The organism is Exiguobacterium sp. s160, assembly GCF_018617575.1.
In the GTDB taxonomy this organism is placed as follows: domain Bacteria; phylum Bacillota; class Bacilli; order Exiguobacteriales; family Exiguobacteriaceae; genus Exiguobacterium; species Exiguobacterium aestuarii_A.
Genome location: NZ_JACSKK010000010.1, coordinates 1 through 53,508, shown reverse-complemented (window position 1 = coordinate 53,508; position 53,508 = coordinate 1). Strand labels below are relative to the sequence as shown.

68 protein-coding genes and 2 other annotated features are annotated in these 53,508 nt (G+C 47.4%); all 68 genes read right to left on the bottom strand.

Going from position 1 to position 53,508, the window contains the following annotated elements; translation table 11 throughout:
- Positions 1-375: 375 nt before the first annotated feature.
- A complete protein-coding gene (locus KNO86_RS13810; protein WP_214697135.1) occupies positions 376-1,020 on the bottom strand; it encodes a KinB-signaling pathway activation protein in 645 nt (214 codons plus the stop codon).
- Positions 1,021-1,031: 11 nt separating this feature from the next.
- Positions 1,032-2,063 (bottom strand): P-loop NTPase, encoded by a 1,032-nt coding sequence (locus KNO86_RS13805; protein WP_074032486.1) that lies wholly within the window; start codon positions 2,061-2,063, stop codon positions 1,032-1,034.
- A 134-nt stretch (positions 2,064-2,197) separates the two neighbouring features.
- The gene (rpsI, locus tag KNO86_RS13800; RefSeq protein ID WP_012727644.1) at positions 2,198-2,590 is read right to left on the bottom strand and encodes a 30S ribosomal protein S9; all 393 of its coding nucleotides are present in this window, start codon (positions 2,588-2,590) and stop codon (positions 2,198-2,200) included.
- Positions 2,591-2,615: 25 nt separating this feature from the next.
- On the bottom strand, positions 2,616-3,053 hold the full coding sequence (gene rplM, locus KNO86_RS13795) for a 50S ribosomal protein L13 (protein ID WP_026824852.1): 438 nt from the start codon (positions 3,051-3,053) through the stop codon (positions 2,616-2,618).
- 143 nt (positions 3,054-3,196) lie between these two features.
- Positions 3,197-3,937, bottom strand: coding sequence for a tRNA pseudouridine(38-40) synthase TruA (gene truA, locus KNO86_RS13790; RefSeq protein WP_214697133.1), 741 nt, complete (start codon positions 3,935-3,937; stop codon positions 3,197-3,199).
- The gene (locus tag KNO86_RS13785; RefSeq protein WP_074032475.1) at positions 3,934-4,725 is read right to left on the bottom strand and encodes an energy-coupling factor transporter transmembrane component T family protein; all 792 of its coding nucleotides are present in this window, start codon (positions 4,723-4,725) and stop codon (positions 3,934-3,936) included. Before KNO86_RS13785 ends, truA begins: the two co-directional genes overlap by 4 nt.
- Positions 4,722-5,600, bottom strand: coding sequence for an energy-coupling factor transporter ATPase (locus tag KNO86_RS13780; RefSeq protein WP_214697131.1), 879 nt, complete (start codon positions 5,598-5,600; stop codon positions 4,722-4,724). Before KNO86_RS13780 ends, KNO86_RS13785 begins: the two co-directional genes overlap by 4 nt.
- Positions 5,576-6,412, bottom strand: a complete 837-nt coding sequence (locus tag KNO86_RS13775) for an energy-coupling factor transporter ATPase (protein ID WP_074032463.1) — start codon at positions 6,410-6,412, stop codon at positions 5,576-5,578. The genes KNO86_RS13780 and KNO86_RS13775 overlap by 25 nt, the downstream gene beginning before the upstream one ends.
- Before the next feature lie 69 nt (positions 6,413-6,481).
- The gene (gene rplQ / locus KNO86_RS13770; RefSeq protein ID WP_012727650.1) at positions 6,482-6,835 is read right to left on the bottom strand and encodes a 50S ribosomal protein L17; all 354 of its coding nucleotides are present in this window, start codon (positions 6,833-6,835) and stop codon (positions 6,482-6,484) included.
- Between the two features lie 24 nt (positions 6,836-6,859).
- On the bottom strand, positions 6,860-7,804 hold the full coding sequence (locus KNO86_RS13765; protein WP_012727651.1) for a DNA-directed RNA polymerase subunit alpha: 945 nt from the start codon (positions 7,802-7,804) through the stop codon (positions 6,860-6,862).
- A 92-nt stretch (positions 7,805-7,896) separates the two neighbouring features.
- Entirely contained in the window at positions 7,897-8,292 is a 396-nt protein-coding gene (gene rpsK / locus KNO86_RS13760) for a 30S ribosomal protein S11 (protein WP_012727652.1), read from the bottom strand.
- A gap of 16 nt (positions 8,293-8,308) precedes the next feature.
- Entirely contained in the window at positions 8,309-8,674 is a 366-nt protein-coding gene (gene rpsM, locus KNO86_RS13755; protein ID WP_012727653.1) for a 30S ribosomal protein S13, read from the bottom strand.
- 19 nt (positions 8,675-8,693) lie between these two features.
- Positions 8,694-8,807 carry a 50S ribosomal protein L36 gene (gene rpmJ / locus KNO86_RS13750; RefSeq protein WP_003156543.1) on the bottom strand — a complete coding sequence of 38 codons (114 nt, stop codon included), beginning with the start codon at positions 8,805-8,807 and terminating at the stop codon, positions 8,694-8,696.
- A 30-nt stretch (positions 8,808-8,837) separates the two neighbouring features.
- Positions 8,838-9,056, bottom strand: a complete 219-nt coding sequence (gene infA / locus KNO86_RS13745; protein ID WP_021066622.1) for a translation initiation factor IF-1 — start codon at positions 9,054-9,056, stop codon at positions 8,838-8,840.
- Between the two features lie 105 nt (positions 9,057-9,161).
- Positions 9,162-9,920, bottom strand: a complete 759-nt coding sequence (map, locus tag KNO86_RS13740; RefSeq protein WP_074032461.1) for a type I methionyl aminopeptidase — start codon at positions 9,918-9,920, stop codon at positions 9,162-9,164.
- A complete protein-coding gene (locus KNO86_RS13735; protein WP_012727656.1) occupies positions 9,917-10,567 on the bottom strand; it encodes an adenylate kinase in 651 nt (216 codons plus the stop codon). Before KNO86_RS13735 ends, map begins: the two co-directional genes overlap by 4 nt.
- A gap of 79 nt (positions 10,568-10,646) precedes the next feature.
- The gene (gene secY / locus KNO86_RS13730) at positions 10,647-11,936 is read right to left on the bottom strand and encodes a preprotein translocase subunit SecY (RefSeq protein ID WP_214697130.1); all 1,290 of its coding nucleotides are present in this window, start codon (positions 11,934-11,936) and stop codon (positions 10,647-10,649) included.
- A complete protein-coding gene (gene rplO / locus KNO86_RS13725; protein ID WP_012727658.1) occupies positions 11,936-12,376 on the bottom strand; it encodes a 50S ribosomal protein L15 in 441 nt (146 codons plus the stop codon). The genes secY and rplO overlap by 1 nt, the downstream gene beginning before the upstream one ends.
- 31 nt (positions 12,377-12,407) lie before the next feature.
- A complete protein-coding gene (gene rpmD / locus KNO86_RS13720) occupies positions 12,408-12,593 on the bottom strand; it encodes a 50S ribosomal protein L30 (RefSeq protein ID WP_012727659.1) in 186 nt (61 codons plus the stop codon).
- 15 nt (positions 12,594-12,608) lie between these two features.
- Positions 12,609-13,109: a 30S ribosomal protein S5 gene (gene rpsE, locus KNO86_RS13715; protein ID WP_012727660.1), complete on the bottom strand. Its 501-nt coding sequence runs from the start codon at positions 13,107-13,109 to the stop codon at positions 12,609-12,611.
- A gap of 20 nt (positions 13,110-13,129) precedes the next feature.
- Complete coding sequence (gene rplR / locus KNO86_RS13710; protein ID WP_214697128.1) at positions 13,130-13,492, bottom strand: 50S ribosomal protein L18; 363 nt, start codon at positions 13,490-13,492, stop codon at positions 13,130-13,132.
- A 34-nt stretch (positions 13,493-13,526) separates the two neighbouring features.
- Positions 13,527-14,066: a 50S ribosomal protein L6 gene (gene rplF, locus KNO86_RS13705; RefSeq protein WP_012727662.1), complete on the bottom strand. Its 540-nt coding sequence runs from the start codon at positions 14,064-14,066 to the stop codon at positions 13,527-13,529.
- Between the two features lie 33 nt (positions 14,067-14,099).
- On the bottom strand, positions 14,100-14,498 hold the full coding sequence (gene rpsH / locus KNO86_RS13700; RefSeq protein ID WP_012727663.1) for a 30S ribosomal protein S8: 399 nt from the start codon (positions 14,496-14,498) through the stop codon (positions 14,100-14,102).
- A gap of 31 nt (positions 14,499-14,529) precedes the next feature.
- Positions 14,530-14,799: a 30S ribosomal protein S14 gene (gene rpsN, locus KNO86_RS13695; RefSeq protein WP_012727664.1), complete on the bottom strand. Its 270-nt coding sequence runs from the start codon at positions 14,797-14,799 to the stop codon at positions 14,530-14,532.
- Between the two features lie 20 nt (positions 14,800-14,819).
- A complete protein-coding gene (rplE, locus tag KNO86_RS13690) occupies positions 14,820-15,359 on the bottom strand; it encodes a 50S ribosomal protein L5 (RefSeq protein WP_012727665.1) in 540 nt (179 codons plus the stop codon).
- Positions 15,360-15,391: 32 nt separating this feature from the next.
- The gene (gene rplX, locus KNO86_RS13685; protein WP_074032448.1) at positions 15,392-15,700 is read right to left on the bottom strand and encodes a 50S ribosomal protein L24; all 309 of its coding nucleotides are present in this window, start codon (positions 15,698-15,700) and stop codon (positions 15,392-15,394) included.
- 36 nt (positions 15,701-15,736) lie between these two features.
- On the bottom strand, positions 15,737-16,105 hold the full coding sequence (rplN, locus tag KNO86_RS13680) for a 50S ribosomal protein L14 (protein ID WP_026824839.1): 369 nt from the start codon (positions 16,103-16,105) through the stop codon (positions 15,737-15,739).
- 44 nt (positions 16,106-16,149) lie between these two features.
- Entirely contained in the window at positions 16,150-16,410 is a 261-nt protein-coding gene (gene rpsQ, locus KNO86_RS13675) for a 30S ribosomal protein S17 (protein WP_012727668.1), read from the bottom strand.
- Between the two features lie 32 nt (positions 16,411-16,442).
- Positions 16,443-16,646 carry a 50S ribosomal protein L29 gene (gene rpmC / locus KNO86_RS13670; RefSeq protein ID WP_012727669.1) on the bottom strand — a complete coding sequence of 68 codons (204 nt, stop codon included), beginning with the start codon at positions 16,644-16,646 and terminating at the stop codon, positions 16,443-16,445.
- Positions 16,633-17,070, bottom strand: coding sequence for a 50S ribosomal protein L16 (gene rplP, locus KNO86_RS13665; protein ID WP_012727670.1), 438 nt, complete (start codon positions 17,068-17,070; stop codon positions 16,633-16,635). Before rplP ends, rpmC begins: the two co-directional genes overlap by 14 nt.
- Before the next feature lie 32 nt (positions 17,071-17,102).
- Complete coding sequence (gene rpsC, locus KNO86_RS13660) at positions 17,103-17,762, bottom strand: 30S ribosomal protein S3 (RefSeq protein ID WP_012727671.1); 660 nt, start codon at positions 17,760-17,762, stop codon at positions 17,103-17,105.
- A 13-nt stretch (positions 17,763-17,775) separates the two neighbouring features.
- Positions 17,776-18,108 (bottom strand): 50S ribosomal protein L22, encoded by a 333-nt coding sequence (gene rplV, locus KNO86_RS13655; RefSeq protein WP_012727672.1) that lies wholly within the window; start codon positions 18,106-18,108, stop codon positions 17,776-17,778.
- 20 nt (positions 18,109-18,128) lie between these two features.
- A complete protein-coding gene (gene rpsS / locus KNO86_RS13650) occupies positions 18,129-18,404 on the bottom strand; it encodes a 30S ribosomal protein S19 (RefSeq protein WP_012727673.1) in 276 nt (91 codons plus the stop codon).
- 66 nt (positions 18,405-18,470) lie between these two features.
- On the bottom strand, positions 18,471-19,301 hold the full coding sequence (rplB, locus tag KNO86_RS13645; RefSeq protein ID WP_012727674.1) for a 50S ribosomal protein L2: 831 nt from the start codon (positions 19,299-19,301) through the stop codon (positions 18,471-18,473).
- Positions 19,302-19,335: 34 nt separating this feature from the next.
- Entirely contained in the window at positions 19,336-19,617 is a 282-nt protein-coding gene (rplW, locus tag KNO86_RS13640) for a 50S ribosomal protein L23 (protein WP_026824834.1), read from the bottom strand.
- Positions 19,617-20,240, bottom strand: coding sequence for a 50S ribosomal protein L4 (rplD, locus tag KNO86_RS13635; protein ID WP_012727676.1), 624 nt, complete (start codon positions 20,238-20,240; stop codon positions 19,617-19,619). Before rplD ends, rplW begins: the two co-directional genes overlap by 1 nt.
- Before the next feature lie 28 nt (positions 20,241-20,268).
- Positions 20,269-20,895, bottom strand: coding sequence for a 50S ribosomal protein L3 (gene rplC / locus KNO86_RS13630; protein WP_074032441.1), 627 nt, complete (start codon positions 20,893-20,895; stop codon positions 20,269-20,271).
- A 62-nt stretch (positions 20,896-20,957) separates the two neighbouring features.
- Positions 20,958-21,266, bottom strand: a complete 309-nt coding sequence (gene rpsJ / locus KNO86_RS13625; protein ID WP_074032438.1) for a 30S ribosomal protein S10 — start codon at positions 21,264-21,266, stop codon at positions 20,958-20,960.
- 377 nt (positions 21,267-21,643) lie between these two features.
- Complete coding sequence (locus KNO86_RS13620; RefSeq protein WP_214697126.1) at positions 21,644-22,153, bottom strand: hypothetical protein; 510 nt, start codon at positions 22,151-22,153, stop codon at positions 21,644-21,646.
- 108 nt (positions 22,154-22,261) lie between these two features.
- Entirely contained in the window at positions 22,262-23,449 is a 1,188-nt protein-coding gene (tuf, locus tag KNO86_RS13615) for an elongation factor Tu (protein ID WP_214697124.1), read from the bottom strand.
- Positions 23,450-23,563: 114 nt separating this feature from the next.
- Positions 23,564-25,642 (bottom strand): elongation factor G, encoded by a 2,079-nt coding sequence (gene fusA / locus KNO86_RS13610; protein WP_214697122.1) that lies wholly within the window; start codon positions 25,640-25,642, stop codon positions 23,564-23,566.
- Positions 25,643-25,754: 112 nt separating this feature from the next.
- Positions 25,755-26,222 carry a 30S ribosomal protein S7 gene (gene rpsG / locus KNO86_RS13605; RefSeq protein WP_021066600.1) on the bottom strand — a complete coding sequence of 156 codons (468 nt, stop codon included), beginning with the start codon at positions 26,220-26,222 and terminating at the stop codon, positions 25,755-25,757.
- 48 nt (positions 26,223-26,270) lie between these two features.
- Complete coding sequence (gene rpsL, locus KNO86_RS13600; RefSeq protein WP_012727683.1) at positions 26,271-26,693, bottom strand: 30S ribosomal protein S12; 423 nt, start codon at positions 26,691-26,693, stop codon at positions 26,271-26,273.
- 290 nt (positions 26,694-26,983) lie between these two features.
- On the bottom strand, positions 26,984-30,583 hold the full coding sequence (rpoC, locus tag KNO86_RS13595) for a DNA-directed RNA polymerase subunit beta' (RefSeq protein WP_214697121.1): 3,600 nt from the start codon (positions 30,581-30,583) through the stop codon (positions 26,984-26,986).
- Between the two features lie 22 nt (positions 30,584-30,605).
- Entirely contained in the window at positions 30,606-34,154 is a 3,549-nt protein-coding gene (gene rpoB / locus KNO86_RS13590; protein WP_214697140.1) for a DNA-directed RNA polymerase subunit beta, read from the bottom strand.
- 193 nt (positions 34,155-34,347) lie between these two features.
- Positions 34,348-34,944: a class I SAM-dependent methyltransferase gene (locus KNO86_RS13585; RefSeq protein WP_074032423.1), complete on the bottom strand. Its 597-nt coding sequence runs from the start codon at positions 34,942-34,944 to the stop codon at positions 34,348-34,350.
- 79 nt (positions 34,945-35,023) lie between these two features.
- Positions 35,024-35,392 carry a 50S ribosomal protein L7/L12 gene (gene rplL / locus KNO86_RS13580; protein ID WP_074032420.1) on the bottom strand — a complete coding sequence of 123 codons (369 nt, stop codon included), beginning with the start codon at positions 35,390-35,392 and terminating at the stop codon, positions 35,024-35,026.
- Between the two features lie 60 nt (positions 35,393-35,452).
- On the bottom strand, positions 35,453-35,959 hold the full coding sequence (rplJ, locus tag KNO86_RS13575; protein WP_214697119.1) for a 50S ribosomal protein L10: 507 nt from the start codon (positions 35,957-35,959) through the stop codon (positions 35,453-35,455).
- A gap of 44 nt (positions 35,960-36,003) precedes the next feature.
- Positions 36,004-36,157 (bottom strand) — a sequence feature (ribosomal protein L10 leader region).
- Positions 36,158-36,216: 59 nt separating this feature from the next.
- Positions 36,217-36,903, bottom strand: coding sequence for a 50S ribosomal protein L1 (rplA, locus tag KNO86_RS13570; protein ID WP_074032415.1), 687 nt, complete (start codon positions 36,901-36,903; stop codon positions 36,217-36,219).
- 94 nt (positions 36,904-36,997) lie between these two features.
- Positions 36,998-37,423, bottom strand: coding sequence for a 50S ribosomal protein L11 (rplK, locus tag KNO86_RS13565; protein ID WP_012727690.1), 426 nt, complete (start codon positions 37,421-37,423; stop codon positions 36,998-37,000).
- Between the two features lie 147 nt (positions 37,424-37,570).
- Entirely contained in the window at positions 37,571-38,122 is a 552-nt protein-coding gene (gene nusG, locus KNO86_RS13560) for a transcription termination/antitermination protein NusG (protein WP_012727691.1), read from the bottom strand.
- A 16-nt stretch (positions 38,123-38,138) separates the two neighbouring features.
- Entirely contained in the window at positions 38,139-38,309 is a 171-nt protein-coding gene (gene secE, locus KNO86_RS13555; RefSeq protein ID WP_074032412.1) for a preprotein translocase subunit SecE, read from the bottom strand.
- A gap of 34 nt (positions 38,310-38,343) precedes the next feature.
- Positions 38,344-38,490, bottom strand: coding sequence for a 50S ribosomal protein L33 (gene rpmG, locus KNO86_RS13550; RefSeq protein ID WP_026824819.1), 147 nt, complete (start codon positions 38,488-38,490; stop codon positions 38,344-38,346).
- 128 nt (positions 38,491-38,618) lie between these two features.
- Positions 38,619-39,260 carry an RNA polymerase sporulation sigma factor SigH gene (gene sigH, locus KNO86_RS13545; RefSeq protein WP_031421852.1) on the bottom strand — a complete coding sequence of 214 codons (642 nt, stop codon included), beginning with the start codon at positions 39,258-39,260 and terminating at the stop codon, positions 38,619-38,621.
- A 210-nt stretch (positions 39,261-39,470) separates the two neighbouring features.
- A complete protein-coding gene (locus tag KNO86_RS13540; protein ID WP_214697117.1) occupies positions 39,471-40,010 on the bottom strand; it encodes an NYN domain-containing protein in 540 nt (179 codons plus the stop codon).
- The gene (gene rlmB / locus KNO86_RS13535; protein ID WP_074032495.1) at positions 40,007-40,756 is read right to left on the bottom strand and encodes a 23S rRNA (guanosine(2251)-2'-O)-methyltransferase RlmB; all 750 of its coding nucleotides are present in this window, start codon (positions 40,754-40,756) and stop codon (positions 40,007-40,009) included. The genes KNO86_RS13540 and rlmB overlap by 4 nt, the downstream gene beginning before the upstream one ends.
- A gap of 109 nt (positions 40,757-40,865) precedes the next feature.
- On the bottom strand, positions 40,866-41,270 hold the full coding sequence (locus tag KNO86_RS13530) for a Mini-ribonuclease 3 (RefSeq protein ID WP_214697115.1): 405 nt from the start codon (positions 41,268-41,270) through the stop codon (positions 40,866-40,868).
- Positions 41,267-42,664: a cysteine--tRNA ligase gene (gene cysS, locus KNO86_RS13525; protein WP_214697113.1), complete on the bottom strand. Its 1,398-nt coding sequence runs from the start codon at positions 42,662-42,664 to the stop codon at positions 41,267-41,269. The genes KNO86_RS13530 and cysS overlap by 4 nt, the downstream gene beginning before the upstream one ends.
- Positions 42,633-43,322, bottom strand: coding sequence for a serine O-acetyltransferase (gene cysE / locus KNO86_RS13520; protein ID WP_012727699.1), 690 nt, complete (start codon positions 43,320-43,322; stop codon positions 42,633-42,635). The genes cysS and cysE overlap by 32 nt, the downstream gene beginning before the upstream one ends.
- 51 nt (positions 43,323-43,373) lie before the next feature.
- Positions 43,374-43,580: a binding site (T-box leader), on the bottom strand.
- Positions 43,577-45,034: a glutamate--tRNA ligase gene (gene gltX, locus KNO86_RS13515; protein ID WP_214697139.1), complete on the bottom strand. Its 1,458-nt coding sequence runs from the start codon at positions 45,032-45,034 to the stop codon at positions 43,577-43,579. It overlaps the preceding feature by 4 nt.
- A 45-nt stretch (positions 45,035-45,079) precedes the next feature.
- Positions 45,080-45,553: a 2-C-methyl-D-erythritol 2,4-cyclodiphosphate synthase gene (ispF, locus tag KNO86_RS13510; protein ID WP_074032390.1), complete on the bottom strand. Its 474-nt coding sequence runs from the start codon at positions 45,551-45,553 to the stop codon at positions 45,080-45,082.
- Positions 45,550-46,230 carry a 2-C-methyl-D-erythritol 4-phosphate cytidylyltransferase gene (gene ispD / locus KNO86_RS13505; RefSeq protein ID WP_214697137.1) on the bottom strand — a complete coding sequence of 227 codons (681 nt, stop codon included), beginning with the start codon at positions 46,228-46,230 and terminating at the stop codon, positions 45,550-45,552. Before ispD ends, ispF begins: the two co-directional genes overlap by 4 nt.
- A gap of 56 nt (positions 46,231-46,286) precedes the next feature.
- Complete coding sequence (locus KNO86_RS13500) at positions 46,287-47,351, bottom strand: PIN/TRAM domain-containing protein (protein ID WP_074032388.1); 1,065 nt, start codon at positions 47,349-47,351, stop codon at positions 46,287-46,289.
- Positions 47,352-47,464: 113 nt separating this feature from the next.
- Positions 47,465-48,841, bottom strand: coding sequence for a DNA repair protein RadA (gene radA, locus KNO86_RS13495; protein ID WP_074032385.1), 1,377 nt, complete (start codon positions 48,839-48,841; stop codon positions 47,465-47,467).
- 56 nt (positions 48,842-48,897) lie between these two features.
- A complete protein-coding gene (gene clpC / locus KNO86_RS13490) occupies positions 48,898-51,333 on the bottom strand; it encodes an ATP-dependent Clp protease ATP-binding subunit (RefSeq protein WP_214697112.1) in 2,436 nt (811 codons plus the stop codon).
- Positions 51,334-51,357: 24 nt separating this feature from the next.
- On the bottom strand, positions 51,358-52,401 hold the full coding sequence (locus KNO86_RS13485; protein ID WP_214697110.1) for a protein arginine kinase: 1,044 nt from the start codon (positions 52,399-52,401) through the stop codon (positions 51,358-51,360).
- Entirely contained in the window at positions 52,401-52,835 is a 435-nt protein-coding gene (locus KNO86_RS13480) for a UvrB/UvrC motif-containing protein (protein WP_214697108.1), read from the bottom strand. Before KNO86_RS13480 ends, KNO86_RS13485 begins: the two co-directional genes overlap by 1 nt.
- A 5-nt stretch (positions 52,836-52,840) precedes the next feature.
- Positions 52,841-53,317: a CtsR family transcriptional regulator gene (locus KNO86_RS13475; protein ID WP_214697106.1), complete on the bottom strand. Its 477-nt coding sequence runs from the start codon at positions 53,315-53,317 to the stop codon at positions 52,841-52,843.
- Positions 53,318-53,508: the final 191 nt, after the last annotated feature.

The following is a 53,508-nucleotide window of genomic DNA, read 5'->3' as shown; positions in this document are numbered from 1 at the left end:
CGTCCTGAGCCAGGATCAAACTCTCCAAAGAATTTGATATAGCTCTTAAATTGACGAAGCTTGCGCTTCATTCAAAAATTGTAAAACTTATTTTTGCCTCATCGTTCAGTTTTCAAAGACCAATCGTTGTCGTGTTAGCGACTTTTTAATAATAGCGATTTGACTTGTGAAAGTCAACTACTTTTTATTATTTTTTTCGCTTTCTGATTATTGTTTCGTGAACAACATCAGCGACGTTTATTAATATATCAGCATCCTAAAAAACCGTCAACTGTTTTTCTAAAAAAACTTTATTTTTTTCTATTAACATCACTAAAAGAAAAAAACAGTCGTGGATCAACCCCTGACAAGGAGTAATCCACGACCGCTCGATCGTTAGGATGACTTAGAAGACATCTGCTTTTTTGTTTTCTTCTTCGCTGTTTCCGAAGAAGTCGGCTCTGCAACTTGTCCAGTCTGTTGGAAACGATGAAGCATCAATACTTGATAGGCGTTCGCAAACACGAGTGTCGCGAGTGCTGGCCAAAGTAATGGGATTTCATCAGTTGTTTGAAGCGCTGGAATCCATTCGATTAACGTAATCACCGTCATCAAGAAGAGTGTCGGAATGAAAGCACTCATATTCGTTTGTTTCGCCTTACTTACAGCAACTACCCAAGCGACAATTAATAGCACAGCCATCTCACCGATATAACGCCACATATGATCGTTCCCAAATGCGAGCATTCGTAAATAAACGGCATCAAAGATTGCGAAAGCAATCAGCAATACTTGAACACGATTCCATAGACGTGGTCCTCTAAACAAGTCGAGACCGACTCGGTGGATGATTAGGTAGGCGAAGAAGCCCATCATGCTGATCCCGGTCCATGTACTCGAGTAACTGAGTGCCGTGACAATTGCCTCCCAGGACTGACTGACCAAATAACCCGGGTTCGCCAATAAATTCATCAGGAACCCAAACAACGTCCCAAACACGAGCGTTGTCCAAAACAAACGTAAAAAACCTTGTACTTTCATCTCTCACCGATTCACCCTTCTATTTGTTGAATGACTGCTTGCGCCAACTCATCATACGTATGCTCAAACGGATGCCCATCACGATAGACAGATGGTGCAAAGTCTTCTTCGTTGTCATACGGCTGACCGAGTGGGATTTGAGCGAGGAGTTTACTCTTAAGTGCTTCTGAGAGTTTTTCTCCACCGCCATACCCAAATACGTATTCTTTCTCGCCTGTGACCTTACTTTCGAAGTAAGCCATGTTCTCAATGATACCTAACACTTTATGGTTCGTTTTAATCGCCATTGCTCCTGCACGGGCAGCAACGAAGGCTGCTGTAGCGTGAGGTGTCGTCACAATCAACTCTTGACATGATGGGAGCATAGAGTGGATATCGAGCGCGACATCTCCTGTTCCTGGTGGTAAGTCGAGCAATAGATAGTCAAGGTCTCCCCACTCCACATCATTAAAGAAGTTGTTGAGCATCTTCCCGAGCATCGGTCCGCGCCAGATAACAGGTGCATTATCTTCAACGAAGAAGCCCATCGAGATGACTTTTACACCAAATCGCTCAACTGGAATGATTTTTTCTCCACGAACGACTGGACGTTCTTCGATTCCGAGCATATCTGGGACACTGAAACCGTAAATGTCCGCGTCGATCAATCCAACTTTCTTCCCAGCACGTGCAAGCGCAACCGCTAAGTTGACGGATACTGTCGACTTCCCTACGCCACCTTTACCTGAAGCGATCGCGATAAATGTCGTTCCTGAATTCTCGCGAAGGATTGCTGGCTTCGTTGCCTCCTTCAAACTTTCATCGTTCAATGCTTCAAAGCGAAGCCCGACCGTCTTAAAGCCTTTCCCCTTGAGCAATGTGACGATCTCTTGTTGTAACTGAAGCTGTTCCCCGCTCCCTGTTTGTCCGAGTGCCACTTTTACACTGACGTAATCTTCTTTAATGCGGATGTCTTTGACTCCCGCTGTATCTCCAAGCGTTCGGTTGATCGTTGGATCAACGAGCCCCGCCAATTCCTCGCGTACTTGCTCTACTGTAAGCATATCGCTTCCCCCTTATAACTGTTTCGATATCAGTATATCAAAAAAAGCGTTTTCTTGACGGCTTTGGAATCGACTAATTCAAACAAAAAACTCTCCACCCGAAAGGATGGAGAGTTCGAACCACTTCGCGAAGATTAACGCTTCGAGAATTGTGGTGCGCGACGTGCTGCTTTAAGACCGTATTTTTTACGTTCTTTCATACGAGCGTCACGAGTTAAGAAGCCTTTTTCTTTGAGGCTTGGACGGAATTCTGGGTCCGCTTGAAGAAGCGCACGTGATACGCCGTGGCGAATCGCTCCAGCTTGTCCAGTGTATCCACCACCGTTAACGTTAACGATTACATCGTATTTACCTTCTGTTTCAGTCAATACGAGTGGTGATTTAGCCATCATGATCAAAGTCTCATGACCGAAGTATTCTGAGATATCGCGGCCATTTACAACAACTTTACCGTCACCTGCAACGAGGTGAACGCGAGCCACCGAGTGTTTGCGGCGGCCTGTTCCGTAGTAACGTACATCTGCCATCGTTTAGTTCCTCCCTGTGTCTCGATTAACCGCGAAGTTCGTAAACTTCTGGTTTTTGTGCTTCATGCTTGTGTTCAGTTCCAGCGTAAACGTGGAGTTTGTTGAATTGTTGACGACCGAGTGATCCTTTTGGAAGCATCCCTTTGATCGCGAGTTCAAGCATACGCTCTGGACGTTTTGCGAGAAGCTCTTTTGCAGTTTGTGATTTCAAGCCGCCTGGATGACCTGAATGACGGTAGTAAATCTTGTCATTCAATTTGTTACCAGTCAATTTGATTTTCTCAGCGTTGATGATGATGACGTGGTCTCCGCAATCAACGTGTGGTGTGAAAGTCGGCTTGTGCTTACCGCGAAGAAGTGATGCTACTTCACTAGTCAAACGACCGAGTGTTTTGCCTTCTGCGTCGATAAGGAGCCATTTGCGTTCTACTTCAGATGCTTTAGCCATGAATGTTGTGCGCATGTGGAATACCTCCTAAAATGTCTGTTCACTTAATTTTTTTGATGCTTTATCATAATCCTAGTTTACGGGGCTAAGATTGTGGTTCATCTCTAAATGTGAAAATGAAATGCCAATGAATATAATACGATTTTATAGAGGGAATGTCAATCTACTTTTTCATAATTCACATTCCATAAATACAAACCGTGTGGGGGCGCGGTAATCCCCGCCATACGGCGGTCTTTCGCTTCCAGCATTTCGGTGATGTCAGCCGGCTTATATTTGCCTCTCCCTACCTCAATGACCGTCCCTACCATGATACGTACTTGATTATATAAGAAACCAGAACCGACGAAACGGAATACGATCTCATCCCCCATTTCGAGCACTTCTGCTTCAAAGATGGTACGAACACGGTCCTCGACTTCCGCCTTTGTCACAGAGAACGATGTAAAGTCGTGGGTGCCGACTAGCCGCTCCATCGCCTCACGCATTCGATCAAGGCTAAGGTCATACGTCACCGTGGCAGCATAGTACCTTCTGAATGGATCCTCGGTCTTACGGATATGATAGCGATACTCTTTTCGCTTCGCCCCATATCGAGCATGGAACCCAGCATCCGCTTCTTCTGCTTGTTTGACGAGGATGTCGTCGGGCAGCATCGCGTTCAACGCTTTGACAAACCGCTCCGCCGGCATCTGTAACGAAGTGTCAAAATGAATCACTTGTCCTAAGGCATGGACACGAGCGTCTGTACGACCTGAGGCGACAATTTTGACGGGATGGCGATGCATTCGTGTTAGAACTGCTTCAATCTCCGCTTGAATCGTATTCCCATTTGGCTGTACTTGATATCCCGCGTAGTGTGTCCCGTCATAGGCAACTGTCAGTTTAATCCGTCTCATCCAATCCCTCTCAATCCGAACAATATGAGTGATAACGCGACAAAAATCAGCAGTACTGCTGTATCACGCGTCTGCCACTCCATCTCACGCAACCTCGTCCGTCCTTCACCCCCACGATACCCACGAGCCTCCATCGCCGTAGCGAGGTCCTCAGCGCGCTTAAACGCCGAGATGAACAATGGAATCAATAAAGGGATGACTCCTTTTAAACGAGACTTCCATGGACCGCTCATCAAATCAACGCCTCGTGCTTGCTGGGCTTTCATGATTCGGTCTGTCTCGTCTGCAAGAGTTGGTAAGAAGCGAAGCGAGATCGATAACATCAAGGCAATCTCGTGTGCCGGTACACGAATCCGCTCAAACGGTCGCAGACCCGCTTCAATCGAATCGGTCAATTCCATCGGTGTCGTCGTCAACGTGACGAGTGTCGTTAACATGACGAGATAGAAGAACCGGAGCGAGACGATCAGTCCCATCCGAATCCCTTCTGAGTAAATGGCAATCGGACCAAATTCAAAAAGGAGTGTCCCGTCACGATTAAATAATAACTGCAAGATCAACGTGAAGACGATCAAGAAAAGAATCATCCGCAACCCATTCCATAAATAACGCCACGATAGTTGTGATAGTTTCACCGCAAATAACGTGAACGCTAATAGAAACAAGTTCGTCCATAAGTTATCCGCTAAAAACACGACCGGGATAAATCCTAAAATAAAGAGTGTCTTCGCGCGTGCATCGAGTGAATGGAGCCAGGAATGACCCGGTATATATTGACCAATAATCATTCGGCTCCCCCTCTCAAGTGCTCTGCGATCCAATCCGCTAATTCGGCCTCCGTTCGTACGAGTGGAGTGACCGTTCCCCCAAAAACAGGCGCTAGATCACGGGCGAATCGGAGAACGTGCGGGATATCGAGCTGGAGACGACGTACGAGAGCTTCATCCTGAAACAACTCAAACGGATCGCCATCGAACGCTACCTGTCCACGCTCCATCACGACGACGCGTTCCGCGTAAGTGAGCACGTCATCCATATCGTGAGAAACAAGAATCAGCGTTAGATTCAGCTCTTCTCGTAATCGTTTAAATAATGCCAGCATATCTCGTCTGCCGATTGGATCAAGACCAGCTGTTGGTTCGTCGACGATGAGGACGTCGGGGCGGCTCGCTAAGACGCCCGCAATTGCGACGCGACGCATTTGCCCCCCGGAAAGGTCAAATGGAGAACGGTCCCATAGTGATTCATCTAAACCGACGAGACGAAGTGCCTCATGGGCACGCTCTTTTGCTTCGGCATCTGTCGCGCCAAAGTTGCGCGGACCGAACATGACGTCGCGTTCGACCGTCTCTTCAAACAATTGGTGCTCAGGATATTGAAAGACGAGCCCAACGCGACGCCGAAGCGGCAAGAGATTTTGTTTTTTATCACGACGCGTTCGAATCGGTGTGACTGTGATGTCATCGACCACGACACGTCCATCAGTCGGTCGTAATAATCCGTTCATATGTTGAACGAGCGTTGATTTCCCCGAGCCTGTATGCCCAAGAAACGCAACAAGCGCTCCCGACGGAATGGTTACATTCACATCGCGCAGCGCGGTTCGTTCAAACGGAGTATTCATTTGATATTGATATGTTACTTCTTCAATGCGTATCGGCATAGATGGTTCACCAACTCCGAATGTTGTAGCATCAGACGATCGAGTGGAATGCCACGTGCCTTCAGTTCGAGTTGCATCCTGACAATGAACGGGACATCCAATTGAATGTCACGAAGCTGATCGGGATGTTGAAACACGTCCTCAGGTGTACCGGTCATCGCAATCTTACCTTTCGATAATGCAATGATACGGTCGGCAAACAACACTTCGTCGAGCTCGTGTGTAATGGCGACAACGGTCATCCCTTCTGAGACGAGCTGTCGTACCGTTTGTAATACCTCTTGTCGCCCAATTGGGTCGAGCATCGAGGTCGCTTCATCGAGCACGAGGACACGCGGGCGCATTGCGAGAGCCGCAGCTATCGCAACGCGCTGCTTTTGTCCACCGGATAACTGATGCGGTTCACGGTCCGCTAGTTCCGATAATCCAACGCGCGCTAGACTGTCATCAATTCGACGAACCATTTCTTGACGTGGAAGTCCCATGTTTTCGAGAGAAAATGCCACATCATCGCGCACGGTCGCCCCGACAAATTGATTGTCGGGATTTTGAAAGACGACCCCGATCCGCGTTCGAACATCCCACACGTCTGCGGCGTTCGATGGATCGAGTGTCTCGACGCGGACTTCCCCCTGTTCAGGAATAAGAAGTCCGTTCCACAACTTCGTCAGTGTCGACTTACCAGAACCATTATGGCCGACAATCGCAAGCCATTCCCCTTTATATACATCGAGCGACAGGCCGTTAAGTGCCGGCTCAGATTGTCCAGGGTAATGAAATACGACGTCCCGTACCATAATTTGTGATTCCATAGGTCGACTCCTTTCTGATGTGGAAACAGGGCAATACGTCACCGCATGCCCTGTTGACTGCCTAATGAATTAGACGAGTTCGATGATTACAACTTCTGCACCATCACCGCGGCGTGGGCCGACTTTCATGATGCGCGTGTATCCACCTTGACGTTCAGCGTAGCGTGGAGCCACGTCTTCGAACAATTTTTGGATTGCGTCTTTTTCTCCAGCGTTCTCCTTACGAACGAATGAAGCTACTTGACGACGGGCATGAAGATCGCCACGTTTCCCAAGAGTGATCAATTTTTCAACGACTGGGCGAAGTTCTTTCGCTTTTTGTTCAGTTGTTTGAATGCGCTCGTTGATGATTAGGTCAGTTGCAAGATCACGCAAAAGCGCCTTGCGTTGCGAGCTTGTACGGCCAAGTTTCGAATAAGCCATTACATTTCCCTCCTTCGGTTGAACTTAGTCTTCTTTACGCAAGCCCAAACCGAGTTCGTCCAACTTGTGTTGAACTTCTTCGAGTGATTTACGTCCGAGGTTACGAACTTTCATCATCTCTTCCTCTGATTTGTTTGCGAGTTCTTGAACAGTGTTGATGCCAGCGCGCTTCAAGCAGTTGTACGAACGAACTGAGAGATCGAGTTCTTCAATCGTCATTTCGAGTACTTTTTCTTTTTGGTCTTCTTCTTTCTCGACCATGATTTCTGCGTTGAGAGCCTCATCTGTCAAACCAACGAAGATGTTCAAGTGTTCAGTCAAAATTTTTGCTCCTAATGATACAGCTTCTTCCGGACGAATTGAACCATCTGTCCACACGTCTAATAAAAGCTTATCAAAGCTAGCGTCTTGACCGACACGTGTTTTATCTACTTCGTAGTTCACGCGTTGAATCGGTGTATAGATCGAATCGATTGGAATGACCCCAATCGGCATATCATCACGTTTGTTATCTTCTGCCTGGACGTAACCACGACCACGGCGAGCAGTCAAACGCATGCGAAGCGTCGCATTGTCAGCGAGAGTCGCGATGTGGAGCTCAGGATTCAAGATTTCAACGTCGCTATCATGGGTAATGTCTGCCGCAGTGACAGCACCGGCACTTGAAACGTTAATCTCAAGCGTTTTCTCTTCTTCCGAGTACACTTTGAGTGCTAACTTCTTGAGGTTTAGTACGATTTGAGTAACGTCTTCGACGACACCGTCAATCGTAGAGAACTCGTGAAGCACGCCATCGATTTGAACCGCTGTTACCGCTGCACCTGGGAGCGATGACAATAGAATTCGACGTAGTGAGTTACCGAGAGTAGTGCCATATCCACGTTCAAGCGGTTCTACTACGAATTTACCAAACGTAGCGTCCTCGCTGATTTCGACCGTTTCGATCTTTGGTTTTTCAATCTCGATCATCTGAACCCCTCCTTGAGTATATCCTGCCGTGCAGTTTGAACTGCTAAAGTATAAGCTGTCGTGCTAGGTAAACCCCTCACACGTTCAAGCGATTATACGCGGCGACGTTTCGGAGGGCGGCAACCGTTGTGCGGAACTGGAGTTACGTCACGGATTGCAGTAACTTCGAGACCAGTAGCTTGGAGCGCACGGATAGCCGCTTCACGTCCAGCACCAGGACCTTTAACGTTAACTTCTACTGTACGCATACCGTTGTCCATTGCAACTTTCGCTGCAGTTTCAGCAGCCATTTGTGCTGCGAACGGAGTCGATTTACGTGATCCTTTAAATCCAAGGTTACCAGAAGTAGCCCATGAGATCGCGTTACCTTGCGTGTCAGTGATTGTAATGATTGTGTTGTTGAATGTAGAACGGATGTGTACCACACCGACTTCAACATGTTTTTTAACTTTACGTTTAGAACGTACGTTTTGCTTACGTTTCGCCATTGTTCAATTCCCTCCTTTACTTCTTCTTGTTCGCTACTGTACGGCGTGGGCCTTTACGAGTACGCGAGTTGTTCTTCGTGTTTTGACCGCGAACAGGGAGACTACGGCGATGACGGATACCGCGGTATGCGCCGATCTCGATCAAACGTTTGATGTTAAGTGAAACTTCACGACGAAGGTCACCTTCAACTTTGATTCCGTCAATTGCTTCACGGATACGGTTGAGTTCATCTTCAGTAAGGTCGCGTGTGCGTGTCTCTTCAGAAACGTTAGCAGCCTTCAAAATTTCTTGTGCTTTTGTTTTACCAATACCATAGATGTATGTGAGCGAAATAACGATACGTTTTTCGCGTGGAATATCTACACCAGCAATACGTGCCATGTGTGCACCTCCTCTGAAATTAACCTTGTTTTTGTTTGTGTTTCGGGTTTTCGCAAATTACCATTACTTTACCCTTACGGCGAATAACTTTACATTTTTCGCAAATCGGTTTTACCGACGGTCTTACTTTCATGAGTATACCCTCCTCCTGGAAAAATCGGAGTTACTTATAACGGTACGTAATCCGCCCGCGAGTCAAGTCGTATGGAGACAACTCAACAGTTACGCGGTCACCTGGAAGGATCCGAATGTAGTGCATCCGAATTTTCCCTGAGACGTGCGCGAGCACCGTGTGGCCGTTTTCTAACTCCACTTTAAACATTGCGTTCGGAAGTGGTTCGACAACAGTGCCTTCCACTTCAATGACATCTTGTTTCGCCATCATTTATTCCCCTTTCTATATGAAGATCTTTAGGAGCACAGACGATCTATTGCCATCTACTGTGAGAGAAGGATCCAGAATGGATCAGTATGAAACAATAGAGCCTCATTCACCGGAATCGAGTTTCGTTAAAATCTCGTATCCATCGTCTGTGATGGCGATGGTGTGCTCAAAGTGGGCGCACATGCTACCGTCCACTGTGACAACTGTCCAGTTATCAGCCAGTGTTCGAACATAGCGTTGACCAGCATTAACCATTGGTTCAATAGCTAACGTCATCCCAGTCTTCAGGCGCGGCCCTTTCCCCGGTGGACCATAGTGTGGAATTTGCGGTTCTTCATGCAAATTTTGTCCAACACCATGACCGACGTATTCGCGGACGACAGAGAAATCGTGTGATTCAACATATGCTTGAATCGCATGAGAAATATCTGTCAATCGCCCTCCAGCCTTGGCGTGCTCCAATCCTTTATACAGACTTTCTTCGGTTACGTCAAGTAGCCGCTGTGTCTCTTCTGAGATTGTTCCCACTGGATAAGTCCAAGCGGAATCTCCATGGTATCCATTATAGTAGGCACCGATGTCGATTGAGATAATATCTCCATCTTTCAATACCCGTTTTCCTGGAATGCCATGAACAAGCTCTTCATTCACCGAAGCGCAAACACTACCGGTAAAACCGTTATAGCCTTTAAACGATGGCGTCGCACCTTGGCTGCGAATGTAATCTTCCGCAATCTGGTCGAGCTCAAGCGTCGTGATTCCTGGTTTTATGTGCTGTTTGAGCACCTGGTGCGTTCGAGCAACAATTTGCCCAGCCTCACGCATAATCGCAATTTCACGAGGCGTCTTCGTGATGATCATTCAGTATCACCGAGTAATGCTTTGACATCGGCATATACGACATCGATTGGACGATCTCCATCCAATGTACGAAGATACCCTTTTTCAGCGTAAAAGTCAATGAGTGGTTTCGATTGCTCGATGTTGACGTCAAGGCGACGGCGAACCGTTTCCTCTTTATCGTCTTCACGTTGCATGAGAGCCGACCCATCCACATCACAGATGCCTTCCACTTTTGGTGGGTTGAAGATCACGTGATATGTCGCACCACATGTTGGGCAGATCCAACGACCTGTCAAACGTGGAACGAGAATTTCCGCATCCACATCGATGTTGACGACGTGGTCAATCTGTTTCCCCAAATCTTTAAGCAAACTTTCGAGTGCCTCTGCTTGAGCAACAGTACGCGGGAATCCATCAAGTAAGAAGCCTTTTTCAGTGTCATCTTGGCTAAGACGTTCGCGTACGATTCCGATTGTTACCTCATCCGGTACGAGTTCGCCTTTATCCATGAATGACTTGGCTTCTTTACCGAGTGGCGTTCCGCCTTTGATTGCCGCACGAAACATGTCGCCTGTCGAAATGTGAGGGATTTGGTACTCTTCTACGATTTTAGCAGCTTGAGTCCCTTTCCCAGCACCCGGTAAGCCCATGAGTACTAGATTCATCTCGGTTAGCCTCCAGTTTTGATTTTCACGAAGGGCTTGTAAACACGACAGGAAGGAAGGGTCAACCCTTCCTTCCGCTTTAACGGATAAAGCCTTTATAGTGTCGTTTTACAAGTTGACTCTCGATTTGTTTCATCGTTTCGAGGGCTACCCCGATGACGATCAATAAGCTCGTTCCTCCGATTTGAACGGAAGTTGGAAGACCGGCAAGCTTAATGAAGATTGTCGGCATGATCGCCACGAGCGATAAGAAAATCGCTCCGAAGAAAGTCAATCGATACAGCAACTTCGTGATGTACTGTTCTGTTTGCGCCCCAGGACGAATCCCAGGAATATAACCACCTTGCTTCTGCAGGTTTTCTGCCATCTGCTCTGGGTTGACCTGAACAAATGTATAGAAGTAAGAGAACGCAATGATTAACGCAACGTAAATCGACATTCCGATTGGCGCCGTCGTGTCAAAGTACGTCTGTAATTTTTGCGTTGTCTCTGGAGAAGCAATGAAGCTTGCAACAGTTGGTGGTGTTACCATGAAGGAAATCGCGAAGATAACCGGGATAACACCTGCAGCGTTTAGTTTGATTGGCAAGTGCGTCGACTGACCGCCCACTGGGGTACGGTTTGCCGTGCGTTTTGCATATTGGATTGGAATTTTGCGTGCCGCTTGTTGAACATAAATGATCCCAACCGTCACAGCCAAAATGACAAGGGCCAATACAACCAAGTAAACGATGTTAATGAACAATGCATCTCCAGCGTTTTGGAGTTTTGTTTCATAAATCTGCGTAAAGATTCTTGGGAACCCAGCGACGATACCAGCGAAGATAATGATGGAAATACCATTCCCAACACCTTTCTCCGTTGTCATCTCACCAAGGAACATCAAGAACGCTGTACCCGCAGTGAGTACAATCGCGATCACAAAGTAAGTTGCCGTTCCCCATGTTTCATTGACGAGACCTGGGTAGAGGCGGTTAAATCCAAACGACAATGAAGTCGCTTGGACAAAGCCTAAGATGATCGTCCCATAGCGCGTGACCGTCGCTAACTTTTTACGGCCCGCCTCTCCTTGTTTTGCCCATTCGGCAAACTTTGGAACGACGTCCATTTGTAAAAGTTGCACAACGATCGATGCCGTAATGTACGGCATGATCCCCATTGCGAACAAGGAGAAGTTCTGTAAAGCATTTCCTCCAAACAAGTTCAAGAAGTCAAGAAGACCTCCTGAGTCAAAACGCAACACATCCGTATTCACCATCGGCACCGGGATATGAGCCCCGATGCGGAAAATGATGATGATTGCGAGTGTGAAGAGAATACGCTGTCGAATATCTTTCACGCGCCACATATTGGAGATCGTCTGAAACATCAGATCACCTCAACTGTACCGCCAGCTGCTTCGATTGCTTCTTTCGCTGCACCCGAGAACTTGTTGGCTTTTACAGTCAATTTAGTTTCAAGCTTGCCGTTAGCAAGGACCTTGATTCCGTCTTTAGCAGAGCTGACTACACCAGTCTCGATTAAGAGTTCTGGAGTAACTTCAGTACCTGCTTCGAAACGGTTAAGCGTGTCTAGGGAAACAACCGCGTACTCTTTACGAGTTGGGTTGTTGAAACCGCGTTTTGGAAGACGACGGTAAAGTGGGTTTTGTCCACCTTCGAATCCTGGACGAACGCCACCGCCCGAACGAGCTTTTTGACCTTTGTGTCCACGGCCAGAAGTTTTACCGTTACCAGTCGCCATACCGCGACCGACACGGTTACGTTCGTGACGTGAACCTGGAGTTGGCTTCAATTCATGGAGTTTCATAGTGGCACCTCCTTATTTATTAAAATCTTTATTATTCGTTGATTTCTTTTACAGTCACAAGGTGCGACACTTTATTGATCATACCGCGCATCGCGACGTTGTCTGGGACAACGACCGTTTGATGCATTTTGCGAAGACCGAGTGTACGTACAGTAACACGCTGACCTTCCGGACGACCAATTGTGCTGCGTGTGAGGGTGATTGCGAGTTTCGCCATGTCTAGTTCCCTCCCTTAGTTAAGAAGTTCTTCTACGCTTTTACCACGTAGTTTAGCAACTTCCTCTGCTTTTTTGAGCTCAGTCAAGCCCTGTACCGTCGCACGGACGATGTTGATCGGTGTGTTTGAACCTAACGATTTCGAAAGGATGTCACCTACACCTGCAAGTTCGAGCACCGCACGAACTGGACCACCAGCGATAACCCCAGTACCTTCAGAAGCTGGTTTCATGAATACACGACCTGCTCCGAATACTCCTGTGATTTCGTGTGGAATTGTTGTACCAACCATAGGTACTTGTACCATGTTTTTCTTAGCGGCTTCAATAGCCTTGCGAATCGCTTCTGGCACCTCTTGTGCCTTACCTGTACCGAAACCGACGTGACCATTTTTGTCACCTACGACTACGAGAGCAGCAAAACGGAAGCGGCGGCCACCTTTTACGACTTTCGCGACGCGGTTTACGGTAACAACGCGTTCTTCAAGTTGTTCCATGTTAACGTCTAACTGGCGCATCGAGTGTCCCCTCCTTTTTATTAGAATTTAAGACCTGCTTCACGAGCTGCTTCTGCAACAGCTTTGACGCGGCCATGATAGAGGTATCCACCACGGTCGAACACAACTGTGTCGATACCTTTCTCGAGTGCACGTTCTGCAGCAAGTTTACCAACAGCTGTCGCTGCTTCAACGTTACCGCCATTTGTAAGATCGAGAGCTTTATCTTTCGAAGATGCAGACACAAGCGTTGTTTGTGACGCGTCATCGATAAGTTGAACGTAAATGTGCTTGCTCGAACGGAATACGTTCAAACGTGGACGAGCTGCTGTCCCCGAGATCGTACGACGTACGCGAGCATGACGTTTTTTACGAACTGCATTTTTATCTGCCTTTGTGATCATTTATGCCACTCCTTTCCGTTCATTTCGTGACGAATTACTTACCAGTCTTACCTTCTTTACGGCGAATACGTTCATCAGAGTAACGAACACCTTTACCTTTGTAAGGTTCTGGAGCACGGTACGAGCGGATTTGAGCAGCAACGTGACCGACGCGCTCTTTGTTAATCCCTTTTACGATGATTTGCGTGTTTGAAGGAACTTCGATTTCGATACCTTCCTCAGCAACGTACTCGATTGGGTGCGAGTAGCCGAGGTTGAGGACGAGTTTGTTACCTTGCTTCGTAGCACGGTAACCAACCCCCGAGATCTCAAGTGTTTTTTGGAATCCGTTCGACACACCTTGTACCATGTTGGCAATAAGGGCACGTGTCGTACCGTGAATTGTGCGGCTTTCTTTCGATTCGTCTGGACGAACAACCGTCAATTCGTTCTCTTCAACTTTGATTTCCAATGCCGGGTTAGCTGAAAGCGAAAGTTCACCTTTAGCACCTTTTACTGTGACCGTGTTGTCATTAGCAACTGTTACAGTAACGCCAGCAGGAATCGTAACTGGTTTTTTACCAATACGTGACATTGATTACACCTCCGTTCTTGTTAGAAAAGTGACTTACCAGATGTAGGCGATCACTTCGCCGCCGACTTGTTGTTGGCGAGCTTCTTTATCAGTCATAAGACCTTTAGATGTCGAAAGAACTGCGATTCCGAGTCCTCCGAGTACTTTAGGCACTTCATCAGCTTTTGCGTATACGCGAAGACCTGGTTTCGAAATACGTTTGAGACCAGTGATTACACGTTCGTTGCTTGCTCCATATTTAAGGAAAAGACGAAGTGTACCTTGTTTAGCGTCCTCGATATATTCAACATCGCGAATGAAACCTTCACGCTTAAGGATTTCAGCGATCTCACGTTTAATGTTCGAAGCTGGAAGCTCCATTTTTTCATGGCGAACCATGTTAGCGTTACGGATACGTGTAAGCATATCTGCAATAGGGTCTGTCATTACCATGCGATGTACCTCCTTTCACACTGTTAGTGGATTACCAGCTTGCTTTTTTAACACCAGGGATTTGACCTTTGTATGCAAGATCACGGAACTTGATACGGCTGATCCCGAATTTACCCATGTAACCATGCGGACGACCTGTGATGCTGCAACGGTTGTGCAAGCGTACAGGTGACGAGTTACGTGGCAATTTGCTGAGTCCGATATAATCGCCTTCAGCTTTCAACTTCGCACGCTTTTCAGCGTACTGGGCAACGAGTTTCTCGCGTTTAAGTTCGCGATTCACCATTGACTTTTTAGCCATGTTGTCGACCTCCCTCTAGATTATTTTTGGAATGGCATACCGAGAAGTGTGAGCAATTCACGTGCTTCTTCGTCTGTGTTTGCTGTTGTAACAACAACGATGTCCATACCGCGTACTTTAGATACTTTATCGTAATCGATCTCAGGGAAAATAAGTTGCTCTTTCACGCCAAGCGTGTAGTTACCGCGTCCGTCGAATGCTTTCTTCGATACACCGCGGAAGTCACGTACACGTGGAAGTGAAACAGTTACCAATTTGTCGAGGAAATCGTACATACGCTCGCCACGAAGTGTAACCTTCGCACCGATTGGCATACCTTCACGAAGCTTGAAACCAGCGATTGATTTCTTCGCTTTCGTTACGAGTGGTTTTTGACCTGAAAGAATTGTTAATTCTTCAACTGCCATGTCAAGTGCTTTCGAGTTCGAAACAGCATCACCTACACCCATGTTGATGACGATCTTTTCGATTTTCGGTACTTGCATGACCGAGTCATAGTTGAATTTATCCATCATCGCTTTCACGATGTCGCTTTTATACTTCTCTTGCAAACGGTTCATAGTCGAATGGACCTCCTTTCGTCACGTTCTTCTTATTTATCGAGTGATTCGCCCGATTTCGCGACACGAACTTTTTTACCATCGACTACTTTGAAACCAACACGAGTTGGTTTGCCAGTTTTAGGGTCGAGTGGCATTACGTTCGAGACGTGAATTGGTGCTTCGATCTCAAGGATCCCGCCTTGTGGATTCGCTTGTGAAGGTTTTGAGTGTTTTTTCATCACGTTTACGCCTTCAACCACTACGCGGTTTTTGCTTGGCATAGCTTTGAGGATAACCCCTTGCTTGCCTTTATCTTTACCAGACATTACCTGGACTGTATCGCCTTTTTTAACATGCATCGTTTGCGCACCTCCTTATAGGATTGAAATTGGAAATTAAAGTACTTCCGGTGCCAACGAAACGATCTTCATGAATTCTTTTTCACGAAGTTCACGTGCAACTGGCCCGAAGATCCGTGTGCCGCGTGGGCTCTTGTCATCTTTGATAATGACTGCTGCGTTCTCATCGAAACGGATGTACGAACCATCTTTACGACGAGCGCCGCGTTTTGTACGAACGACAACTGCTCTGACAACGTCACCTTTTTTAACAACGCCACCTGGTGTTGCTTGTTTTACCGTAGCGACGATAACGTCACCGATGTTTGCAGTCTTACGACCAGAACCACCGAGAACCTTAATTGTCAACAGTTCACGCGCGCCAGAGTTGTCTGCTACTTTCAAGCGAGATTCTTGTTGAATCATGCGAGTGTACCTCCCTCCGGATGTTTAATAAATCCGAACTGTTATTAGATGATTACTGATTCTTCTACTACTGTTACAAGACGGAAACGTTTGTCTTTAGAAAGAGGACGTGTTTCCGCGATGCGAACGATATCGCCCACTTTAGCGACGTTGTTCTCATCGTGTGCTTTATATTTCTTCGTGTAGTTTACACGTTTGCCATAAAGTTTATGACGAACCTTTGTTTCTACTGCGACGACGATCGTTTTGTCCATTTTGTCAGACACGACGCGACCAGTGAACACTTTACGGTTGTTGCGTTCCATGAGTGTTACCTCCTCTCAAGAATCCGATGTAATTAGCCGTTGTTGATGCCGAGTTCGCGTTCACGAAGAATCGTTTTAGCACGCGCAATCGACTTGCGTACTTCACGGATACGAGCAGGATTCTCAAGCTGACCTGTAGCAAGTTGGAAGCGAAGGTTAAAGAGTTCTTCTTTCCACTCGCCCACTTTACCGTTGAGCTCTTCAGTTGTTGATTGACGGAGATCAGTTGCTTTCATTCGTATCACCACCATTTTCTTCACGTTTCACGAACTTACATTTTACTGGAAGTTTGTGCGATGCAAGACGAAGTGCCTCACGTGCCACTTCCTCAGATACACCTGCGATTTCGAACATTACTTTGCCAGGCTTAACTACAGCTACCCAGCCTTCTGGAGCACCTTTACCCGAACCCATTCGGACTTCGAGAGGCTTTTTAGTGTACGGCTTGTGTGGGAAGATCTTGATCCACACTTTACCACCACGTTTCATATAACGTGTCATTGCAATACGTGCTGATTCGATTTGACGGTTTGTAATCCAGCTCGCTTCGAGAGCTTGGAGACCGAACTCACCGAAGTGTACAGTTGTGCCGCGTTTAGCATTCCCGCGCATTTTACCACGGTGTACACGACGATATTTCACGCGTTTAGGTAACAACATAGTGTGTTGCCTCCTTCCTGAAAGAGTGTTTATTATTCAGCGTTTTTCGCTGTGTTGTTTTTTGTTGGAAGAACTTCACCGTGGTATAACCAAACTTTTACGCCGATTTTACCGTAAGTTGTGTCAGCTTCAGCTGTTCCGTAGTCGATGTCGGCACGGAGTGTGTGAAGTGGAACTGTTCCTTCCGAGTATTTCTCTGAACGAGCGATATCAGCGCCACCAAGACGACCAGAAACTTCTGTTTTGATCCCTTTGATGCCAGTACGCATCGAACGTTGAATTGATTGTTTCATTGCACGACGGAATGATACGCGACCTTCCAATTGACGAGCAATGTTTTCTGCTACAAGCTTCGCAACAGCGTCAGCGTTTTTCACTTCAACAACGTTGATGTGAACGCGTTTTCCGTCAGCGATTTTTGTAATGTGTTTACGGAGTGATTCGATTTCAGAACCACCTTTACCGATTACCATACCTGGCTTCGCAGTGTGAAGCGAAATGTTCACGCGGTTTGCAGCGCGTTCGATTTCAACTTTAGAAACACTAGCATCCTTCATTTTGTTTTCGATGTATTCACGAATAACGAAGTCTTCATGAAGGAGATCAGCGTAGTCTTTCTCAGCGTACCAACGCGAATCCCAGTCTTTGATAACACCAACGCGAAGACCGTGCGGATTTACCTTTTGACCCACTACATATCCCTCCTTATTTCTCAGTTACCACGATGTGGATGTGGCTTGTGCGTTTGTTAATACGGCTTGCGCGACCCATCGCACGTGGGCGGAAGCGTTTGAGTGTTGGACCTTCGTTTACGTAAGCTTCTGTTACAACGAGGTTCTCAATGTTCATATCGTAGTTGTGCTCTGCGTTAGCAATCGCTGATTTTAATACTTTTTCAACGACTGGCGATGCTGCCTTGTTCGTGTGAGCAAGGACAGAGAGCGCTTCGCCGACTTGTTTCCCGCGAATTAAGTCTACAACGAGACGTGCTTTGCGAGGAGCAAGACGGACCATATTAGCTGATGCTTTAGCTTGCATGGATTTGACCTCCCCTCAAATTACCGTTTCGTTTTCTTGTCTGATCCGTGACCTTTGTACGTGCGTGTTGGAGCGAATTCACCAAGTTTGTGACCAACCATGTCTTCTGTCACGAATACTGGTACGTGTTTACGACCATCGTGCACACCGAACGTGTGACCCATGAATTCTGGGAAGATCGTCGAGCGACGTGACCAAGTTTTGATGACTTGCTTCTCACCAGATTCGTTGAGTTTGTCAACTTTAGCGAGCAAGTGGTGATCTGCGAATGGACCTTTTTTTAAGCTGCGACCCATGTTAGAACCTCCCTTTGGAATGATTCGGGAACGGCCCTTTCGAACCGCCCGAGAATCATGTAGTAATTATTTCTTACGGCGACGAAGGATGTACATGTCGCTCGATTTGTTTTTCTTACGAGTCTTAAGACCAAGAGCTGGTTTACCCCAAGGAGTAAGTGGGCCCGAACGACCGATTGGCGCACGACCTTCACCACCACCGTGTGGGTGATCAACCGGGTTCATGACAGAACCACGTACTGTTGGGCGTTTGCCTAACCAACGTGAACGTCCTGCTTTACCGATGTTTACGAGTTCGTGTTCTTCGTTACCAACTGAACCGATTGTCGCGCGGCAAGTGCCGAGGAACAAGCGTGATTCACCTGATTGAAGACGAACGATGACGTACTTGCCGTCACGTCCTTGGATTTGTGCCGATGCACCAGCCGCACGAACAAGCTGACCGCCTTTACCAGGCTTAAGCTCGATGTTGTGGATTGTTGTACCGACAGGGATGTTTACGAGTGGAAGAGCGTTCCCCACTTTGATATCCGCTTCAGGACCAGACATGATTTCCATGCCTACTTTGATGCCCTTAGGAGCGAGGATGTAACGTTTCTCACCATCTACATAGTTGATGAGTGCGATGTTTGCTGAACGGTTTGGATCGTATTCGATCGTTGCTACGCGTCCTGCAACGCCATCTTTGTTACGTTTGAAATCGATGATACGGTATTTACGCTTGTGACCGCCACCTTGGTGACGAACAGTCAAGCGACCTTGGTTGTTACGTCCGCCTTTTTTCGAAAGCTTTTCAGTTAACGATTTTTCAGGGCGATTCGTTGTGATCTCTGCAAAGTCGAGAGATGTCATGTTACGACGACCGTTAGTGGTCGGCTTAAACTTTTTGATTGCCATCGAGGATTCCCTCCTTTTCTTCTAAGGTAGTTAATTAACCGAGGAAGTCGATTGTGTTGCCTTCTGCAAGAGTTACGATCGCTTTTTTACGGCGAGCTGTGTAACCAGCGTGACGACCGACACGTTTCGCTTTCGGTTTGTAGTTCATTGTGTTTACCGAAGCAACTTTCACATTGAAGATTGTTTCGATAGCGTGTTTCACTTGCGATTTAGTCGCTTTTACGTCGATTTCGAAAACGTATTTGTTAGCTTCCATGAGGCTAACTGAACGCTCAGTGATAATCGGACGTTTGATGATATCGTATGCTTGAGCCATTATGCAAGCACCTCCTCTACCTTCGCAACCGCATCTTTAGTGAAGATGACTTTGTCGTTAGCAACGAGGTCAAGAACGTTTACGCCTGCTGCGTCGATCACAGTCACTCCTGGGATGTTACGAGCTGCGAGAGCGATAGTCTCATTGTAGTCCGCTGTGACTACAAGAGCCTTACGTTCTACTGATAAGCTGTTGAGTACAGCAGCCATATCTTTTGTTTTTGGTGCATCGAAAGCAAGGCCTTCGAGGACGATGATTTCGTTGTTTTGTACTTTCGACGAAAGAGCCGAGAGAAGTGCTAAACGACGAACCTTCTTAGGAAGTTTGTAAGAGTATGAACGTGGTGTTGGACCGAAGACTGTACCACCACCAACCCATTGTGGTGAGCGGATAGAACCTTGGCGCGCACGACCAGTTCCCTTTTGTTTCCATGGTTTACGGCCGCCACCGCGTACTTCCGAGCGACCTTTCGTATCGTGAGTACCTTGACGGCGTGATGCTTGTTGCATGACGATTGCGTCGTAAAGTACTGATTCGTTTGGCTCGATTCCGAAGATGGCTTCTGCCAATTCGATTTCGCCAACTTGTGAACCTGTTTGGTTAAGCAAAGCTACTTTAGGCATTCGTAATTCCTCCTTTCCGTGCAGTTAATTAGTTACCTTTGACCGCTGATTTGATGATGACGTTCGATTTACGAGCGCCTGGGATAGCACCTTTCACGAGGAGAAGGCCGCGTTCCACATCAACTTTAACGATTTCAAGGTTTTGAATTGTTTTACGCTCTCCACCCATTTGACCAGGAAGAAGTTTCCCTTTGAATACGCGGTTAGGAGCGACAGGACCCATCGAACCAGGACGACGGTGGTAGCGCGAACCGTGAGCCATTGGTCCACGTGATTGTCCGTGACGCTTGATCGCACCTTGGAATCCTTTACCTTTCGATGTACCTGTAACGTCTACTAATTCACCTGCAGCGAAAATGTCTGCCTTAATCTCTTGACCGATTTCGTATCCTTCTACTGAAGTACGAACTTCTTTGATGAAGCGCTTAGGTGTCGCGTTTGCTTTCGCAGCGTGACCTTTTGATGGTTTGTTTTGACGTGATTCTTTGATGTCTCCGAAACCAAGTTGAACTGCTTCGTAACCGTCTGTATCAACTGTTTTAAGTTGAAGAACGACGTTACCTTCTACAGCAACTACTGTTACCGGTACAACTTCGCCTGCTTCGTTGAAGATTTGAGTCATACCAAGTTTTGTTCCTAAGATTCCTTTAGCCATGAGATACACCTCCTGTTAAATAATTAATTGTCTCTTCTGGCTAGTATCTACTATATGAAGAATTAAAGTTTGATTTCGATGTCTACACCTGATGGTAACTCGAGACGCATAAGCGAATCGACTGTTTTCGGTGTTGGGTTTACGATGTCGATCAAGCGTTTGTGTGTACGCATTTCGAACTGCTCACGAGCATCTTTGTACTTGTGAACCGCACGAAGGATCGTGTAAACCGATTTTTCAGTTGGGAGCGGGATTGGACCCGATACCTTTGCACCTGAACGCTTCGCAGTGTCAACGATCTTCTCAGCTGATTGATCGAGAACGCGATGGTCATATGCTTTTAAACGAATACGAATTTTTTCATTTGCCATGTTTGTTTCCCTCCTTTGTCGCCTATTTTAAAAATAGACAATTCTCCGCGGAAATTTCCACACCGGCCATGGCAATGCTGCCTGGCGTGTCATAACCTCCCGCTTCAACGCAGCGTGCTTGTGTCAGCAGAGGCATCCGATCATTGCAAATCAACGATTGGACCCATTTTCTGCTGTAAAGTCTCTCACCACTCGCACAAACACTTAATCATTATATCTAATCTGGTCATGGAATGCAAGATTAGATTTTTGAAGTTGCTGGTTGTCTGATGAGTTGCTCAACGTTCCCTAATGTAACAAGATTCGCGAGCTTTTGCAAGAGAAAATTCATTCTTTTATTGAACTATTTTTCAAACGAAGTCCCATGTCAACTCGACCTAGCGTTTCATCATCTCTCCAAATCGCTCCGTTACCCCTTCTACGACCGATTGTGGGGCTCTTCTTAAACACGCATGAACAATTCCTTCATTTATATCGTGTGTCTCAAAATAGCGAGCCAGACGCGTCAGTTTATCCTCTCGACCGATGACTGTATAAAGGACAATCCATTCTTCGAGGTGCATCCAGTTCCCTTCTGCTTCTATATAAGGATGTGTATAGATGCCGTCAGTACACTTCATGCGAAAACTGGACATGACATCTACGTCGGTCCCCTCGAAAACATACTCCCCAAAGTACGTCGTCAAGTATGCCTCATGTGGTTCAGATGATTGTTTCTCTCCGGCACGACTCAAGATCTGGTCTAACCGTTCAAACTGATCGGGCTCTACGAAAACATCAATGTCATTCGTTTCGTCGACAATGCCATGATGCTTTAACAGTTGCGAACCACCGATACGATATGCGATTCCATTCAAGCGACAAACCGTCTCTAATTGTTTCAACATGACGTCACTCCTTTCTCGTATGCTTCATCTTACCACGCTCATCCAGAAACACAAAAAAGCAGCCCGCATATTGCGGACTGCTTGAAGTTGTTCAGTTGAATCAATCGATTACTCGATGATTTCTGTTACTGAACCAGCACCTACAGTACGGCCACCCTCACGGATAGAGAAACGTGTACCGTCTTCGATCGCGATTGTAGAAATCAATTCGATCGTCAACTCGATGTTGTCTCCTGGCATTACCATTTCAGTACCTTCTGGAAGGTGAACGATACCTGTTACGTCAGTTGTACGGAAGTAGAACTGCGGGCGGTAGTTCGCGAAGAATGGCGTGTGACGGCCACCCTCTTCTTTAGAAAGAACGTAGATTGATGCTTTGAATTTTGAGTGTGGTGTGATTGAACCTGGCTTAGCAAGTACTTGTCCACGCTCGATGTCGTCACGTGATACACCACGGAGAAGTGCACCGATGTTGTCGCCAGCTTCAGCATAGTCAAGAAGCTTACGGAACATCTCTACACCAGTACATACAGTTTTCTTAGTTTCTTCTGTAAGACCAACGATTTCGATCTCGTCGTTGACGCGGAGAACACCACGCTCAACACGACCAGTCGCTACAGTACCACGACCAGTGATTGAGAATACGTCCTCAACAGGCATCATGAAGTCTTTGTCTGTGTCACGAACTGGTTCTGGGATGTACTCATCAACAGCGTTCATGAGTTCCATAACTTTTTCTTCCCACTGAGCTTCACCGTTAAGTGCGCCAAGTGCAGAACCTTTGATTACAGGGAGGTCGTCGCCTGGGAAGTCGTATTCAGAAAGAAGTTCACGGATTTCCATTTCAACGAGTTCGAGGAGCTCTTCGTCGTCTACCATGTCAACTTTGTTCATGAAGACTACGATGTAAGGAACACCTACTTGACGTGAAAGAAGAATGTGCTCACGTGTTTGTGGCATTGGGCCATCTGTTGCAGATACAACGAGGATCGCGCCGTCCATTTGAGCAGCACCAGTGATCATGTTTTTAACATAGTCAGCGTGTCCTGGGCAGTCAACGTGTGCGTAGTGACGCTTGTCAGTTTCGTACTCGATGTGAGCTGTTGCGATTGTGATACCGCGCTCGCGCTCTTCTGGAGCACCATCGATTTGGTCAAACTTAGTAGCTGTTTTACCTTGTGCACGTGAAAGTACAGCAGAGATTGCTGCAGTCAAAGTTGTTTTACCGTGGTCGACGTGGCCGATTGTACCAACGTTAACGTGCGGTTTAGAACGGTCGAATTTTTCTTTACCCATTCTAGATTCCTCCTCTATTAAACGATTAGTTTTTATTTAACTAGGAAGACGTAGGTTACTTTTAACATACGTCCTCCTTAGCTTACAACAATCAATCTAGCGATACAACCGTTATTAGCCGTTCGCTTTTTTGACGATTTCTTCAGCAATTGATTTCGGTACTTCTTCGTAGTGATCGAAGTGCATCGAGTACGTTCCACGTCCTTGTGTACGTGAACGAAGTGATGTTGCGTAACCGAACATTTCTGAAAGTGGAATCATCGCTTTAACGACTTGTGCGTTACCGCGAGCTTCCATACCTTCTACGCGTCCACGGCGTGACGTTACGTCACCCATGATGTCACCCATGTATTCTTCAGGGATAACAACTTCAACACGCATCATTGGCTCAAGGATGACAGCTTTCGCTTGGTCCTTAAGTTGTTTAACCGCCATCGAAGCAGCAACTTTAAACGCCATCTCGTTCGAGTCGACATCGTGGTACGATCCGAATACGAGGCGAGCTTTAACGTCAACTACTGGGTAACCAGCGAGGATACCGTTTTCGAGAGCTTCTTCAATCCCGTTTTGAACAGCTGGGACGTATTCACGTGGTACAACACCACCGACGATCTTGTTCTCGAACTCGAATCCAGCGCCTTCTTCGTTCGGCTCGAATTCTACGACAACGTGACCGTACTGACCGCGTCCACCAGACTGACGAACGAATTTCGAATCGATCTTCGCAGCGCCACGGATTGTTTCACGGTAAGCAACTTGTGGTGCACCAACGTTAGCTTCTACTTTGAATTCGCGACGCATACGGTCAACGAGGATATCAAGGTGAAGCTCACCCATACCAGAGATGATCGTTTGACCAGTCTCAGGGTTTGTTTCAGTGCGGAATGTTGGATCTTCTTCTGCGAGTTTCGCAAGAGCTTGACCCATCTTATCTTGGTCTGCTTTCGATTTAGGCTCGATTGCAACCGAGATAACTGGTTCTGGGAACGTCATTGACTCGAGAACGATGTTATCTTTCTCTGTGCAAAGCGTGTCACCAGTAGTCGTATCTTTGAAACCAACAGCAGCGGCGATGTCACCAGCGTATACCATTGGAATCTCTTCACGGCTGTTTGCGTGCATTTGAAGGATACGACCGAGACGCTCACGCTTCCCTTTAGTCGAGTTCTTCACGTATGATCCTGCTTCAGCTGTACCAGAGTACACGCGGAAGAACGTCAATTTACCGACGTAAGGGTCAGTCATAACTTTGAACGCAAGTGCTGAGAATGGAGCTTCATCAGAAGGCTCACGCGTGATTTCTTCTTCTGTATCAAGGTTGATCCCTTTGATTGACTCAACATCAACTGGTGATGGGAGGTAATCAACAACGGCGTTAAGCATGAGCTGAACACCTTTGTTCTTGAAGGCAGAACCAACGAGTACAGGGTAGAATTCAACGCTAAGTGTCGCTTGACGGATTGCAGCTTTCAATTCATCGATTGAAATCTCTTCACCTTCAAGGTACTTCATCATCAACTCTTCGTTGAAGTCAGCAACACCTTCGATCAATTGACCGCGAAGTTCTTCAGCTTGGTCAGCCATGTCAGCTGGGAAGCCATCTGTTACTTCGATGTCAGTACCGAGGTCGTTGTTGTACATGTAAGTCTTCATTTCAACGAGATCGATGATCCCTTTGAAATCGTCCTCTGCTCCGATTGGGAGTTGGATCGCGTAAGCGTTCGCTTGAAGACGATCGTGGAGCGTCTTCACAGAGTACAAGAAGTCTGCGCCGATTTTATCCATCTTGTTGACGAATACGACACGTGGTACACCATATGTCGTCGCTTGACGCCATACAGTTTCGGTTTGTGGTTCTACACCTGACTGAGCGTCAAGTACAGCAACAGCACCATCAAGTACACGGAGTGAACGTTCAACTTCTACTGTGAAGTCTACGTGTCCAGGTGTATCGATGATGTTTACACGGTGGCCATTCCACTGTGCAGTTGTCGCAGCTGAAGTGATCGTGATTCCACGCTCTTGCTCCTGCTCCATCCAGTCCATTTGTGAAGCACCTTCGTGCGTTTCACCAATTTTGTGGATACGACCTGTGTAATAAAGAATACGTTCAGTTGTTGTCGTTTTACCGGCATCGATGTGAGCCATGATCCCGATGTTACGAGTATTCTTTAGGGAGAATTCTCTTGCCATACTGGGTATTCTCCTTCCGCATGTTTGATTTTCGTGTGCGCGCACACGATATGATTATACCCGAAAGCCACTCCGTTAAGCCATGCTTGGCGGAGTGGACTTTACGATTAAATTACCAACGATAGTGAGCAAACGCTTTGTTTGCTTCTGCCATCTTATGCATGTCTTCGCGTTTCTTAACAGACGCACCAGTGTTGTTGGCTGCATCCATGATTTCATTCGCGATACGTTGCTCCATCGTTTTTTCGTTGCGGAGACGAGCGTAGTTCACGAGGTAACGAAGACCAAGTGTTGTACGGCGCTCTGGACGAACTTCAACAGGAACTTGGTAGTTAGCTCCACCTACACGGCGTGCTTTAACTTCAAGTACAGGCATGATGTTGTTCATTGCTTCTTCGAACACTTCCATAGGCTCTTTGCCTGAGCGTTCAGCGATGAGGCCAAATGCGTTGTAAATGATAGTTTGAGCTGTACCTTTTTTACCGTCTAACATGACACGGTTAATGAGGCGAGTTACCAATTTCGAGTTGTAGATCGGATCTGCGATAACGTCACGACGTTCTGCACGGTTTTTACGCATCCGAGTACCCTCCTTTCAAAATTTCAATTGTATTTTAGTTGGCGAGAATTACTTCTTCGCAGCTTTCGGACGCTTCGTACCGTATTTAGAACGGCCTTGCATACGTCCATCAACACCTGCAGTGTCAAGCGCACCACGAACGATGTGGTAACGTACCCCTGGTAAGTCTTTTACACGTCCTCCACGGATAAGAACAACGCTGTGCTCTTGAAGGTTGTGGCCAATACCTGGAATGTACGCAGTCACTTCGATTTGGTTAGTCAAACGAACACGAGCATACTTACGAAGCGCCGAGTTCGGTTTCTTCGGAGTCATTGTACCAACACGTGTACAAACACCACGTTTTTGTGGTGAGCTCACGTTTGTTTGTGACTTGATGAAACTGTTGTAACCTTTGTTAAGTGCTGGAGAGTCAGATTTAACGACTTTCGATTTACGTCCTTTACGGACTAACTGGTTAATAGTAGGCATCTTTGAAGATCCTCCCTTCCTGAATGTTGCTATTTTCTAGTCCCACCGACCCGGGTGGTTCATTTAAGGTCATAACGAAACGCTTTTACGAGGCGTAGGCATTCCATGACCTCGCAAAAACGTGAGTTATACCTTGAAAGTGGCAATTGTAGCAGCCAAACCTTCCCGTAGAAAGTTCGGATGGACGTCCAAGTAGCTTGCCGACTGCTGGACATCGTTGTCATCGACAACAACCGATTGGCGGCACTAAATCATAGTAGCACCGCCAACCTGCGCTGTCAAGACGTATTTTACTCGACGGTTGTATCTTCGAGTGCAACTGGCGCCTCATCTTCTTTAAGTTCGACATCGCGGTAGACAGCCATTCCAGTACCAGCTGGAACGAGTTTACCGATGATGACGTTCTCTTTGAGTCCGAGGAGATAGTCGCGTTTCCCTTTGATTGCCGCATCTGTCAAGACACGCGTCGTTTCTTGGAACGAAGCCGCTGAGAGGAACGAATCTGTCTCAAGCGATGCTTTCGTGATCCCAAGAAGGACTGGTTTTGCAGTCGCTGGGTGTTTTCCGTCACGAATCGCATCTTTACACGCTTCTTTGAAGACGCTGATGTCGACAAGTGAACCTGGGAGAAGTGGTGTGTCACCAGACTCGATGACTTTGACACGACGAAGCATTTGGCGAACCATAACCTCAACGTGCTTATCACCAATTTCTACCCCCTGCATCCGGTATACTTTTTGAACTTCTTGGAGAAGGTAGTTCTGAACACCAGATACACCACGGACGGCGAGCAATTCTTTCGGATCGATCGAACCTTCCGTGAAGACTTCACCGGCTTCTACTGTATCGCCGATTTGAACACGGAGACGCGCTCCAAATGGAATCGTGTAAGAACGTGTTTCACTGAATCCTTCGACCGTGAGTTCACGCTTGTCACGCGATTCCGTGAAGTCGATGACCGTACCAGAGATTTCCGAGATGACCGCTTGACCTTTCGGGTTACGGGCTTCGAATACCTCTTGGATACGTGGAAGACCTTGTGTGATATCGTCTCCGGCAACCCCACCTGTGTGGAAGGTACGCATTGTAAGCTGCGTTCCTGGCTCACCGATTGATTGTGCGGCGATGATACCGACGGCTTCCCCGACTTCAACGTTTGATCCAGTAGCCAAGTTACGTCCGTAACACTTCTTACATACGCCGTGTGACGTGTTACATGTGAAGGCTGTACGGATTTCAACTTGCTCGACACCCGCATCAACGATGACGCGTGCGATATCTTCTGTGATCAATTCGTTCTTATCAACCAACACTTCGCCCGTTTCAGGGTGTGTGACTGTTTCAAACGATGTACGTCCGACGAGACGGTCGTACAAGTTTTCGATTTCTTCCGTACCTTCGCGGAGTGCAGAAACACGGATTCCGCGGTCTGTTCCACAGTCTTCTTCACGGATGATGACATCTTGCGCAACGTCAACGAGACGACGCGTCAAGTAACCTGAGTCAGCTGTCTTCAAGGCTGTATCGGCAAGACCTTTACGAGCCCCGTGAGTCGAGATGAAGTACTCTTGAACCGTCAGACCTTCACGGAACGACGATTTGATTGGAAGTTCGATGATGCGACCAGATGGAGCGGCCATCAAACCACGCATACCCGCAAGCTGCGTAAAGTTAGATGCGTTACCACGGGCACCAGAATCAGACATCATGAAGATCGGGTTCAAGCGGTTGAGGGATTTCATCAATCGAGATTGAATTTCATCCTTCGCTTCGTTCCATGCACGTACAACGCGCTCGTAACGCTCATCTTCTGTGATGAGACCACGACGGAACGACTTCATGATTTGGTCGACTTGTTTTTGTGCCTCATCCAAGATTTCCTGTTTATCAGGAAGTACGATGATGTCGGCGATCCCAACTGTCACACCGGCTTTCGTCGAGTGTTTGAAGCCAAGATCTTTCATGCGGTCAAGCATGCGGCTTGTTTCAGTCGTTTCAAACTTCTGGAACACTTCCGCGATGACTTTTCCAAGGAATCCTTTTTTGAACGGGTCGATAATTGGACGTGATGCGATTTCTTCCGCAACGTTCGCCCCTTTGTCGATGAAGTACTTATCAGGAGTTGCTTCCTGCAAGTTTTCCATTGTCGGCTCGTTCAAGTATGGGAACGTGTTTGGCAAGATCTCGTTGAAGATCATCTTACCAACAGTCGTAATGAGCAATTTCTCGTTCTGCTCGTCTGTGAACGTCGGGTTGTTGAGCGTACGTGCCGGAAGTGCCACACGCGAGTGCAAGTGGACATATCCGTTTTGGTAAGCGATCAACGCCTCGTTGACGTTCGAGAACACTTTCCCTTGACCGACGGCATCTTCACGTTCGAGTGAGATGTAGTAGTTACCGAGGACCATATCCTGCGATGGTGTAACAACCGGTTTTCCGTCTTTCGGGTTCAAGATGTTCTGTGCAGCGAGCATGAGAAGACGTGCTTCCGCTTGTGCTTCTGCAGAAAGCGGAACGTGGACGGCCATTTGGTCACCATCGAAGTCGGCGTTATAAGCCGTACATACGAGTGGGTGAAGGCGAATCGCACGACCTTCAACAAGAATCGGTTCGAATGCTTGAATACCAAGACGGTGAAGTGTCGGGGCACGGTTCAAGAGAACCGGATGCTCACGGATGACTTCTTCAAGGACGCCCCAGATCTCAGGTTGCATCTTCTCGATTTTGCGTTTTGCGTTCTTGATGTTCGAAGCGATGCCGCGACCGACAAGCTCTTTCATCACGAACGGTTTGAAGAGCTCAAGTGCCATCTCTTTTGGAAGACCACACTGATACATCTTCAAGTTCGGTCCGACGACGATAACCGAACGTCCTGAGTAGTCGACCCGTTTACCGAGAAGGTTTTGACGGAAGCGACCTTGTTTCCCTTTCAACATGTGTGAAAGTGATTTGAGCGGACGGTTACCAGGACCTGTTACCGGACGACCACGACGACCGTTGTCGATGAGGGCGTCAACCGCTTCTTGAAGCATACGCTTCTCGTTTTGCACGATGATGTTCGGCGCGCCGAGGTCGAGCAAACGTTTGAGACGGTTGTTACGGTTGATGACTCGACGATACAAGTCGTTCAAGTCAGATGTTGCAAAGCGTCCACCGTCGAGCTGTACCATTGGGCGAAGCTCTGGTGGGATGACAGGAAGTACTTCAAGGATCATCCAATCCGGATTGTTCCCTGATGTGAAGAACGCATCGAGAACTTCCAAACGCTTGATCGCACGTGTACGACGTTGACCTTGGACAGTTTTCAACTCTTCACGAAGCTCGCTCACTTCTTTTTCAAGATTAACGTCTTGAAGGAGTGTACGGATCGCTTCAGCACCCATGTCTGCTTTGAAGTCACTACCGTATTTTTCACGATAGAGACGGAATTCTTTTTCCGAGAGAAGTTGTTTCTTCTCGAGCGGTGTATCACCTGGCTCTGTGACCACGTAAGAAGCGAAGTAAATCACTTCTTCAAGTGCACGTGGTGACATATCGAGAACAAGCCCCATGCGGCTTGGAATCCCTTTGAAGTACCAGATGTGCGAAACTGGTGCCGCGAGCTCGATATGGCCCATTCGCTCGCGACGCACTTTCGCTTTCGTCACTTCAACGCCACAGCGGTCACAAATGACTCCTTTATAACGGATACGTTTGTACTTCCCGCAGTAACATTCCCAGTCTTTCGTAGGACCGAAGATTCGTTCACAGAATAATCCGTCCTTCTCTGGTTTAAGTGTACGATAGTTGATCGTTTCCGGCTTTTTGACTTCACCGTAAGACCACGAACGGATCTTCTCTGATGAAGCCAAGCCGATTTTCATATATTCAAATCGATTAACATCTACCAAGGGGCCGACCTCCCTTTTCGCCTTATTCCTCTTCCGTAACAGTCGGTTGAACGACTTGTTCTAACGCCGATGTTGCGTTCGGGATGTTGTCGTCATCTTCATCTTTCATTTCGACTTCTTCATCATCCGCTGACATCATCTTGACTTCCATACCGAGCGCTTGAAGCTCTTTGATCAAGACGCGGAATGATTCAGGAACGCCCGCTTTCGGAACGCTCTCGCCTTTCACGATGGCCTCGTATGCTTTCACACGACCAACCGTGTCATCCGACTTGATTGTCAAGATTTCTTGGAGCGTGTAGGCTGCGCCGTACGCTTCAAGAGCCCAAACTTCCATCTCCCCGAAGCGCTGACCACCGAACTGTGCTTTACCACCGAGCGGTTGTTGCGTAACGAGTGAGTATGGTCCAGTCGAACGAGCGTGAAGTTTATCATCAACCATGTGCGCGAGTTTGATCATGTACATGACACCGACAGAGACACGGTTATCGAACGGTTCACCCGTACGACCGTCATAGAGACGCGTCTTCGCATCTTTATCCATACCAGCCTCTTCAATCGTTGCCCATACGTCTTCCTCACGCGCTCCATCGAATACAGGTGTCGCCACTTTGATGCCGAGCTTCTTCGCCGCCATCCCTAAGTGAAGTTCAAGCACCTGACCGATGTTCATACGAGATGGTACCCCAAGCGGGTTGAGCATGATGTCAACCGGTGTACCGTCTGGCATGTATGGCATATCTTCTTCAGGGAGGATCCGCGAGATAACACCTTTGTTACCGTGACGTCCCGCCATCTTATCCCCTTCGTGAATCTTACGTTTTTGAACGATGTAGACACGTACCATCTGGTTGACGCCCGGAGACAACTCGTCGCCGTTTTCACGATCGAACACTTTGACATCCAAGATGATTCCGTCTCCACCGTTTGGTACACGAAGTGACGTATCACGTACTTCACGTGCCTTCTCACCGAAGATTGCGTGCAAGAGACGCTCTTCCGCCGTCAATTCCGTAACTCCTTTAGGCGTTACTTTACCGACGAGGATATCGCCATCCTTGACTTCAGCTCCGATGCGGATAATTCCACGATCGTCCAAGTTACGAAGCGCGTCATCTCCGACGTTTGGAATATCACGTGTGATTTCCTCTGGTCCGAGTTTCGTGTCACGTGACTCTGACTCGTACTCTTCGATATGAATCGATGTGTACACGTCATCTTTCACGAGACGCTCACTCATGATGATCGCATCCTCATAGTTGTAACCATCCCAAGTCATGAAGGCAACGACGACGTTACGGCCGAGCGCGAGCTCACCCATATCCATCGACGGACCGTCTGCAAGGATTTCTCCTTTTTCGACACGGTCGCCAGCTGCGATGATTGGTTTTTGGTTGTAGCATGTCCCTTGGTTAGAACGGACATATTTTTGAAGTTTGTAGCGGTCTAAATCACCTGAAACCTCAGAACCGTTAACGTCAGACGTACGACGGATCAAGATTTCACGCGCTGTGACACGCTCAACGACACCTGGGTATTTCGCAACGATTGCTGCCCCAGAGTCTTTCGCAGACACGTACTCCATTCCAGTACCGACGATTGGTGAATCTGGTTGGAGAAGCGGTACTGCTTGACGTTGCATGTTCGCTCCCATGAGGGCACGGTTCGAGTCATCGTTCTCAAGGAACGGGATACATGCTGTCGCGGCAGAAACAACCTGTTTCGGCGAAACGTCCATGTAATCGACTCGGCTTGGCTCAACTGACAAGTTTTGTCCGCGGAAGCGGCAAAGAACTTGTTCGTCTGCAAAGTGACCGTCTTCTGTGAGCGGCATGTTCGCCTGTGCAACGACGTAGAGGTCTTCCTCATCAGCCGTCATATATTGGATATCGCCAGTGACAAGACCTGTTTCCGGGTCAACGCGACGATACGGTGCTTCGATGAAACCGTACTCGTTCACTTTCGCATAAGACGAGAGTGAGTTGATGAGTCCGATGTTCGGTCCCTCTGGTGTTTCGATTGGACACATCCGACCGTAGTGCGAATAGTGAACGTCTCGAACTTCGAAACCGGCACGCTCACGTGTCAAACCACCCGGTCCAAGTGCAGAGAGACGGCGTTTGTGCGTCAACTCAGCGAGCGGGTTCGTCTGGTCCATGAACTGTGACAATTGCGAGCTACCGAAGAACTCTTTCAATGATGCGATAACCGGACGAATGTTGATAAGCGCCTGCGGTGTGATCGCGTTTTGATCTTGAATCGACATACGCTCTTTTACGACACGTTCCATACGAGAAAGCCCGATACGGAATTGGTTTTGGAGAAGTTCTCCGACTGAACGAAGACGACGGTTTCCTAAGTGGTCGATGTCATCTGTTGTTCCGACTTCGTGAAGTAAGTTGAAGAAGTAGTTGATTGAAGCGATAATATCAGCCGGCGTAATATGTTTAATACTACGGTCGATATTGCCATTTCCGATGATGTTCAAGACACGCTCTCCATCTGGGTCATCTGGTGAGATGACTTTGATTGATTGAAGACCGAACGGTTCACCTTCAGCGACACCACCAGTTGGTTCCGCATCGACATAACCGAGGCCGCTCTCCAAGTGTGGGAGGATACGATCTAAGTTGCGGCGATCGAGGACTGTTCCAGCTTCAGCGAGTACTTCGCCTGTTTCTGGGTCCACGAGCGTTTCCGCCAATTTTTGACCGAACAAACGGTTCTTAAGATGAAGCTTTTTGTTCATCTTGTAGCGACCGACGTTCGCTAAGTCATAACGTTTCGGGTCGAAGAAACGTGACACGAGAAGTGATTTCGCATTTTCTACCGTTGGTGGTTCACCAGGGCGGAGACGCTCATAAATCTCGATCAACGCTTTCTCTGTAGACTCTGTATTATCTTTTTCAAGGGTGTTACGAAGGTATTCGTCATCCCCGAGAAGGTCGATAATCTCTTGGTCCGTACCGAATCCGAGGGCACGCAACAACACCGTTACCGGGATTTTACGGGTACGGTCGATACGAACATAAACGATATCTTTGGCATCTGTCTCGAGTTCGAGCCAAGCACCACGGTTCGGGATGACGGTTGCGCCAAATCCACGTTTACCGTTTTTATCGAGTTTAGCGTTATAGTACACGCTCGGTGAACGAACAAGCTGGGAAACGATGACGCGTTCTGCACCATTAATGATAAACGTTCCCGATTCTGTCATGAGCGGGAAATCACCCATGAATACTTCTTGTTCCTTAAGCTCACCTGTCTCTTTGTTTTGGAGACGTACTTTTACGCGAAGTGGCGCAGAATAAGTAACGTCGCGCTCCTTCGATTCATCGATTGAATACTTCGGCTCACTGAGCGAGTAATCGATGAACTCCAATACGAGGTTTCCTGTGAAGTCGGAAATCGGTGAAATGTCCGTGAACATTTCCTTCAATCCTTCACGCAAGAACCACTCATAAGAAGCAGTTTGAATTTCAATCAAATTCGGAAGCTCTAATACCTCACTGATACGGGCAAAGCTTCTTCTCTGACGGTGACGACCGTACTGAACAAGTTGACCAGTCAACTGATTCACCTCTCAGACCCCCAATTCTTTAGCGAATTTTTCGGGCGTAGTAATCGAACATTGTCATTGAATGTCGCTCGTTTTCCGTCTCTAAAAAGCAGCAGACACGGCAGTTTCAAGCGAATTCCATTCCAATGGCATTTTATAATGTTAGCATATACGTTATAGCGAGTCAACAAGACTTCACCGTTTGTCAAGACCGAATTGCTCGGAAAATAAAGTAACCTTTTTCTTTCGCAATCGTTTCGACTTGACCAAACACCTCTTCTAATAACTTCTTAGCAGAAGGCGCTCCTTGTTTTTTCTGAATGACGACATAGATTGCTCCTCCATCGACCAAATGCGCATGTGCTTCACGCAAGATCGTATGGACGACTTGTTTCCCCGCACGAATCGGCGGATTGGTGACAATGGCGGCAAACCGTTCTCCCCCCACCGCGTCATACGCGTGAGAAAGTCGTGTTTCGACCGTCACTCCATTACGGGCGGCGTTTTGCTCAGAGAGCGCCAGCGCACGCTCATTCACATCGATGAGCAAGGCTTCACGCCCAGAGGCATCGGCAAGCGAGATCCCCATCGGACCATAGCCACAGCCTACATCTAAAATACGTCCTGAGACATCAGGCACTTCAAACGACTCAATTAAAAGACGCGACCCAAAATCGACTGATCCTTTCGAGAACACACCGCGGTCCGAAGTGAAATGATACTGTTTCCCTCGCAACTCGTACGTCCATGTCTCCGGGGCACTTTCCGAACGTGGATCGTTCGTATAGTAATGATCTCCCATGCGTTGAACCTCCTAACCCTTTCTTCAAGGAAATAAAAGAAGCTCGCCATGGCGAGCTTCTATAGGTTGTGAAGTTGAATTACTTAACTTCAACAGATGCGCCAGCTTCTTCAAGCTTAGCTTTGATTGACTCAGCGTCTTCTTTAGAAACGCCTTCTTTGACTGGAGCTGGAGTTCCGTCAACGAGTGCTTTTGCTTCTTTAAGACCGAGACCTGTGATTTCACGAACAGCTTTGATGACGTTGATTTTACCAGCGCCAGCGTTTGTGAGTACTACGTCGAATTCAGTTTTCTCTTCAGCTGCTGCGCCTGCGCCAGCACCTGCAACTGCTACTGGAGCTGCTGCTGATACGCCGAATTCTTCTTCGATTGTTTTTACGAGTTCGTTAAGTTCGAGAACCGTCATTGATTTGAGGTCTTCGATGAATTGCTCTTTGTTGAAAGCCATTATGGTTTTCCTCCTTTGATGTTGTGAAAAAGTTTTTTGAGTTACGCTACGCGACAAAAATTAAGCTGATTGCTCTTCTTTTTGTTCTGCGATTGCGTTTGTTGCGACTGCGAGCCCACGGATTGGAGCTTGAAGTACGCTGAGAAGCATCGAGAGAAGACCATCGCGTGATGGAAGTTCTGCAAGGGCTTTGATTTCTTCGAGTGAAGTCACTTTGCCTTCGATGATTCCGCCTTTGAGTTCGAGCGCTTTGTGCTCTTTCGAGAAGTCGTTCAAGATCTTCGCTGGAGCAACAACGTCTTCGTTAGAGAAGGCGATTGCTGTAGGACCAGTGAAGACTTCGTCAAGACCTTCGAAGTTCGACTGAGTAGCTGCGCGGCGAAGAAGACCGTTCTTGTAAACTTTGAACTCGATTCCAGCGTCACGGAGTGATTTACGGAGTGTAGTCACTTCTTCAACTGTAAGTCCACGGTAGTCAACAACAACTGTTCCAACGCTCGCTTGCATTTTCTCAGCGATTTCATCGACGAGTGCCGATTTCTGAGCTACGATTTTTTCGTTTGCCATGTGTTTGCACCTCCTAGTCAATTCTTATACCGGACGAGAGGCTGCTCTCCAAAAGAAATCCCTCGTATGAAGACATACGAGGGCGTAATTGTTTGAAAGTAAACCTGTGACAACAGGCTCAAGTTCGAGCAAAGACACCTCGGAAGGGTTTACGGACCGATGTCCACCTTCTGTCTACGGTAATCCAACATATTCGGTTGAACGTGTATTACTTTAACAGCGGCGTCACACGTTGTCAACAATTTATTTCAACAAGATTACTTAAGGAAATCCGCAGTCGCTACACGGATCCCAGGACCCATTGTAGATGAAAGCGCGATGTTTTTAAGGTAAGTTCCTTTTGCAGTAGCAGGCTTCACTTTCATGAGTGTTTCGAGGATTGTCTCGATGTTCTCAGTAAGTTTAGATGCTTCAAATGATTTCTTACCAACTGGAACGTGGATGTTACCAGCTTTATCAACACGGTATTCAACTTTACCAGCTTTGATATCCGCGATTGCTTTTTCTACGTCAAAAGTAACTGTTCCTGTTTTCGGGTTAGGCATGAGGCCTTTAGGTCCGAGAACACGACCGAGTTTACCAACTTCACCCATCATGTCAGGTGTCGCAACGATTACATCGAAGTCGAACCATCCTTGTTGGATTTTGTTGATGTACTCAGCGTCGCCAACGTAGTCTGCGCCAGCAGCTTCCGCTTCTTTCACTTTCTCACCTTTTGCGAAGACGAGAACTTTTTGTGTTTTACCAGTACCGTGTGGAAGTACAACGGCACCACGGATTTGTTGGTCTGCTTTCTTCGGATCTACGCCGAGACGGACAGCAACTTCGATTGTTTCATCGAATTTAGCAGTAGCTGTTTTTTGAACGAGCTCGACAGCTTCAGCGAGGTCGTATGACTTCGTGCGGTCAACAAGCTTAGCTGCTTCTTGGTGTTTTTTACCCATGATCTTTTCCTCCTTGTGGTTAGCGGAATTTCCTCCCACATAATGAAGGGATTGAAGGTGAGCAGTATTCACCGACAACCCCAGAGACTAACAATTAGTCTTCGATTACAATACCCATACTACGTGCAGTACCTTCAACCATAAGCATCGCTGTTTCTACAGATGATGCGTTAAGGTCAGGCATTTTAAGTTCAGCGATTTCGCGAACTTTGTCACGCTTAACCGTTGCTACTTTCTTACGGTTTGGTTCACCAGAACCACTCTCGATACCAGCAGCTTTCTTCAAGAGAACTGCAGCTGGTGGAGTTTTCGTAATAAATGTAAACGAACGATCTTCGTATACCGTGATGACTACAGGAATAATCAATCCGGCTTGGTCTTGTGTACGAGCGTTGAACTCTTTACAGAATCCCATGATGTTAACACCTGCTTGACCAAGTGCTGGACCTACTGGTGGTGCTGGGTTAGCTTTACCAGCTGGGATTTGAAGTTTAACGAGTTTAGAAACTTTTTTCGCCACGAGACACACCTCCTTAAGTCTAAAATGTGGTTTCTTGGACGTTGTGCGCCCTCCCACTCAATCTATTAGGTCGAGTTTGTACCGAAATATAGCACAACATCAAACATTTTCGATTGTACCATCCGTTTCACGGATTAGCAAGTGGGTTTAGTTAATTTTCTGAACTTGTTCGAAATCAAGCTCAATTTTTGTTTCGCGACCAAACATGTCGACCACGACTTTGAGCTTCTCTTTGTCGGCTTCAATCTCATCGATTGTCCCTTCAAAGTTCTCGAACGCGCCTTCTTTCACGCGGACAAGATCACCGAGCTCGTAGTTGTAACGATCTTTCTTCTCGATGAGTCCCATTTGTGACAAGACGTTTGTCACTTCGTCCGGTTGGAGCGGGATCGGTTTTGCCCCGCCGCCTGTTGAACCGAGGAAGCCGGTGACGTTAGGCGTGTTGCGGACAACATACCATGAATCGTCAGTCATGACCATCTCTACGAACACATAGCCCGGGAAGCTTTTGACTTCACGCTCTTTAATTTTCTTCTCGCCACTCTTCAATGTGACTTCTTCTTGCGTCGTTTCAGTCGGGACGAGGACGCGGAAAATTTTATCTTCCATGTTCATCGAACCGATTCGACGTTCTAGGTTTTCTTTGACGTTATTCTCAAAACCTGAGTACGTCTGGACAACAAACCATTGTTTCTCCACGGCTTTCACCTCTTCCTTAGTTAATCAATAAATTGACGAGATAGCTGACTCCAGTATCTACGCCGAACACGAACAGGCCAATCACGACAACAGTCGCGATGACGGTAACGGTATATTTCGTGAGTTCTTTACGAGTTGGCCAACTCGTTTTTTTCAACTCTTTCCATACGTCGCGCAAAAAGTTCATGGTAGCTTCCTCCTACATTGAATGCCAATCTACGTTACTTTGATTCTCGATGCATCGTATGCGCGTTACAGCGGCGACAAAACTTTTTCATTTCAAGCCGTGTCGACACACCATCTTTTTTTGTCGTCGAATACTCCCGAGACCCGCATTCTGAGCAAGCGAGACTTACTTTCTTTGCCATTCATAAGCGCCCCTTTCGACTACTCCCTCTTAAAAAAGAGCGAAAAAAAAACGCCTCCTGTAAATGGCGTCTACGGACAAGGCGCTGCTTTTAAAGTATCACATAGGAGGCACGCGGTCAATAATCGGTTAGCTCGTGAGCATCCGGACGTCGACATGACGTTCGAATTTCTTCTTCACACGCTGTAACGCATTATCAATCGATTTGACATGACGGTCGAGGTCGTCTGAAATCTCTTGATAAGAACGTCCGTCTAAATAAAGACGCAACACTTTCCGTTCGAGATCACTCAAAATCTCATCCATCTTCGCTTCCATAAACGTCTGTTCTTCTTGTGTCACAATGAGTTCTTGTGGATCCGTCGGATGTGGTGGCAAGATGACATCGAGCAACGTCCGATCGGATTCCTCGTCGAAAATCGGTTTATCGAGTGACACATATGAGTTGAGCGGAATATGCTTTTGACGTGTCGCCGTCTTGATTGCCGTGATCATCTGGCGTGTGATGCACATTTCGGCAAAACTTTTGAACGAGGCGAGTCGCTCGTCTTTATAGTCCCGCACCCCTTTATAGAGACCAATCATGCCTTCTTGGACGATGTCCTCATGATCTGCACCAATCAAGAAATAAGATCGTGCTTTCGCGCGTACAAAATACCGGTATCGTTCAATCAAAAACTCGAGCGCGTCGCTATCCCCTTCGTTGCGCGCCAATAAGACCAACTCTTCGTCTGACATTTTTTCAAACTGTTCGTACGGCCATCCGTTCATGCTCGTTACCCCCCGGCGATTGATCCTGAACTATGTAAGGTTGTGTCCCATTATAGGACTCCCTACTCCTATGCGTCAAACAAATTTCTAAAAATTCCGTCAATTAAATGCTGTGTAACTCATATATGTAATTAGTATACAACATTCCTTTGCAAAAAAATGTCAAAATCGAAACAAAGACGAGTCCATTTCATGAACTCGTCCGTGATTTCAATCACCTTTTGATTTACGACGTCGCATTTCTTCAAATCGTTCTTGAATATGCGGAGGAATATCAATCGTTTTTCGATTCGGTTGTTCCTTCTCTAACGAGAGGCGTTGTTGCTCAATCAGTGTTTTGGCATGCTTCCAATCTTTTAATAACTCGGTCGCGGGAACACGTAAGGCACCTTGGCCGAAAATGACCCACTGCTCGGTGAAATCGTTCGTCGCGACGAATAGTGTGACGAGTCGGTTATCCACCAGTTCGTGCGCTCGCCGCTCAATCCACTCGTCCGCCGTCTCGTTCTCTTTCGTATAGACGACATCGACACGACTTCGTTTTTCTTTCGATTCTCGACCGTAACGCATATGGGCATCAAAGACGACGGTGACTTCTTTTCCAGATACGGCCTGATATTCCGCCATCGCTTCAATTAACAAATTGCGCGCTTGATCAAAATCCATATCGCGCAAACTTCTCAAATGTGGCCACGCCCCGATGATGTTATATCCGTCGACAAGAAGGAGCTCGCGTTTTTGGATACTCATGCTAACGGGTTACGTGAGCGATGCACTTCATACAGAAGCAGTGCCGCTGCAACAGATGCATTGAGTGACGTGACATGACCAACCATTGGTAAATGAACGAGGAAGTCGCATGATTCACGCACGAGACGGCTCATTCCTTTTCCTTCACTTCCGATGACCACGACAAGTGGCATATTCCCATCCAATCGACGATAGTCCTGACTCTCTTTCGCATCGGTCCCGACGACCCATAGTCCTTTTTCTTTCAATTCTTCGAGTGTCCGCGTCAAATTCGTCACGCGCGCAACCGGGATATGTTCAATCGCCCCAGTCGACGCTTTGGCGACCGTCTGAGTTAAACCGACCGAGCGGCGTTTCGGGATGATGATTCCATGTGCGCCGACAGCATCCGCGGTCCGTAAAATGGAACCGAGGTTATGTGGGTCCTCGAGTTCATCTAGCAAAATAAAGAGCGGTGTCTCTTCTTTTGAAGCGGCAAGCGCGAACATGTCCTCGATGGTTTTATATTCATAGGCCGCGACGGCTGCCACGACACCCTGATGATGTTCACTACCGGCCATCTTCTCAAGCTTCGTTTTCGGTACGAACGACACTTGGACGGATGCTTCATTTGCCATCGCGATGATTTGAGCGAGTGGGCCTTTTTGTTGCCCTTCCATAATAAATACTTTGTTCATGTCGCGACCGCTTCGAAGTGCTTCGAGTACAGGATTTCGCCCGTACAGGAAATCGATCCCTTCCTCCATCACGTCTACTTCCTTATAGTCCGGCCGTTCCGACTTCTGATGGCGTGTACGCTCTGGACGTTCCCCACGTGGGCGGTCAAACGTTCGTTTTTCCGCACCTCGTTTTCCGTCATGTCGTTTCGGTCGACTCGGCTTCGAGTCGTTCGAACGCTTGTTTGATGAGTTCTTCAAGACGATCCCTTCTTTCTGTTAAGTAGATATAGCCAATCAATGCCTCGAATGCTGTGGAATAACGATACGTATGGACGTCGACCCGCTTCGGAATCGAGCCTGATTTCGCATTTTTGCCACGTCTGACGACAGCCTGTTCTTCTTCCGTCAACATGTCCGTTTCTAGCCAATAGGTCACGACGCTCGCTTGCGCCCGCGCGTTCACATAACGAACGGCACCCCGATGCAAATCGTTCGGGCGCGTCAATCCTTGTTCGAGCAGTCTTTTCCGTACGGCCAATTCATACACCACGTCACCCATATAGGCGAGCGCAAGAGCATTCATTTGTTTCGGTTGCATCATAACCGCTTCCACCGAACCCCTTGGGCCGTGTCTTCGAGTTGGATGTTTTGTTCTTTCAGTAAATCACGAATCTCGTCAGCGCGGGCAAAGTTACGTGCCGCGCGTGCGTCGTTTCGTTCTTGAATCAATTGATCAATCTCGGCATCAAGCAATTCTTTCTCTTCAGCGAGCGTCAATCCGAGCACACCTGTCAATTCGTCGAATAACGAGAGAACTTGTTCGAGTGTCGCTTTTGCCACATGGTCCGCCTTTGCGTAAATGTTCGCTTCTCGTGCCAAGTCAAAGAGGACAGTCATCGCATTTGCCGTATTGATATCATCATCCATCGATTCGATGAACGACGTCTTGATCGCTTCAAGTTTCCGCTCCATCGACTCGCTCGGTTCACCAAGTCCAGCCGTTACCGATAAACGATATTCGATGTTTTGATACGCTTCTTTGATTCGACTCCAACCGTTTGCCGCTTGTTCAATCAATTCACGGCTGTAGTTGATCGGATGACGATAATGGACGGACAACATGAAGAAACGAAGAACCATTGGATCTACTTCTTTCAGCGCTTCGTGGACGAGAAGGAAGTTTCCGAGCGATTTGGACATCTTCTCATTTTCAATGTTGATGAATCCGTTATGAAGCCAATAGTTGGCGAACTTCGCGTGGTTGCACGCCTCTGACTGGGCAATCTCATTCTCATGGTGTGGGAATTTTAAATCGTGACCTCCCGCATGGATATCAATCGTTGCCCCGAGATGCTTTTTCGCCATCGCTGAGCATTCGATATGCCAACCTGGTCGTCCTTTGCCCCATGGACTATCCCAAGAAGGTTCGTTCGGTTTAGCGGCTTTCCATAAGACGAAGTCGAGCGGGTCTTCTTTCTTTTCTCCGACATCGACACGCGAGCCTGCCCGTAAATCTTCAATCGATTGTTGACTTAACTTCCCGTACGTCTCAAACTTCTTCGTCCGGAAATAAACGTCGCCTTCTGATTCATAAGCGAACCCTTCCGTCTCTAATTGACGGATGAATTCGATGATCTCTTCCATCGTATCGGTAACGCGTGGGTGTACGTCTGCCGGTTGCACGTTCAATGCTCCCGTATCGGCTAAATAAGCCTCAATATAACGATTCGTCAACGTCTCGGTGTCTTCCCCAAGTTCGTTCGCGGTACGAATGATCTTGTCGTCTACGTCCGTGAAGTTTAAGACGTACTTCACCTCATACCCACGATATGTCAAATAGCGACGAACCGTATCGAAGGCGATGGCCGGACGGGCATTTCCGACATGGATGTAGTTGTAGACGGTCGGTCCACACACATACATAGATACTTTACCCGGAACAATCGGGACAAACGGTTCTTTTTTATTCGTGAGACTGTTGTACAGCTGAATCATGCGTTTTCTCCTCCATCCGCTTTTCAAGCGTCGCTAATTTTTGTTGTAGTTCATCCACTGCCGCTTCTAAGCGCTCTTGACACTCGCGGTCCGGATCAGGGAAGCGATGGTCGAGGTCATGTTGCTTCACACGCTTCCCGTTTCGAATGACGACACGTCCTGGAATCCCGACGACGGTCGAATCAGACGGTACATCGTTCAAGACAACAGAGCTCGCTCCGATTTTGACGCAATCGCCAACCGTAATGTTTCCAAGCACTTTTGCCCCTGCTGAGATGAGTACATCACTCCCAATCGTCGGGTGACGCTTCCCTTTTTCTTTCCCGGTTCCCCCAAGTGTGACGCCTTGATAAATGGTTACATCATTCCCGATAATCGCCGTCTCTCCGATGACGACACCGAAACCATGATCGATGAATACACGGTCGCCGAGAACTGCTCCCGGATGAATTTCAATCCCGGTCAACCAACGACTGAACTGGGCTAACAACTTGGCCACCAACTTCACGTTACGTTTCCATAATCCGTGCGCGATACGATGTGCCCATATGGCGTGTAGTCCTGGATACGTCAGTGCCACCTCTACTTTTGAACGAGCGGCAGGGTCTAGTTCCAGGACAGTTCGCAAGTCTTCACGCACACTGCTCCAAAATCCCATAATTGATATCTCCTTTTCTTATACAAAAACAAAGACGCCCCTGTGCCAAGGCACAGAGACGCCGTAAGCGCGGTTCCACTCTGTTTGGGAAAAGTGCTCCCCTCTCAAGTCTCGTTAACGCCGAGTCGCGGCCTCGACTACGTATCGCCGAGACGGCTCCGAGGTGCACTTCTTCGGGGGACACATCTAGAACTCCCAGCCTAGGTTCTAGTCTCTGCAAAGTGTCATACCGCTTACTTTCCTCATCGATGCCTTTATGCTAATAAAGTTGTCAGACGTTTCAAGACACGCTCTTTTCCGATTAACGAAATCGCGTTCGGAAGCTCTGGTCCATGTGTTTGTCCTGTCGTCGCGACACGGATTGGCATGAACAAGTTCTTCCCTTTTTGACCAGTCGCTTTTTGCGTCGCTTTCGTCGCCGCTTTAATCGCTTCTGGTGTGAAGTCTTCGATTCCTTCGAGTTGTTGTTTGAACTCTGCAAGGACAGCGGGAACCGTTTCCCCTGAAAGGACAGCGTTCGCTTCCTCGTCATACTCGATCTCATCTTTGAAGAACAAGTCCGTCAACGAGACAATCTCCGCCCCGTGCGTCATTTGTTCTTTATACAATGCGATCAAGTTTGTTGCCCAATCTGCCTCCTCGACAGATACCGCCTCGGGTAATCGTCCTGCTTCTTGTAAGAATGGTAAACTGAGTGCCACTACTTCGTCAAGCGTGGCCTTCTTCATGTATACACTGTTGATCCAAGAAAGTTTTTGTTGGTCAAATACAGCCGGACTCTTCGACAAACGGTTCGCATCAAACATTTCAATAAACTCTTCTTTCGAGAAGATTTCTTCTTCCCCGACTGGTGACCAGCCAAGAAGAGAAATGAAGTTGAAGAGCGCTGCTGGCAAGTAACCGAGATCCGCATATTGTTCAATGAACTGGATGATTGATTCATCACGTTTTGACAATTTCTTATGTTGATCGTTATAGATGAGCGTCATGTGACCGAACTCAGGATATTCCCATCCGAGTGCGTCATATACCATCATCTGTTTTGGTGTGTTTGCGATGTGGTCGTCTCCACGCAAGACGTGGCTGATCTTCATCAAGTGGTCGTCGACAACAACAGCGAAGTTGTAAGTCGGAATCCCATCTTGTTTCACGATGACCCAATCACCAAAGTCTTTCGACTCGAATGAAACATCACCTTTGACGACATCCGTCCATTTATACGTCACGCCTTCAGGCACGCGAATTCGAATTGACGGCTTGCGGCCCTCTGCTTCAAACGCTTCACGTTCTTCGACAGTCAGGTTGCGGTGCGCACCAGAATAACGCGGTGCTTCGCCGCGCGCGATTTGTGCTTCACGCTCTGCTTCGAGCTCCTCTGATGTCATATAGCATTTATAAGCAAGACCTTTGCTCATCAATTCGTTGACGTATTTCTCATAAAGTGAAAGACGTTCCATTTGATAATATGGGCCGTAGTCTCCATCACGACCTGGACCTTCATCCCAATCGATTCCGAGCCACTCCAAATACTTCATTTGACTCTCGACACCGTTTAATACATTTCGTTTCTGGTCAGTATCTTCAATTCGAAGAATCAATTTCCCGCCTGCATGACGAGCAAATAAGTAGTTAAACAACGCAGTCCGCGCATTCCCGATGTGGAGATGCCCCGTCGGACTAGGCGCATAGCGTACACGCACTTCACTCATAATAGTTCCACCTTTCTTCTCTTCTGCCCAAATAGTATACCATTTCTGTCAAGCCCGGTTGAGTAAGATGACCGCTTGCGCCGCGATTCCTTCTTCACGTCCTGTGAAGCCGAGTTTCTCCGTCGTCGTGGCCTTCACGTTCACCTGTTCGATGTCCGCTTCGAGTAGGTCGGCAATGACCGCTCGCATCTCATCAATATAAGGACGTAGCTTCGGACGTTGTGCCATGACGGTCGCGTCCACATTTCCGAGGACATATCCCTCATCCTTCACAAGTTGCCATACGTGGCGAAGCAATTCTTTCGAATCCGCATCTTTAAATTCCGGGTCCGTATCAGGGAAATGCTTCCCGATGTCACCTGCCGCAATCGCTCCAAGCGCTGCATCGGCAATCGTATGGAGTAACACATCCGCATCGGAATGACCGAGTAGACCACGTTCATGTGGAATCTCAATTCCTCCTAAAATTAATGGACGTCCTTCCGCAAATGCGTGTACATCAAATCCTTGACCAATTCTCATTGTAAGTTCTCCTTTGCTAAAATCGCATCACCAAACAGTAAATCCTCCGGCGTCGTCATCTTAATATTATGATAGTCTCCAAGAACGACTTGTACCGTTTCACCAAGCCATTCGAATAAACTCGCATCGTCCGTTCCCATCATCTGTTGTTCGACCGCTCGTTCATGTGCCGTTAAGATCGCCTTGGCCTGAAAAGCTTGCGGCGTTTGCGCCAACCATAGATTTTCCCGAGGAACCGTTCGTTCGATTTGATGACGTTCGACTTGCTTGACCGTGTCTTTGACTGGTACTGCTAAAATGGCGCCACCTTGTAACGCCGCTTCTGCCACTTGATGCAGCTGTTCACGTTTTACAAACGGACGGGCACCGTCATGAATCATCACAATCGTATCGGGTGCAACCACCTTAAGCCCCGCATGGACACTCTGTTGTCGTTCTTCCCCACCTGTTACATATGTAATCGGTGTTTCGACTTTTGCCGTGATCGCTTCAAACCAGTCACGTTCCTCTGGACGAATCGCCAAAACAATCCGTTCACACCAAGGATCGGTATCGAACGCTTGTAACGTCCACGCGATAATCGGTTTGTCACGGAGCGACAACATGAGTTTGTTCGCATCCGCTCCCATTCGTTTCCCTCTTCCCGCAGCCGGGATCACAACTGTATAAGATACTATGTCAAACACCTCTCTTCGTGAAAAAAGAGAGCGCTCACGCGTCTCTTTTTTGTTCGTTATTCAGGACGAGCAAAAATCATTCGGCCTGCAGATGTCTGCAGCACACTCGTCACGACGACAGGAAGCGTCTTCGAGATCAACTTACGTCCACCTTCCACGACGACCATCGTCCCGTCTTCGAGATAGGCAACACCTTGATTTTGTTCTTTCCCTTCTTTAATGACAGTGACGACCATCTCTTCGCCAGGGATGACAATTTGTTTGACGGCATTCGCTAAGTCATTGATGTTCAAGACTGGAACATTTCGCACTTCACAGACTTTGTTTAAGTTGTAGTCGTTCGTGACGACAATTCCATTTTTCAACTCTGCCAATTTGATTAATTTGATATCGACTTCTGGTACATCTTCAAAGTCCCCATCGTAAATTTCAACTTGGATTCGCTTGTTTTCTTGCAGTTCTTTTAAAATATCAAGTCCACGACGACCACGGTTTCGTTTCAACGTATCCGATGAATCCGCGATATATTGGAGTTCTCCGATGACGAACTGCGGAACGATCAATGTACCTTCCACAAATCCAGTCGTGGCGATGTCTGCAATTCGACCGTCAATAATGACGCTCGTATCTAAGATTTTATCATTCGAACGTTGCACCGGTTCAGCCGCCGGTTTCTCCCGCTCACTCTTTACAAATAGTTTGATCCATTCGTTACGCTTCCGATACCCGACCGCGAAACCGAAGTAACCAAACAGTGCCGTGACAAAAATCGGAACGATCTTACTCAGTAAGAAAATGTTCGTTACTTCAAGCGAGACACTGATCAAAAAGGCAATCAAGAGCCCGATAATGAGGCCGATCGAACCGAATAAAATATCCCCTACCGGTAAACGGACGAGCCGTTCTTCGACAAAACGAATAAATGCAACAACACCATCGGTTAAGAATAAACTAAGAATGAAGAAGATAAGTCCACCAATCAAACTTGCTACGTATGGAATCGTTAACCACTCCGGCACATTCATGCCGAGGTCTCCTAATAATAACGTCGCTTCGATAATTCCGAACCAACCCACGACGAGACCAATCAAAATAAATCCGATTCGTACAGCAATCTTCACTCATTCCACCTCCTTCTATATGAAATAAAATTTCAAAAATAACACTTTCATTGTAACATGGTTTTTTCAATCACGTTCGTTACAAAGCGTTAAAAACTGCCATTGGCGACCCGTTAAAACGGGATCGCCAACTGCAGTGCTTCGTCTACCGTTCCGACACCGACCACTTCAATCCCTGCCGGAGCGGTCCATCCCCCCATATTGTTTTTCGGAATGATGGCACGTGTGAATCCTAATTTTGCGGCTTCAGCGACACGTTGTTCAATCCGTGATACGCGTCGCACTTCTCCAGTCAATCCGACTTCACCGATGCAGACATCCGTCGGACGAGTCGGGCGGTCGCGGAAACTCGAGGCAATCGAGACACAAATCGCGAGGTCAATCGCAGGCTCATCTAGTTTGACGCCACCCGCCGCTTTCAAGTAGGCGTCTTGCGTCTGAAGCAATAAGCCAGAGCGTTTCTCAAGGACGGCCATCAGAAGCGCGACCCGGTTTTGGTCGATTCCCGTCGCCATACGTCTCGGGTTACCGAATGATGTTGGCGAGATGAGTGCTTGTAGTTCGACGAGCACTGTCCTTGTCCCTTCCATCGAAGCGACGACCGTCGAACCGGAAACACCGGCAGTTCGTTCTTCTAAAAAGATTTCGGACGGGTTGAGAACTTCTTCTAGCCCACTCTCTTTCATCTCGAAGATCCCGATTTCGTTCGTTGAACCGAAACGGTTTTTCACCGCGCGTAAAATACGGAACGTATGATGGCGCTCCCCTTCAAAGTAAAGGACCGCATCGACCATGTGCTCGAGTAAACGTGGACCCGCAATCGATCCTTGTTTCGTTACGTGACCGACGATGAACACAGCAATCCCTCGTGTTTTTGCAATCTTCATGAGCGCTGCTGTACATTCTCGTACTTGTGACACACTTCCTGGCGCCGATTGAATTTCATCCATATATACCGTCTGAATCGAGTCGATGATGACAAACCCGGGTTGTTCTTCATCAATGACGCGTTCGATCATCAACATGTCTGTCTCAGCGAGCACAAACAAGTCTTCGGTCGGTAAGCCGAGACGTTCCGCTCGAAGTTTCGTCTGCTTGAGTGATTCTTCACCTGAGATATAGAGCACCTTTTTACCACTATGGGCTAGATGTGCACTGACCTGTAAAAGAATCGTCGACTTCCCGATTCCCGGGTCCCCGCCGACTAAGACGAGTGAACCCGGAACGATACCACCACCGAGCACACGGTCAAATTCACGACTATTCGTGTGCACGCGTGTCTCTTCTTGTGAGACGACGTTTGCGAGTCGTTCTGGCTTCAATTGTCGAGATGAACTATGCACAAACGCTGCGCCACGTTTGGCTTTCTTCTCTTCGACAAACTCCTCAACGAGCGTATTCCATTCATTACAACCTGGACAACGTCCCATCCATTTGGCTGATTCATATCCACACGATTGGCAGACGTATTTCGTTTTAATTTTGGCCATAAGCTTCCTTCCTGTCTAAAAAAGCTCCCTCATAAACAACGAGGGAGCTGAATGATTTACTGAACCACACCTTCGTTACGAACGACAAACTCTCCATCTTGTACGTCGAGCGCAACTTTACTGCCTTTAGCGATTGTGCCGCCGAGCATTGCTTCTGAGAGGCGATCTTCCACTTCTCGTTGAAGGGCACGACGGAGAGGGCGAGCCCCGTATTCCGGATCGTAGCCGACTTCGGCAATCTTGTCGAGCGCCGCATCCGTCAAGCTGAAATCAACTCCTTGTTCGGCAAGACGTTTCTTGAGTGTCTCTGCCATAAGTTTGATGATTTCTTGAATGTGCTCTTTTTGAAGTGAATGGAAGACCGTGATTTCGTCAATCCGGTTCAAGAACTCAGGTCGGAACGCTTTTTTCAATTCCTCGAGTACTTTATCCTTCATTTCCGTATACTCACGTTTCACATCATCTTCGACTGTGAATCCAACATATTTATTACGTTGAAGCGCTGCGGCCCCGACGTTTGACGTCATGATGATGACGGTGTTTCGGAAGTCGACCGTGCGACCTTTCGAATCCGTCAAGCGTCCGTCGTCAAGCACTTGAAGTAAGATGTTGAACACTTCCGGGTGAGCTTTTTCAATTTCATCGAGAAGGATGACCGAGTATGGTTTCCGGCGTACCTTTTCTGTCAACTGACCGCCTTCTTCGTAACCGACATAACCAGGAGGCGAACCAACGAGACGGCTCGTCGCATGTTTTTCCATGTACTCTGACATGTCGATTCGAATAATCGCATCCTCATCCCCAAACATCGCTTCGGCAACTGCGCGAGCAAGTTCGGTTTTACCGACTCCGGTAGGTCCGAGGAAGATGAATGAACCGATTGGACGTTTTGGATCTTTCAAGCCAGCCCGAGCCCGACGAATGGCGCGGGAAATCGATTTCACCGCATCGTCTTGACCGATGACACGGTTGTGAAGAATTGATTCGAGTTTGAGGAGACGGTCTGTCTCTTCCTCGGCAATCTTCGTGACCGGTACACCTGTCCAGTTTGCGACAACTTGAGCGATATCTTCTTTCGTCACTTCAAGCTTTTCATTTCCTTGCTTATTCTGCCATTCTGCTTTCAACTCTTCTAACTCATCGCGTAACTTTTGTTCTGTATCACGGAGAGAAGCCGCTTTTTCAAACTCTTGGCTTTGAACAGCAGAGTCTTTTTCTTTACGAATCGATTCAAGGCGTGACTCCAACTCTTTCAAGTTCGGTGGTGCCGTGAACGAGCGAAGTCGTACTTTTGATGCCGCCTCATCGACGAGGTCAATCGCTTTGTCCGGTAAGAAACGATCCGAGATGTAACGGTCAGACAGAACGACCGCCTCGTGAATCGCTGTGTCCGTAATCGTTACGCGGTGATGCGCTTCATAACGATCGCGCAACCCGAGTAGGATTTGTTCAGCTTCTTCTGTTGTCGGTTCATTTACTTGAATTGGTTGGAAGCGTCGTTCAAGCGCTGCATCTTTTTCGATGTACTTCCGGTATTCATCAAGTGTTGTCGCCCCGATACATTGAAGTTCACCACGAGCCAATGACGGCTTGAGGATGTTCGACGCATCAATCGCACCTTCTGCACCACCCGCACCAATCAATGTGTGCAACTCGTCGATGAAGAGAATAACGTTTCCTGCCTGACGAATTTCGTCCATTACTTTTTTCAATCGATCTTCGAACTCACCACGATATTTCGTACCTGCTACGAGCGTACCCATGTCGAGTACCATCACTCGTTTATTGCGAAGTGTTTCAGGTACTTCGTTGTTAATAATTTGTTGAGCGAGACCTTCGACTACTGCCGTTTTCCCGACACCTGGCTCTCCGATAAGAACCGGGTTGTTTTTCGTACGACGAGATAAGACTTCAATGACACGTTGAATCTCACCTGCGCGGCCGATGACCGGGTCTAAACGCGATTCACGTGCTTGTTGCGTCAAGTCGCGTGCCAACCCATCAAGTGTTGGGGTTGCAGCGCTCGCGCCTGGTTGTGAAGCATTTGAAGAAGACTCCGTGTTACCGAGAAGCTGTAATACTTGTTGACGCGCTTTCGTCAAACTGATTCCAAGGTTATTGAGAACACGTGCTGCGACACCTTCGCCTTCACGAATCAATCCAAGAAGGATGTGCTCCGTTCCAACATATGAGTGTCCTAGTTTTCGTGCCTCGTCCATCGAGAGTTCAATGACCTTTTTCGCACGTGGTGTGTAGTGAATCGTCGAGCCATTCTCAGAACCGCGTCCAATCAATGATTCTACTTCTTGTTGAATTTTTTCAGAAGTCAATCCGAGAGCGAAGAGCGCTTTTGCCGCAATCCCTTCTCCTTCACGAACCAATCCTAATAAAATATGTTCTGTACCAATATTATGATGGCCAAGACGTACTGCTTCCTCTTGTGCTAAAGCTAATACGCGCTGTGCTCGTTCTGTAAATCGTCCAAACATCATTGACAAAACCTCCTTGTAGTTGGATCAAACTAAGCCTTGATCTAACGTTCGACGAACGAGGGTCGCTCGTTCTCGATCCCGTTCTTGCGTAGATAATGTTTTCCCGAAATGTTTTTGTAGAAAACCTGATTGTAGCCGAACAATGAGTTCATGAAACTTTGGTGGACTCCAATCAGACAAAATTCCTAGGTCACTCGCTAAATGTAAATCAGATAATCGTTCGATAGCTTCAGTAGAAGATAGTAATTTTGCATATCGCAAAATACCATATGATCGATAAAATTGATCTTCTAACTCTTCCTGTCGATTCGCAACGAGTTCTTCGCGCGCATGACGCTCTGCTTGAATCACTTGTTCTGTCACTTCCATAAAGTCAGCCAGTAACTGTGACTCGTGACTCCCTAACGTCCGTTGATTCGACAGTTGGAACAAGCGACCTGCCGCATCACTACCTTCACCATAACGACCTCGAATCGTATAGCCAAGTTTTCGAAGTTCTCGCAAGATTGGACTGATTCGTCCCGTCAAGGTGAGTCCCGGCAAGTGTAACATGACCGAGGCACGAAGTCCTGTTCCGATATTGCTTGGACATGTCGTCAAATAACCTAACTGTTCATCAAACGCATACGATAGGGATTCTGCACATAACGCGTCAACTTGTTTCGCTAATTCAAACGCCTCTTTCACTTGATATCCTGGAAGTAGCGTTTGAATGCGTAAATGGTCTTCCTCATTAATCAATACACTAATTGTTTCATCTTCACTTAAGAAGACCGCACTCTCTTCATTGGTTGCAACGGCTGGGCTAATGAGGTGTTTCTCCATCAACGCCTGTCGTGTCACTTCATCATAATCACGCATATGAAGATATTCGAATCCTTTCAACCCACGTAGACGCCCTTCTAGACGATCGCAAAGCTGACGTTCTCCTTCTTTAGAAAGTACGGGAGAGAATACCGTGTCTTTGACATTACGCGCCAGTCGAATTCTTGTAGAAACGACCAAATCATCGAGCTTGGCACGTTCTTTCATTTTTGGACCAAGTGGATGTGTTAGGAAAGTTTCCATCAGACATCTCCCTGCCCTTCTAATTGCTTCATTTCTTTTTGAATGCGTGCTGCCCGTTCATAATCTTCTTGTTCGACAGCGCGGTTCAACTCCCCTGCCAACTTTTCGAGCCGTTCTTCAATCCGTTCATGTGGCGTGCGTAGCTGGTCAGGGATTGAACCGATATGATGATCGTGTCCTTGTTGATATTGACGAGTGATTTTGATCAATTCATCCCGAAATACGGTATAACATGTAGCGCATCCTGCTTTTCGTACGCGCAATAGGTCTTGGCGTGTCATCTGACAAGTCGGGCATCGCTTCACGACTGGTACATATCCTGTCATCAGTTCTACCGTACATTGTCGACATAATCGTTTTTTTACGGGTACATCTTGTTCCATCACAACGACTTCATTGACAGCAGGTCGCTGTTTACAACGTTCGCATAACATACGACTTATCCCCCATTACGATAACGAAGTACTTTCATCAGTGCTAGCAATTGTTGACGTCGAATAAAAGAGCGATCATCAACTTGTAAGTTTAATGCTTCATCTGATAAGAGATGGTAAATCAATTGCGCTTCTTGTTCGTGCATCATTTGTTCTTCCACTAATCGTACGAGCACATTTTCAACGAGCTGTTCATTCAAACGTGGATGCTCATGAATGACATCCATCAAACTAGAAAGCACATCCTGTTTTTCATGTAAGATGACGCGTCGGATCCGAATATATCCACCGCCACCCCGTTTACTTTCTACTAAATATCCTTTTTCGACGGTAAAACGTGTGTTGATGACATAATTGATTTGGGATGGGACACATTCGAATCGTTGCGCGATATCTTGGCGTTTAATCTCGATTGCATTTGCCTGACTTTCCTTCAATACTTGCTTCAAATACTGTTCGATAACATCCGAAATATTTCTCATCTCCACCACCCTCTGACCATCTTTGACTTTTGACTATATTTTATCATTGATTTAAAAAAAGGCAAACGAAAAGCGATGCTCTTATAGAGAGCACCGCTAATCAATAAAAAAACGACCGAGCATATGCTCGGTCGTCCTCTCTGTTGTTGCCTGGCAACGTCCTATCCTCACAGGGGGAGATCCCCCAACTA

What these genes read in the sequence shown, in the direction of transcription:
- rplP (WP_012727670.1), bottom strand. Translation starts at nt 17,070, where the DNA reads ATGTTGTTACCTAAACGCGTGAAATATCGTCGTGTACACCGTGGTAAA.
- KNO86_RS13585 (WP_074032423.1), bottom strand. Translation starts at nt 34,944, where the DNA reads ATGGGAGATCATTACTATACGAACGATCCACGTTCGGAAAGTGCCCCG.
- cysS (WP_214697113.1), bottom strand. Translation starts at nt 42,664, where the DNA reads ATGATTCAGCTGTACAACAGTCTCACGAATAAAAAAGAACCGTTTGTC.
- KNO86_RS13620 (WP_214697126.1), bottom strand. Translation starts at nt 22,153, where the DNA reads ATGTTGAAACAATTAGAGACGGTTTGTCGCTTGAATGGAATCGCATAT.
- rpsS (WP_012727673.1), bottom strand. Translation starts at nt 18,404, where the DNA reads ATGGGTCGCAGCTTAAAAAAAGGTCCATTCGCAGATCACCACTTGCTC.
- KNO86_RS13785 (WP_074032475.1), bottom strand. Translation starts at nt 4,725, where the DNA reads ATGATTATTGGTCAATATATACCGGGTCATTCCTGGCTCCATTCACTC.
- rpmC (WP_012727669.1), bottom strand. Translation starts at nt 16,646, where the DNA reads ATGAAAGCAACTGATCTCCGTCAATCAACAACTGAAGAGCTCAACGGT.
- KNO86_RS13480 (WP_214697108.1), bottom strand. Translation starts at nt 52,835, where the DNA reads ATGTTATGCGAACGTTGTAAACAGCGACCTGCTGTCAATGAAGTCGTT.
- infA (WP_021066622.1), bottom strand. Translation starts at nt 9,056, where the DNA reads ATGGCGAAACAAGATGTCATTGAAGTGGAAGGCACTGTTGTCGAACCA.
- cysE (WP_012727699.1), bottom strand. Translation starts at nt 43,322, where the DNA reads ATGGGATTTTGGAGCAGTGTGCGTGAAGACTTGCGAACTGTCCTGGAA.
- rpsH (WP_012727663.1), bottom strand. Translation starts at nt 14,498, where the DNA reads ATGGTAATGACAGACCCTATTGCAGATATGCTTACACGTATCCGTAAC.
- secE (WP_074032412.1), bottom strand. Translation starts at nt 38,309, where the DNA reads ATGAACTTTTTGCGCGACGTATGGAAAGAGTTGAAAAAAACGAGTTGG.
- KNO86_RS13530 (WP_214697115.1), bottom strand. Translation starts at nt 41,270, where the DNA reads ATGATGCAACCGAAACAAATGAATGCTCTTGCGCTCGCCTATATGGGT.
- rplJ (WP_214697119.1), bottom strand. Translation starts at nt 35,959, where the DNA reads ATGGCAAACGAAAAAATCGTAGCTCAGAAATCGGCACTCGTCGATGAA.
- map (WP_074032461.1), bottom strand. Translation starts at nt 9,920, where the DNA reads ATGATCATCACGAAGACGCCTCGTGAAATTGCGATTATGCGTGAGGCT.
- rpsL (WP_012727683.1), bottom strand. Translation starts at nt 26,693, where the DNA reads ATGCCTACTATTAACCAGTTAGTCCGTAAAGGACGTAAATCGAAAGTC.
- KNO86_RS13735 (WP_012727656.1), bottom strand. Translation starts at nt 10,567, where the DNA reads ATGAATCTAGTACTCATGGGCTTACCGGGTGCTGGGAAAGGGACTCAA.
- KNO86_RS13485 (WP_214697110.1), bottom strand. Translation starts at nt 52,401, where the DNA reads ATGGAAACTTTCCTAACACATCCACTTGGTCCAAAAATGAAAGAACGT.
- rplV (WP_012727672.1), bottom strand. Translation starts at nt 18,108, where the DNA reads ATGCAAGCTAAAGCATCAGCTAATATGGTCCGTCTTGCTCCTCGCAAA.
- secY (WP_214697130.1), bottom strand. Translation starts at nt 11,936, where the DNA reads ATGTTTCAGACGATCTCCAATATGTGGCGCGTGAAAGATATTCGACAG.
- KNO86_RS13475 (WP_214697106.1), bottom strand. Translation starts at nt 53,317, where the DNA reads ATGAGAAATATTTCGGATGTTATCGAACAGTATTTGAAGCAAGTATTG.
- rplF (WP_012727662.1), bottom strand. Translation starts at nt 14,066, where the DNA reads ATGTCACGTATTGGTAAAAAACCAGTTACGATTCCTGCTGGCGTTACT.
- rpsM (WP_012727653.1), bottom strand. Translation starts at nt 8,674, where the DNA reads ATGGCACGTATTGCTGGTGTAGATATTCCACGCGAAAAACGTATCGTT.
- rpsI (WP_012727644.1), bottom strand. Translation starts at nt 2,590, where the DNA reads ATGGCAGATGTACGTTACTACGGAACAGGCCGCCGCAAACACTCGGTG.
- rpmG (WP_026824819.1), bottom strand. Translation starts at nt 38,490, where the DNA reads ATGGCAAAGAAAGTAAGTCTCGCTTGCTCAGAATGCGGGTCTCGGGAG.
- rpsG (WP_021066600.1), bottom strand. Translation starts at nt 26,222, where the DNA reads ATGCGTAAAAACCGTGCAGAACGTCGTGACGTTATCGCAGATCCGATC.
- rplA (WP_074032415.1), bottom strand. Translation starts at nt 36,903, where the DNA reads ATGGGTAAAAAACACCAAGAAGCAGCTAAGCTTGTTGACCGCACGAAG.
- rplX (WP_074032448.1), bottom strand. Translation starts at nt 15,700, where the DNA reads ATGCATGTTAAAAAAGGCGATACAGTCCAGGTAATGTCTGGTAAAGAT.
- rplQ (WP_012727650.1), bottom strand. Translation starts at nt 6,835, where the DNA reads ATGGCTTATTCGAAACTTGGCCGTACAAGCTCGCAACGCAAGGCGCTT.
- rpmD (WP_012727659.1), bottom strand. Translation starts at nt 12,593, where the DNA reads ATGGCGAAACTCGCAATCACCCTCACACGCAGCACAATTGGTCGTCCG.
- KNO86_RS13765 (WP_012727651.1), bottom strand. Translation starts at nt 7,804, where the DNA reads ATGATCGAGATTGAAAAACCAAAGATCGAAACGGTCGAAATCAGCGAG.
- ispF (WP_074032390.1), bottom strand. Translation starts at nt 45,553, where the DNA reads ATGAGAATTGGTCAAGGATTTGATGTACACGCATTTGCGGAAGGACGT.
- rpsQ (WP_012727668.1), bottom strand. Translation starts at nt 16,410, where the DNA reads ATGGAACGCAACAACCGTAAAGTGTTCACTGGTCGCGTCGTGTCTGAC.
- rpmJ (WP_003156543.1), bottom strand. Translation starts at nt 8,807, where the DNA reads ATGAAAGTAAGACCGTCGGTAAAACCGATTTGCGAAAAATGTAAAGTT.
- rplE (WP_012727665.1), bottom strand. Translation starts at nt 15,359, where the DNA reads ATGAACCGTTTGCAAGAGAAGTATAAAAGCGACATCGTGAAAGCGATG.
- rplW (WP_026824834.1), bottom strand. Translation starts at nt 19,617, where the DNA reads ATGGCTCAAGCATACGATATCATCAAACGTCCGATTATCACTGAGCGT.
- KNO86_RS13540 (WP_214697117.1), bottom strand. Translation starts at nt 40,010, where the DNA reads ATGAGTATCCAAAAACGCGAGCTCCTTCTTGTCGACGGATATAACATC.
- tuf (WP_214697124.1), bottom strand. Translation starts at nt 23,449, where the DNA reads ATGGGTAAAGAAAAATTCGACCGTTCTAAACCGCACGTTAACGTTGGT.
- fusA (WP_214697122.1), bottom strand. Translation starts at nt 25,642, where the DNA reads ATGGCAAGAGAATTCTCCCTAAAGAATACTCGTAACATCGGGATCATG.
- KNO86_RS13775 (WP_074032463.1), bottom strand. Translation starts at nt 6,412, where the DNA reads ATGGAATCACAAATTATGGTACGGGACGTCGTATTTCATTACCCTGGA.
- KNO86_RS13780 (WP_214697131.1), bottom strand. Translation starts at nt 5,600, where the DNA reads ATGCCGATACGCATTGAAGAAGTAACATATCAATATCAAATGAATACT.
- rplB (WP_012727674.1), bottom strand. Translation starts at nt 19,301, where the DNA reads ATGGCAATCAAAAAGTTTAAGCCGACCACTAACGGTCGTCGTAACATG.
- rplO (WP_012727658.1), bottom strand. Translation starts at nt 12,376, where the DNA reads ATGAAACTCCATGAATTGAAGCCAACTCCAGGTTCACGTCACGAACGT.
- rplL (WP_074032420.1), bottom strand. Translation starts at nt 35,392, where the DNA reads ATGGCTTTCAACAAAGAGCAATTCATCGAAGACCTCAAATCAATGACG.
- rpsE (WP_012727660.1), bottom strand. Translation starts at nt 13,109, where the DNA reads ATGCGCCAGTTAGACGTTAACATGGAACAACTTGAAGAACGCGTTGTT.
- KNO86_RS13810 (WP_214697135.1), bottom strand. Translation starts at nt 1,020, where the DNA reads ATGAAAGTACAAGGTTTTTTACGTTTGTTTTGGACAACGCTCGTGTTT.
- clpC (WP_214697112.1), bottom strand. Translation starts at nt 51,333, where the DNA reads ATGATGTTTGGACGATTTACAGAACGAGCACAGCGCGTATTAGCTTTA.
- rpsN (WP_012727664.1), bottom strand. Translation starts at nt 14,799, where the DNA reads ATGGCTAAAAAGTCAATGGTGAATCGCGAACTTAAACGCGAGAAACTC.
- sigH (WP_031421852.1), bottom strand. Translation starts at nt 39,260, where the DNA reads ATGAACGGATGGCCGTACGAACAGTTTGAAAAAATGTCAGACGAAGAG.
- rplR (WP_214697128.1), bottom strand. Translation starts at nt 13,492, where the DNA reads ATGATCACAAAGGCAGATAAAAATGCAGTTCGTAAAAAACGTCATGCT.
- KNO86_RS13805 (WP_074032486.1), bottom strand. Translation starts at nt 2,063, where the DNA reads ATGCTTACAGTAGAGCAAGTACGCGAGGAATTGGCGGGGCTCGTTGAT.
- rplD (WP_012727676.1), bottom strand. Translation starts at nt 20,240, where the DNA reads ATGCCTAAAGTAGCTTTGCTTAACCAAACAGGTTCACAAGTTGGCGAA.
- radA (WP_074032385.1), bottom strand. Translation starts at nt 48,841, where the DNA reads ATGGCCAAAATTAAAACGAAATACGTCTGCCAATCGTGTGGATATGAA.
- rplM (WP_026824852.1), bottom strand. Translation starts at nt 3,053, where the DNA reads ATGCGCACAACATTCATGGCTAAAGCATCTGAAGTAGAACGCAAATGG.
- truA (WP_214697133.1), bottom strand. Translation starts at nt 3,937, where the DNA reads ATGAGACGGATTAAACTGACAGTTGCCTATGACGGGACACACTACGCG.
- rpsK (WP_012727652.1), bottom strand. Translation starts at nt 8,292, where the DNA reads ATGGCGAAACGTAAGCAAAACGTACGTTCTAAACGTAAAGTTAAAAAA.
- rlmB (WP_074032495.1), bottom strand. Translation starts at nt 40,756, where the DNA reads ATGGAGGAAGGGATCGATTTCCTGTACGGGCGAAATCCTGTACTCGAA.
- rplC (WP_074032441.1), bottom strand. Translation starts at nt 20,895, where the DNA reads ATGGCTAAAGGAATCTTAGGAACAAAACTTGGTATGACTCAAATCTTC.
- rpsJ (WP_074032438.1), bottom strand. Translation starts at nt 21,266, where the DNA reads ATGGCAAATGAAAAAATTCGTATTCGTTTAAAAGCATATGACCATCGC.
- rplN (WP_026824839.1), bottom strand. Translation starts at nt 16,105, where the DNA reads ATGATTCAACAAGAATCTCGCTTGAAAGTAGCAGACAACTCTGGCGCG.